Source organism: Pseudoxanthomonas sp. SE1 (genome assembly GCF_029542205.1).
GTDB lineage: Bacteria > Pseudomonadota > Gammaproteobacteria > Xanthomonadales > Xanthomonadaceae > Pseudoxanthomonas_A.
Genome location: NZ_CP113783.1, coordinates 1 through 56,381, shown reverse-complemented (window position 1 = coordinate 56,381; position 56,381 = coordinate 1). Strand labels below are relative to the sequence as shown.

At 66.5% G+C, this 56,381-nt stretch carries 55 protein-coding genes and 1 pseudogene; 29 read left to right on the top strand and 27 right to left on the bottom strand.

From position 1 onward, the window contains the following. Window positions 1-27: 27 nt before the first annotated feature. The 6 genes from OY559_RS00280 (at window position 28) to OY559_RS00255 (ending at window position 4,276) form a co-directional block, all read left to right on the top strand. Window positions 28-816, top strand: a complete 789-nt coding sequence (locus tag OY559_RS00280; protein ID WP_277728067.1) for an ABC transporter ATP-binding protein — start codon at window positions 28-30, stop codon at window positions 814-816. Window positions 817-979: 163 nt separating this feature from the next. Continuing rightward, window positions 980-1,732 carry an MlaE family lipid ABC transporter permease subunit gene (locus OY559_RS00275; RefSeq protein ID WP_277728066.1) on the top strand — a complete coding sequence of 251 codons (753 nt, stop codon included), beginning with the start codon at window positions 980-982 and terminating at the stop codon, window positions 1,730-1,732. 3 nt (window positions 1,733-1,735) lie between these two features. Further along, the gene (gene mlaD, locus OY559_RS00270; protein ID WP_277728065.1) at window positions 1,736-2,278 is read left to right on the top strand and encodes an outer membrane lipid asymmetry maintenance protein MlaD; all 543 of its coding nucleotides are present in this window, start codon (window positions 1,736-1,738) and stop codon (window positions 2,276-2,278) included. Window positions 2,279-2,286: 8 nt separating this feature from the next. Beyond that, entirely contained in the window at window positions 2,287-2,949 is a 663-nt protein-coding gene (locus tag OY559_RS00265) for an MlaC/ttg2D family ABC transporter substrate-binding protein (RefSeq protein ID WP_277728064.1), read from the top strand. Beyond that, window positions 2,933-3,235, top strand: coding sequence for an STAS domain-containing protein (locus OY559_RS00260; RefSeq protein ID WP_277728062.1), 303 nt, complete (start codon window positions 2,933-2,935; stop codon window positions 3,233-3,235). The genes OY559_RS00265 and OY559_RS00260 overlap by 17 nt, the downstream gene beginning before the upstream one ends. A gap of 27 nt (window positions 3,236-3,262) precedes the next feature. Further along, entirely contained in the window at window positions 3,263-4,276 is a 1,014-nt protein-coding gene (locus OY559_RS00255) for an MlaA family lipoprotein (RefSeq protein ID WP_277728061.1), read from the top strand. 220 nt (window positions 4,277-4,496) lie between these two features. Here OY559_RS00255 and rmuC read toward each other — a convergent pair whose 3' ends face one another. Beyond that, a complete protein-coding gene (gene rmuC / locus OY559_RS00250) occupies window positions 4,497-5,846 on the bottom strand; it encodes a DNA recombination protein RmuC (RefSeq protein ID WP_277728060.1) in 1,350 nt (449 codons plus the stop codon). Window positions 5,847-6,009: 163 nt separating this feature from the next. Between rmuC and OY559_RS00245 the strand changes: the two genes are divergently transcribed. The 3 genes from OY559_RS00245 (at window position 6,010) to fabV (ending at window position 9,642) form a co-directional block, all read left to right on the top strand. Continuing rightward, complete coding sequence (locus OY559_RS00245) at window positions 6,010-6,648, top strand: suppressor of fused domain protein (protein WP_277728058.1); 639 nt, start codon at window positions 6,010-6,012, stop codon at window positions 6,646-6,648. 172 nt (window positions 6,649-6,820) lie between these two features. After that, on the top strand, window positions 6,821-8,257 hold the full coding sequence (locus OY559_RS00240; protein ID WP_277728057.1) for an amino acid permease: 1,437 nt from the start codon (window positions 6,821-6,823) through the stop codon (window positions 8,255-8,257). Window positions 8,258-8,424: 167 nt separating this feature from the next. Continuing rightward, on the top strand, window positions 8,425-9,642 hold the full coding sequence (gene fabV, locus OY559_RS00235; protein ID WP_277728056.1) for an enoyl-ACP reductase FabV: 1,218 nt from the start codon (window positions 8,425-8,427) through the stop codon (window positions 9,640-9,642). Between the two features lie 186 nt (window positions 9,643-9,828). Here the strand turns inward: fabV and OY559_RS00230 are convergent, their stop codons facing one another. Both OY559_RS00230 and OY559_RS00225 read right to left on the bottom strand, forming a co-directional pair. Further along, window positions 9,829-10,509: a 3-keto-disaccharide hydrolase gene (locus OY559_RS00230; protein ID WP_277728055.1), complete on the bottom strand. Its 681-nt coding sequence runs from the start codon at window positions 10,507-10,509 to the stop codon at window positions 9,829-9,831. Window positions 10,510-10,511: 2 nt separating this feature from the next. After that, window positions 10,512-11,681: a class I SAM-dependent rRNA methyltransferase gene (locus OY559_RS00225; RefSeq protein ID WP_277728054.1), complete on the bottom strand. Its 1,170-nt coding sequence runs from the start codon at window positions 11,679-11,681 to the stop codon at window positions 10,512-10,514. 243 nt (window positions 11,682-11,924) lie between these two features. Between OY559_RS00225 and OY559_RS00220 the strand changes: the two genes are divergently transcribed. The 3 genes from OY559_RS00220 to OY559_RS00210 all read left to right on the top strand — a co-directional run bounded on the left by OY559_RS00220 (window position 11,925) and on the right by OY559_RS00210 (window position 14,913). Then, a complete protein-coding gene (locus OY559_RS00220) occupies window positions 11,925-12,881 on the top strand; it encodes a TerC family protein (RefSeq protein WP_277728053.1) in 957 nt (318 codons plus the stop codon). 88 nt (window positions 12,882-12,969) lie between these two features. After that, window positions 12,970-13,749, top strand: coding sequence for a rhomboid family intramembrane serine protease (locus OY559_RS00215; protein ID WP_277728052.1), 780 nt, complete (start codon window positions 12,970-12,972; stop codon window positions 13,747-13,749). A gap of 51 nt (window positions 13,750-13,800) precedes the next feature. Further along, window positions 13,801-14,913, top strand: coding sequence for a glycoside hydrolase family 18 protein (locus tag OY559_RS00210; protein WP_277728051.1), 1,113 nt, complete (start codon window positions 13,801-13,803; stop codon window positions 14,911-14,913). 71 nt (window positions 14,914-14,984) lie between these two features. Here the strand turns inward: OY559_RS00210 and OY559_RS00205 are convergent, their stop codons facing one another. Beyond that, complete coding sequence (locus tag OY559_RS00205; protein WP_277728050.1) at window positions 14,985-17,300, bottom strand: TonB-dependent receptor; 2,316 nt, start codon at window positions 17,298-17,300, stop codon at window positions 14,985-14,987. A 262-nt stretch (window positions 17,301-17,562) separates the two neighbouring features. Here OY559_RS00205 and OY559_RS00200 point away from each other — a divergent pair, with 262 nt between their 5' ends. Then, window positions 17,563-18,582 carry a TIGR00266 family protein gene (locus OY559_RS00200; RefSeq protein ID WP_277728048.1) on the top strand — a complete coding sequence of 340 codons (1,020 nt, stop codon included), beginning with the start codon at window positions 17,563-17,565 and terminating at the stop codon, window positions 18,580-18,582. A gap of 40 nt (window positions 18,583-18,622) precedes the next feature. Here the strand turns inward: OY559_RS00200 and OY559_RS00195 are convergent, their stop codons facing one another. From OY559_RS00195 to OY559_RS00180, 4 genes are read right to left on the bottom strand one after another with little or no spacing between them, the layout of a single operon-like run. Beyond that, on the bottom strand, window positions 18,623-19,084 hold the full coding sequence (locus OY559_RS00195; protein ID WP_277728047.1) for a DoxX family protein: 462 nt from the start codon (window positions 19,082-19,084) through the stop codon (window positions 18,623-18,625). 20 nt (window positions 19,085-19,104) lie between these two features. Continuing rightward, complete coding sequence (locus OY559_RS00190) at window positions 19,105-19,875, bottom strand: HvfC/BufC N-terminal domain-containing protein (RefSeq protein ID WP_277728046.1); 771 nt, start codon at window positions 19,873-19,875, stop codon at window positions 19,105-19,107. Next, entirely contained in the window at window positions 19,872-20,717 is an 846-nt protein-coding gene (locus OY559_RS00185; RefSeq protein WP_277728045.1) for an MNIO family bufferin maturase, read from the bottom strand. Before OY559_RS00185 ends, OY559_RS00190 begins: the two co-directional genes overlap by 4 nt. A gap of 25 nt (window positions 20,718-20,742) precedes the next feature. Continuing rightward, a complete protein-coding gene (locus tag OY559_RS00180; protein WP_267791051.1) occupies window positions 20,743-21,045 on the bottom strand; it encodes a BufA2 family periplasmic bufferin-type metallophore in 303 nt (100 codons plus the stop codon). 210 nt (window positions 21,046-21,255) lie between these two features. Between OY559_RS00180 and OY559_RS00175 the strand changes: the two genes are divergently transcribed. Together OY559_RS00175 and OY559_RS00170 are read left to right on the top strand one after the other, a co-directional pair. Beyond that, window positions 21,256-22,182 (top strand): AraC family transcriptional regulator, encoded by a 927-nt coding sequence (locus OY559_RS00175; protein WP_277728044.1) that lies wholly within the window; start codon window positions 21,256-21,258, stop codon window positions 22,180-22,182. Between the two features lie 71 nt (window positions 22,183-22,253). After that, window positions 22,254-23,288 (top strand): patatin-like phospholipase family protein, encoded by a 1,035-nt coding sequence (locus OY559_RS00170; RefSeq protein ID WP_277728043.1) that lies wholly within the window; start codon window positions 22,254-22,256, stop codon window positions 23,286-23,288. Between the two features lie 13 nt (window positions 23,289-23,301). Here OY559_RS00170 and OY559_RS00165 read toward each other — a convergent pair whose 3' ends face one another. The 4 genes from OY559_RS00165 to OY559_RS00150 all read right to left on the bottom strand — a co-directional run bounded on the left by OY559_RS00165 (window position 23,302) and on the right by OY559_RS00150 (window position 25,586). After that, window positions 23,302-23,916: an HD domain-containing protein gene (locus OY559_RS00165; protein ID WP_277728042.1), complete on the bottom strand. Its 615-nt coding sequence runs from the start codon at window positions 23,914-23,916 to the stop codon at window positions 23,302-23,304. A gap of 133 nt (window positions 23,917-24,049) precedes the next feature. Beyond that, entirely contained in the window at window positions 24,050-24,343 is a 294-nt protein-coding gene (locus OY559_RS00160; protein WP_277728041.1) for a putative quinol monooxygenase, read from the bottom strand. An 83-nt stretch (window positions 24,344-24,426) separates the two neighbouring features. After that, complete coding sequence (locus tag OY559_RS00155) at window positions 24,427-25,107, bottom strand: glycosyltransferase family protein (protein WP_277728040.1); 681 nt, start codon at window positions 25,105-25,107, stop codon at window positions 24,427-24,429. Continuing rightward, the gene (locus tag OY559_RS00150; protein ID WP_277728039.1) at window positions 25,104-25,586 is read right to left on the bottom strand and encodes an Lrp/AsnC family transcriptional regulator; all 483 of its coding nucleotides are present in this window, start codon (window positions 25,584-25,586) and stop codon (window positions 25,104-25,106) included. The genes OY559_RS00155 and OY559_RS00150 overlap by 4 nt, the downstream gene beginning before the upstream one ends. Before the next feature lie 130 nt (window positions 25,587-25,716). Here OY559_RS00150 and phhA point away from each other — a divergent pair, with 130 nt between their 5' ends. From phhA to OY559_RS00105, 9 genes are all read left to right on the top strand, one after another. Next, window positions 25,717-26,601 (top strand): phenylalanine 4-monooxygenase, encoded by an 885-nt coding sequence (phhA, locus tag OY559_RS00145; protein WP_277728038.1) that lies wholly within the window; start codon window positions 25,717-25,719, stop codon window positions 26,599-26,601. A gap of 159 nt (window positions 26,602-26,760) precedes the next feature. Next, the gene (gene azu, locus OY559_RS00140) at window positions 26,761-27,213 is read left to right on the top strand and encodes an azurin (RefSeq protein ID WP_277728037.1); all 453 of its coding nucleotides are present in this window, start codon (window positions 26,761-26,763) and stop codon (window positions 27,211-27,213) included. A gap of 83 nt (window positions 27,214-27,296) precedes the next feature. Continuing rightward, on the top strand, window positions 27,297-28,883 hold the full coding sequence (locus tag OY559_RS00135; protein WP_277728036.1) for a TIGR00271 membrane domain-containing protein: 1,587 nt from the start codon (window positions 27,297-27,299) through the stop codon (window positions 28,881-28,883). Window positions 28,884-29,069: 186 nt separating this feature from the next. Continuing rightward, a complete protein-coding gene (acnD, locus tag OY559_RS00130) occupies window positions 29,070-31,685 on the top strand; it encodes a Fe/S-dependent 2-methylisocitrate dehydratase AcnD (protein ID WP_277728035.1) in 2,616 nt (871 codons plus the stop codon). 43 nt (window positions 31,686-31,728) lie between these two features. Beyond that, window positions 31,729-32,193, top strand: coding sequence for an SRPBCC family protein (locus OY559_RS00125; protein WP_277728027.1), 465 nt, complete (start codon window positions 31,729-31,731; stop codon window positions 32,191-32,193). Between the two features lie 99 nt (window positions 32,194-32,292). Next, complete coding sequence (locus OY559_RS00120) at window positions 32,293-32,799, top strand: hypothetical protein (RefSeq protein ID WP_277728026.1); 507 nt, start codon at window positions 32,293-32,295, stop codon at window positions 32,797-32,799. Window positions 32,800-32,832: 33 nt separating this feature from the next. Further along, complete coding sequence (gene prpF / locus OY559_RS00115; protein ID WP_277728024.1) at window positions 32,833-34,026, top strand: 2-methylaconitate cis-trans isomerase PrpF; 1,194 nt, start codon at window positions 32,833-32,835, stop codon at window positions 34,024-34,026. Window positions 34,027-34,107: 81 nt separating this feature from the next. After that, window positions 34,108-35,214 (top strand): sensor histidine kinase, encoded by a 1,107-nt coding sequence (locus tag OY559_RS00110; RefSeq protein WP_343228743.1) that lies wholly within the window; start codon window positions 34,108-34,110, stop codon window positions 35,212-35,214. Next, window positions 35,211-35,840, top strand: a complete 630-nt coding sequence (locus OY559_RS00105; RefSeq protein ID WP_277728022.1) for a response regulator transcription factor — start codon at window positions 35,211-35,213, stop codon at window positions 35,838-35,840. The genes OY559_RS00110 and OY559_RS00105 overlap by 4 nt, the downstream gene beginning before the upstream one ends. Window positions 35,841-36,009: 169 nt before the next feature. On the opposite strand, the gene OY559_RS00100 is transcribed toward OY559_RS00105, so the two are convergent. Beyond that, complete coding sequence (locus tag OY559_RS00100; RefSeq protein ID WP_277728021.1) at window positions 36,010-37,245, bottom strand: MgtC/SapB family protein; 1,236 nt, start codon at window positions 37,243-37,245, stop codon at window positions 36,010-36,012. 96 nt (window positions 37,246-37,341) lie between these two features. On the opposite strand from OY559_RS00100, the gene OY559_RS00095 reads away from it, so the two are divergent. Continuing rightward, window positions 37,342-38,373 (top strand): class 1 fructose-bisphosphatase, encoded by a 1,032-nt coding sequence (locus tag OY559_RS00095; protein WP_277728020.1) that lies wholly within the window; start codon window positions 37,342-37,344, stop codon window positions 38,371-38,373. A gap of 34 nt (window positions 38,374-38,407) precedes the next feature. Continuing rightward, window positions 38,408-39,121: a 2OG-Fe(II) oxygenase gene (locus OY559_RS00090; RefSeq protein ID WP_277728019.1), complete on the top strand. Its 714-nt coding sequence runs from the start codon at window positions 38,408-38,410 to the stop codon at window positions 39,119-39,121. A 9-nt stretch (window positions 39,122-39,130) separates the two neighbouring features. Here the strand turns inward: OY559_RS00090 and OY559_RS00085 are convergent, their stop codons facing one another. After that, on the bottom strand, window positions 39,131-39,664 hold the full coding sequence (locus OY559_RS00085; RefSeq protein WP_277728018.1) for a nucleoside 2-deoxyribosyltransferase: 534 nt from the start codon (window positions 39,662-39,664) through the stop codon (window positions 39,131-39,133). A gap of 92 nt (window positions 39,665-39,756) precedes the next feature. Continuing rightward, window positions 39,757-40,843, bottom strand: a pseudogene (locus OY559_RS00080) (PA0069 family radical SAM protein). A gap of 59 nt (window positions 40,844-40,902) precedes the next feature. On the opposite strand from OY559_RS00080, the gene cls reads away from it, so the two are divergent. From cls to OY559_RS00065, 3 genes are all read left to right on the top strand, one after another. Continuing rightward, on the top strand, window positions 40,903-42,357 hold the full coding sequence (cls, locus tag OY559_RS00075) for a cardiolipin synthase (RefSeq protein ID WP_277728017.1): 1,455 nt from the start codon (window positions 40,903-40,905) through the stop codon (window positions 42,355-42,357). A 65-nt stretch (window positions 42,358-42,422) separates the two neighbouring features. Next, entirely contained in the window at window positions 42,423-42,683 is a 261-nt protein-coding gene (locus OY559_RS00070; protein WP_277728016.1) for a hypothetical protein, read from the top strand. Beyond that, a complete protein-coding gene (locus OY559_RS00065; protein WP_277728015.1) occupies window positions 42,680-43,459 on the top strand; it encodes a pyridoxine 5'-phosphate synthase in 780 nt (259 codons plus the stop codon). Before OY559_RS00070 ends, OY559_RS00065 begins: the two co-directional genes overlap by 4 nt. 29 nt (window positions 43,460-43,488) lie before the next feature. Here the strand turns inward: OY559_RS00065 and OY559_RS00060 are convergent, their stop codons facing one another. From OY559_RS00060 to dnaA, 12 genes are all read right to left on the bottom strand, one after another. Beyond that, window positions 43,489-43,884: an ExbD/TolR family protein gene (locus OY559_RS00060; protein ID WP_277728014.1), complete on the bottom strand. Its 396-nt coding sequence runs from the start codon at window positions 43,882-43,884 to the stop codon at window positions 43,489-43,491. 134 nt (window positions 43,885-44,018) lie between these two features. Then, complete coding sequence (locus tag OY559_RS00055; RefSeq protein ID WP_192203093.1) at window positions 44,019-44,429, bottom strand: ExbD/TolR family protein; 411 nt, start codon at window positions 44,427-44,429, stop codon at window positions 44,019-44,021. 3 nt (window positions 44,430-44,432) lie between these two features. Then, entirely contained in the window at window positions 44,433-44,861 is a 429-nt protein-coding gene (locus tag OY559_RS00050; protein ID WP_277728013.1) for an ExbD/TolR family protein, read from the bottom strand. A gap of 46 nt (window positions 44,862-44,907) precedes the next feature. Further along, entirely contained in the window at window positions 44,908-45,669 is a 762-nt protein-coding gene (exbB, locus tag OY559_RS00045; RefSeq protein WP_142122860.1) for a TonB-system energizer ExbB, read from the bottom strand. A 96-nt stretch (window positions 45,670-45,765) separates the two neighbouring features. Next, a complete protein-coding gene (locus tag OY559_RS00040) occupies window positions 45,766-46,434 on the bottom strand; it encodes an energy transducer TonB (RefSeq protein WP_142122859.1) in 669 nt (222 codons plus the stop codon). A gap of 159 nt (window positions 46,435-46,593) precedes the next feature. Further along, window positions 46,594-47,784 (bottom strand): tetratricopeptide repeat protein, encoded by a 1,191-nt coding sequence (locus tag OY559_RS00035; protein ID WP_277728009.1) that lies wholly within the window; start codon window positions 47,782-47,784, stop codon window positions 46,594-46,596. Window positions 47,785-47,917: 133 nt separating this feature from the next. After that, window positions 47,918-48,724: a M48 family metallopeptidase gene (locus OY559_RS00030; RefSeq protein WP_277728008.1), complete on the bottom strand. Its 807-nt coding sequence runs from the start codon at window positions 48,722-48,724 to the stop codon at window positions 47,918-47,920. Between the two features lie 69 nt (window positions 48,725-48,793). Further along, on the bottom strand, window positions 48,794-49,537 hold the full coding sequence (locus OY559_RS00025) for a CPBP family intramembrane glutamic endopeptidase (RefSeq protein ID WP_277730072.1): 744 nt from the start codon (window positions 49,535-49,537) through the stop codon (window positions 48,794-48,796). A 101-nt stretch (window positions 49,538-49,638) separates the two neighbouring features. After that, on the bottom strand, window positions 49,639-52,083 hold the full coding sequence (gene gyrB, locus OY559_RS00020) for a DNA topoisomerase (ATP-hydrolyzing) subunit B (protein WP_277728006.1): 2,445 nt from the start codon (window positions 52,081-52,083) through the stop codon (window positions 49,639-49,641). Window positions 52,084-52,184: 101 nt separating this feature from the next. Beyond that, window positions 52,185-53,303, bottom strand: coding sequence for a DNA replication/repair protein RecF (gene recF, locus OY559_RS00015; RefSeq protein WP_343228741.1), 1,119 nt, complete (start codon window positions 53,301-53,303; stop codon window positions 52,185-52,187). Between the two features lie 197 nt (window positions 53,304-53,500). Further along, on the bottom strand, window positions 53,501-54,601 hold the full coding sequence (gene dnaN, locus OY559_RS00010; protein WP_277728005.1) for a DNA polymerase III subunit beta: 1,101 nt from the start codon (window positions 54,599-54,601) through the stop codon (window positions 53,501-53,503). 448 nt (window positions 54,602-55,049) lie between these two features. Further along, window positions 55,050-56,381 (bottom strand): chromosomal replication initiator protein DnaA, encoded by a 1,332-nt coding sequence (gene dnaA / locus OY559_RS00005; RefSeq protein ID WP_277728004.1) that lies wholly within the window; start codon window positions 56,379-56,381, stop codon window positions 55,050-55,052.

The window sequence follows — 56,381 nt, the reverse complement described above, 5'->3', positions numbered from 1 at the left end:
CGCCACCCCCGCTCGCCGACGACGCCCATGACGCCTGCCGACGCCCCTGCCGTGCACCTGTCCGGACTCCGCCTTGATCGCGGCGGCCGCAGCATCCTGCGCGACATCGACCTGTCGGTGCCGCGCGGCAGCATCACCGCGGTGCTGGGTCCGTCGGGCAGCGGCAAGTCGACGCTGCTGGCCGCATTGACTGGCGAGTTGCCGCCGGCGGCGGGCAGCGTGGAGGTGTTCGGCCAGTCCGTGCCGCACGGCAGCCGCGCATTGCTGGAAATGCGCAAGGGCATCGGCGTGATGCTGCAGGGCAACGGCCTGCTGACCGACCTGAGCGTCGCCGACAACGTGGCGCTGCCGCTGCGCACGCACACGAAGTTGCCGGACGCGCTGATCCGCCGGCTGGTGGACTTCAAGTTGAATGCGGTCGGCCTGCGCGCCGCCGCCGATGCCTTCCCGCGCGAGCTGTCCGGCGGCATGGCACGCCGCGTGGCGCTGGCCCGCGCGCTGGCGCTGGACCCGCCGCTGATGATCTACGACGAACCGCTGACCGGGCTGGACCCGATTGCAAGCGGCGTGATCATGAGCCTGATCCAGCGCCTCAACGACACCCTGGGGCTGACCAGCATCATCGTGACCCACCACGTACATGAAACCCTGCCCATCGCCGACCAGACAGTGGTGATCGCCAACGGCGGACTGGTGTTTTCCGGCACGCCGGCGGAACTGGAAGCGACGTCGGATCCGCTGGTGCGGCAGTTCCTGCGCGGCGAACCCGATGGGCCGATCGCGTTCGACGCGGCGAAGCGGACGGAGGTGGCCTGATGGGACATGTCGAAGCGCTCCCGATGCGCACCCTCCCCCGCGAAGCGGGGGAGGGCTGGGTGGGGCGAGCGCGATGCCCAGGCCTCCGCGTTAGCCCCCCTCCCAACCTCCCCCCCCCCGCAGCCGGGGGGGGGCCGAACCCTGCACACGGGGATCTGTCCTGATGCCTTTCGTCGATGCCACCCGTTCGTTGGGCCGCGCCGGGCTGTTCTCGCTGTCGGTGTTCCGTGCGTCGAAGCCGACCCGCGACTTCTTCGCCGAACTGACCCGCGAGATCTACAAGATCGGCGGCCGCTCGCTACCGATCATCGCGGTGGGCGGTGCGTTCGTGGGCCTGGTGCTGACGCTGCAGGGCTACCGCACGCTGACCACGTTCGGCGCCAGTGACGCGCTGTCCACGCTGCTGGGCCTGTCGCTGTACCGCGAACTGGGCCCGGTGCTGACGGCGCTGCTGTTCATCGGCCGCGCCGGCAGCTCCATTGCCGCCGAGCTGGGCCTGATGCGCGCCACTGACCAGATCAAGGCGCTGGAACTGATGGCCATCGATCCGGTGGCCAAGGCCGTGGCGCCGCGCTTCTGGGCGGCGGTGCTGACCGTACCGCTGCTGACCGGCTTCTTCTGCTCGCTGGCGATCAGCGCGAGCTATTTCGAGGCCGTGCACGTGCTCGGCCTGGACAACGGCACGTTCTGGTCGGCGCTGCAGAACAGCGTGGATTTCTGGGACGACTTCGGCGTGGCCCTGCTGAAGTCGGCCGTGTTCGGCGGCACGGCCGCGCTGGTCGCGGCCTACGTGGGCTTCCACGCCGAGCCGACCATCGAGGGCACCTCGGTGGCCACCACCCGCGCGGTGGTGAACGCCTCGCTGCTGGTGCTGATGTTCAATTTCGTCATGTCTGCATTGCTTTTCAGGAGCTGACCCATGTCCGTCCGTGGACCCCGTCTCGAGTTCGCCGTCGGCGCCTTCCTGCTGCTGGCCCTGGCCTCGCTGCTGGTGCTGGCGCTGGCTTCCACCAACAAGCGCTTTGGCGTGGGCGGTGGCAGCTACGAGCTGACCGCGCGCTTTTCCAACCTCGGCCAGCTGCGCAAGCAGGCCCCCGTGAAGATCGGCGGCGTGGTCATCGGTCAGGTCGCCGACATCCGGCTGGATCCGGTCAAGTTCGACTCGCTGGTCACGCTGTCCATCGACAGCCAGTACAAGGACCTGCCGGCCGACACCGCGGCGGGCATCTTCACCAGCGGCCTGCTGGGCGAGAACTACATCGGCCTGTCGCCGGGCGGTGATCCCGAAGTCCTGAAGCCCGGCGAAGAGATCGCCTTCACCCAGCCGGCGGTGGACCTGTTGCAACTGGCCGGCAAGTACATGTTCAGCGGCGGCGCCAACAATGCCGAAGCAGGCTCCGGGGATACCCCGGCCAGCGGCGAGACTGCCGCGCCCCCCGTTACGGAAGAACCCACGCCATGAAGACCCTGATGAAGCCCTCCCTCCTGTCCGTCGTGCTGTCGACCGCGCTGCTGGCGTCCGCGCCGGTCACCGTGTTCGCACAGGCCGCTGCGCCCGCTACCGCTGCCAGGCAGAACACCGCCAGCCAGGTCGTGCTGGCCAGCAGCACGCGCATCCTGACCACGCTCGACCAGCGCCGTGCCGAATTCAAGTCGAATCCGGCTGCGCTGCGCCAGTTCGTCACCGGCGAGTTCAACACGCTGTTCGACGGCGACTACGCCGCCCGCCTGGTGCTGGGCGTGCACGGCCGCGGTGCCTCCGATGCCGACGTGAAGCTGTTCGGCCAGGCCCTGACCGAGCGCCTGCTGTCGGCGTACGGTGCGCGCCTGGCGGACTTCAATGCCCGCCTCAAGGTGCGGGTGAAGTCCGAAACGCCGCTGCCCGGCGGCCGCGGCGTGAAGGTGGACACCGAGTTCCTGCAGCCCGACCAGACCGTCACCCCGATCACCTTCTACGCGCGCAACGTGGGTGGCCAGTGGAAGGTGTTCGACGTGCTGCCGGAAGGCGTGTCCTTCGTGCAGACGTTCAAGACCCAGTTCGACACGCCGCTGCGGCAGAAGTCCATCGCCCAGGTGGCGGCGGACCTGAAGTCCGGCAAGCTGCAGGTCAACGGCAGTGCCAGCGGACGCTGACGCCAGCGTCCGCCGGGACGGTGAGGCGCTCGTGTTCGCGGGCGCGCTCGACCGTGCTGCGGCGGCGGCATTGTGGCCGCAGGCAACCGCACACCTGGCCGGCGTGCAACGCTTCGTCCTGACCAACGTCACTACCGTCGACAGCGCCGGGCTGGCACTGTTGTCCGAGCTGGCCGCGCGCGTGCGTGCCAGTGGCACCGCCCCTCGTTTCGATGGACAGCCTGCAGGTCTTGCCGATCTCCAGGCAGCGTACCGACTGACGCCGGAACTGGATTTTCCCGCGTAACCCCACCCGAAGTTTCCAGGAATCAGGATGAATCTGTTCCGCCTCTGCACCGTCGCCCTGCTGGCCGCCCTGGCGACCGCCTGCGCGTCGGCACCCTCGTCCTCGACGGCGCCACCTGCCGACGCGGTGGTGATCGACGGCACCGCCACGGCCGCCGCACCGCTTCCGCCCGAGCCACCGATCGACCCGTCGAGCATCGATGCGCCCGCGCCCGCGCCCGCGACGGAAATCGCCACGACGTCGGAAGGCGAGGATGACTTCGCCGCGATCTATGGCCAGGGTGCGTACGACCCGGTCGCCGACCCCACCCTGCCCGCACCCGCCCAGGCGCCTACCTCGTACGACCCGTGGGAGAAGTTCAACCGCAAGGTGCACCGCTTCAACAACGCGGTGGATCGCGCCATCGCCCGCCCGCTCGCACGCGCCTACGTGGCGGCGGTGCCTCGGCCGGTGCGGTTGGGCGTCGGCAACTTCTTCGACAACCTGCGCCAACCACTGACGATGGTGAACCAGCTGCTGCAGGGGCGTCCGCGCGATGCGACACAGACGCTCGGCCGCTTCGTGCTCAACTCGACGGTCGGCATCGGCGGCATCTTCGATCCCGCCAGCGACCTGAAGATGAAGCGCCGCAGCGAGGATTTCGGGCAGACGCTGGGGACGTGGGGCTGGAGGCGCTCGCGTTACGTGGAACTGCCCTTCTTCGGTCCCCGTACCGTGCGTGATGTGCTCGGACTGGCAGGCGACATGCCGCTCAGTCCCGTGCGGCAGATCGAGGACGACAAGACACGCATCTTCCTGCAGGGCCTCAACCTGGTCGACACGCGCGCGCAGCTGCTGTCGCTGGACAGCCTGCGCGAGGGTGCGGTGGATGATTACGCCCTGGTCCGCGATTCGTGGCTGCAGCGCCGCAACTACCAGATCGAAAGCCATCGCACGCAGCAGAAGACCGAAAGCGAGCTGCCGGAATACCTGCAGGACGAGAACAACCCGACGGTGCCAGTGGACGCCATGCCGATGCCGGAGATCAATGGCGGCGGTTGAGGCGGGATTGGAATGCGATCAAAGACAACGGCGCCATTAGGCGCCGTTGTCTTTTGGCTGTTGCCCTCTCCCTGCGCAGCGGGGAGAGGGTGCCGAAGGCGGATGAGGGGCGAACGGAGAGGTGATGCCTGCGCGCGCAGTTCCTTACCGCGCTCGCCCCTCATCCGCCCGCTGGGCACCTTCTCCCCGCACGCGGGGAGAAGGAACAACACCCGACGCCTCACTCTGCTTCGTCGCCGCCCAGCAGCTTCTGCGTTTCCTCACCCGGCAACGCTTCGACGCCGCGCAGCTGGCGCTCGATCGCGCGCGTACGCACCCCCGCCTGCTTGATGCTGTTCTGCACCGTGTCCAACTGGCTGTTGGCTTTCTCCAGCACCGTGGCGAACTTGCCGAACTCGGTCTTCACCGCTCCCAGCAGCACCCGTACCTCGCTGGAACGCTTCTCGATGGCCAGCGTGCGGAAGCCCATCTGCAGGCTGTTGAGCAGTGCCGCCAGCGTGGTCGGGCCGGCGATGACGATGCGGTAGTCGCGCTGCAACGCATCGACCAGGCCCGGACGGCGGATGGCTTCCGCATACAGGCCTTCGGTGGCCAGGAAGAGCACCGCGAAATCGGTGGTGTGGGGAGGCACCACGTATTTTTCGTTGATCGACTTCGCCTGCACCTTGATCGCGCGTTCCAGCTGCGTGGCCGCGACACGCATCGCATCGGCGTCGCCGCGCTCCTGCGCTTCGATCAGCTTCTCGTAATCCTCGCGCGGGAACTTGGCATCGATGGGCAGCCACACCGGCACGTCGCCATCCTGCCGGCCAGGTAGGCGGATGGCGAAATCGACGGCTTCGTTGCTGTCCGGACGCACCTTCACGCTGCGCGCGAACTGCTCGGCCGTCAGCACCTGCTCCAGCAGGTTCTCCAGCTGCACCTCGCCCCAGCCGCCGCGATCCTTGACGTTGCTCAGCACGCGCTTGAGGTCGCCGACACCGGTGGCGAGCTGCTGCATTTCGCCCAGGCCGCGCTGGACCGCCTCCAGCCGCTCGGACACCAGCGAGAACGACGCATCGAGCCGCTGCGTCAGGGTGGCCTGCAGCTTTTCGTCCACCGTCGCGCGCATCTGCTCCAGCTTCTGCGCGTTGTCGGCCTGCAGTTCCTTCAGGCGATCCTCCAGCGTGGCGCGCATCTCGCCGATGCGCTGCTCGTTGCGCTGGGTCAGTTCGTTGAGCCGCTGACCCAGTGTGTCAGCGAAGCGCTGCTGCGACTCGGATGCTTCCAGGCGCCCCTTGCGCGCGTCTTCGGTCAAGGTATCGCGCAGCACGTCCAGGCGTTGGTCGGTACGGGTGCTCAGGTCGGCCAGGTTGCGGGCGAAACCGTCGATGCGCGCTTCCTGCGCCCGCGACAGGCCCTCCAGCTGCTCGCGCAACTCGCCACGGCCCTCGCGCTGCTCGTCGCGCAGCGCCCGTTCCAGCAGGTCACCGATGCGCGCCTCCGGACGGCGCAGCACCAGCACCGCCAGCAGCACGATGGCGGCGGCGACGAGAATCAGCAGGAGAACGAGCAGGGTCTGGGAATCCATGCCGACAGTGTAGCCGCTGGCGTCTCATCGCCTGAGCCGGCCACGACGCGACCCCCCTCGCACAGGAAGCGCGTGTTGCGTCACGGGACGTGGAGAAGCGGCTTGACCCGTTCCAGCCAGCGGCGCACAGTCGCCGCGCACTGACCGCTTGGGGAAAGCCGGCATGCTGCAACGCCTCCGCACGCTGATGGGCGCCACGCCCGATCCGCTGCCCGCACTCGCCGGCGCGCGGATCGCCGCGTTGCGCGACGCGCTGGGCGAACCCGAATACATCGACCGCGACGACGACCGCCGGCACCGCGTGGACGTGCACGTGTACGCGCGCGAGTTCTCCGGCAGCGGCGACACCGGCCATGTGCTGGTCACCAGCGGCATGAGCGACCGCCTGATGACGATGCCGGAGGGCTATGACGGCGACGAATCCGCCGCGCGTGAGCTGTTCTGGTACGTCCGCGAGCCGCATCCGGACTTCATCGCCCAGCTGCGCTGGCTGGCCAAGCTGCCGTTCGCCGAAGGGAGCTGGCTGGGTTACGGCCACACCGTGCCCATGCCCGTGCCGCCCCTGGCCGCATCGCCGTTCTCCACGTTCCTGCTGCTGCCGCCCGCGGTCGCGGCGGACCGGCACCTGTTCGACAACCTGCACCTGCACGGCCATGGCATAGAGACCCTGGTGGTGCACCTGCTGTCGGACGCGGAGTACGACCTGGTGCGGTCGGACGAGGGCCTGGATGTGTTCCTCGACCTGCTGGATGTGCACCACTACCCGCAGGTATTCGACCCGTCGCGATCGTCCTACCTCTGAGGTATCCGGTATCGCGTGGTGCGGCGCCGATTGCCTCCGCAGGGCCGGGCCGCTTAGGCTGCGGGCGGCCCCGGGGCGGGGATTACGCCTGCGGGTCCCGTCCTCCCCCTCACCATTCCTGCGCCGGCCCATCGCCAGCGTGCAGTCCCGTTGACGCATTCGAGGAGTTTCCATGACCTGGCTACGGCGCAAATCCATCGACCGGATCACCGAGCACGAGGAGGGCCGCCGGCTGGTCCCCACGTTGAGCTGGCCGCACCTGGTGGCGTTGGGTATCGGGGCCATCGTCGGTACCGGCATCTATACCCTGATCGGCGTGGGCGCCGAGAAGGCGGGGCCGGCAGTACTCATTTCTTTCGTGGTCGCCGGTGTCGTCTGCGCATGCGCTGCGTTGGCCTATGCCGAGCTGTCGACGATGATGCCCGCCGCCGGCAGCGCCTACACCTACAGCTATGGCGTGCTTGGCGAAGCGATCGCCTGGATCGTGGGCTGGAGCCTGATCCTGGAATACTCGCTGGTCGTGAGCACGGTGGCGGTGGGCTGGTCGGGCTATTTCGTCGGCTTCCTCGAATGGGTACAGCAGAACTTCGGCTGGAGCGTCACCCTGCCGGTGGCGTTGTCGGCCGGCCCGCATGCCGGTGGCGTCATCAATCTGCCTGCCATCGTCATCACCTTCCTGGTCGCCGGCATGCTGATCGCCGGTACGCGCGAAAGCGCCACGCTCAACGCGATCCTGGTGGTGTTCAAGCTGATCGCGCTGGCGGTGTTCATCGCGGTCGCGCTGCCGGCCTTCAACGCGGACAACCTGCAACCGTTCATGCCGTACGGTTTCCCGAAATCGATCGGGCCCGATGGCGTCGAACGTGGCGTGATGGCGGCGGCGGCGATCATCTTCTTCGCGTTCTACGGCTTCGATGCCATCTCCACGGCGGCCGAAGAAACCAAGAATCCCGGCCGTGACCTGTCCATCGGCATCATCGGTTCGATGGTCGGCTGCACGCTGATCTACCTGGTGGTGGCGGTGGCGGCGGTGGGCGCCCTGAGCTACACGGTCTTCGGCCAGAGCGCCGAGCCGCTGGCGCTGATCATGCGCGAACTGGGCCACGGCACGGCCGCGCTGGTCATCGGCATCGTGGCGATCATCGCGCTGCCGACGGTGCTGCTGGCGTTCTTCTACGGGCAGAGCCGCATCTTCTTCGTCATGTCGCGCGACGGCCTGTTGCCGCGCAGCTTGTCGAAGGTCAATGCGCGCACCGGTACGCCGGTGGCGATCACGGTGTTCACGGCGGTGCTGGTGGCAGCGCTGGCCGGCGTGGCGCGCCTGGATGAAATCGCCGCGCTCGCCAACGCCGGTACGCTGGCGGCGTTCGTCGCGGTGGGCGTGTGCCTGTTGGTGTTGCGCGCACGCGAACCCCAGCGTCCACGCGTGTTCCGGACGCCGCTGGCGTGGGTGGTCGGCCCCGTCGCGATACTGGGCTGCCTCTACCTGTTCTGGAGCCTGCCGCAGCGCACGCAGCTGTGGTTCCTGGTGTGGAACGCGGTCGGCATCGTGGTCTACCTGGCCTACAGCCGCCGCAACAGCATGCTGGCGAAGGGCGGCGACGCCTGATTCCGTAGCGTGCGCCATGCGCACGACCCGGATCGCGTGGAGATCCCGAGGTCGTGCGCGCAGCGCACGCTACGTCCATACGCATGCGTCTGCAGCGCGGACGCTTCATTCCCGGCGCTCGCGGCACTAAGATGCCGCGCAGGCACACCATCCCCCGGGTTACGACGTTGATCATCCATCCCAAAGTCCGCGGCTTCATCTGCACCACCACCCATCCGCTCGGTTGCGAACTCAACGTGCGTGACCAGATCGCCGCCACGCGTGCGCAAGGCGTGCGCACCGACGGGCCGAAGAAGGTGCTGGTGATCGGTGCGTCAAGCGGCTACGGCCTCGCGGCGCGCATCAGCGCGGCGTTCGGCTTCGGCGCGGACACGCTGGGCGTGTTCTTCGAGAAGCCCGGCAGCGAGAAGAAGCCGGGTACCGCGGGCTGGTACAACTCGGCCGCGTTCGACAAGTTCGCCAAGGCCGAGGGCCTGTACAGCAAGTCGATCAACGGAGACGCGTTCTCCGACGAGGCGCGCGCGAAGGTCATCGAACTGATCAAGGGCGAAATGGGGGGCAAGGTCGACCTGGTCGTCTACTCGCTGGCCTCGCCGGTGCGCAAGCTGCCGTCGACCGGTGAACTGAAGCGCTCGGCGCTGAAGCCCATCGGCGCGCCGTACACGTCCACCGCCATCGACACCAACAAGGACCAGATCACCCAGGCGACGATCGAGCCGGCGACCGAGCAGGAGATCGCCGACACCGTCACCGTGATGGGCGGTCAGGACTGGGAACTCTGGATCGACGCGCTGGACAAGGCCGGCGTGCTGGCCGACGGCGCGCGCACCGTCGCCTTCAGCTACATCGGCACCGACATCACCTGGCCGATCTACTGGCACGGTGCGCTGGGCCGCGCCAAGGTGGACCTGGACGAGACCGCACAGCGCCTGGACGCGCGCCTGAAGAATACCGGCGGCACCGCGAACGTGGCCGTGCTGAAATCGGTGGTGACGCAGGCCAGTTCCGCCATCCCGGTGATGCCGCTGTACATCAGCATCGTGTTCAAGGTGATGAAGGAACTTGGCCTGCACGAAGGCACCATCGAACAGTTGGATCGCCTGTATCGCGACCGCATGTACCGCGCCGATGGCGCGCCGGCCGAAACCGACGATGAGAACCGCCTGCGCCTGGACGACTGGGAACTGAAACCCGAAGTGCAGACGCAGGCCAAGGCGCTGTGGCCGCAGGTCACCAGCGAGAACCTGTTCCAGTTGACCGACTACGCCAACTACAAGCACGAGTTCCTGAAGCTGTTCGGCTTCGAACGCAGCGACGTGGATTACGACGCCGACGTGGATCCGGACGTGCAGTTCGACTGCATCGAGCTGTCTCCGGAAGGGTGATTGCCGCACATCGCGCATGAAAAAGGCGGGCTTCGGCCCGCCTTTTTTTGCCATCCTGTAGGAGCGATGTAAGTCGCGACCGCACGCCGACAGATGTCGATGGCGCCAGATGATGCATCCCGGTGCACCTGCGATTGTTGATGATGTGCTTGCTGTCCGGCCGTGCGGTCGCGACTTACATCGCTCCTACAGTGAAGCCGGCCTGCAATCCTTCGCCAGCGCGCGGATACGCATGCCGCGCAGGTACACGGCGTTGCCATGGTCCTGCAGTGCCAGATGCCCGCGACGCGCCTTGGCGAAATCCGCCTGCCCCGCGAACTTGCTGCCAGCGACACGACGTTTCCAGTCATCGCTGTCCAGGTCGTAGGTAGCCACGCGTACGCCATTGAGCCAGTGCTCCACGCGCGGACCGCAGGCGACGATGCGGGCGTGGTTGTACTCATTGATCGCACACAGAACGTCTCGGGACGGTGCAATCAGGTCGTACACCGCACCGGCCCGATGGCTGGGGATGATGCGATCCTCGGCTTCCCGGTCGTCGAGCAGTTGGTACTCCACCGCGCGTGCCCACACCGGCTCTGCGTCGACCGCGCGATAGAACAGCCCACTGTTGCCGCCCGCCGGAAGACGCCATTCCATTTCCAGTTCGAAGTCGCCGTAGGTGCCGACGCTGGTGATGTCGCCACCACCCGCCGCCGTCAGCGCGAGTTCGCCGTCGCTTGCCTGCCACCGCGCATCCAGCGTGGCCGCGCCGACGCTGCGCCATTGCGCTGTATCCGCGAGCGACTGCCAGGGCGCGGCCGACGTGGAGGCACAGCCGGATGCCAGTACGGCCAGCAGGATCGATACGCTCCGCCCGCCGCGCATGCTCAGTCCACCACGCGGCAGAACACCGCCTTCAGATAGCGCGATTCCTGCACGTGCGCCATGAACGGATGGTCGGGGCCGGCGCCGGCGACCTTGAGGATCTGGATCGTGCGGCCGGAGAAGTACGCGGCGCGGCGCAGCATGTCGAGGAACTGATCCTCGCTGACCAGGCCGGTGCACGAGAACGTCGCGAACAGGCCTCCGGGCTTCACCACGCCGAGCGCCAGCTTGTTCATGTCCAGGTATTTCTTCAGCGCGGCGATCACCTGCTCGCGGTCGCGCGTCATCTTGGCCGGATCGAGGATCACCACGTCGTACTGCTCGCCGCGGTTCGCCGCATCGCGCAGGTAAGGGAAGATGTCGGCCTGCACGAACTTCGGCCGCGCGTTGTTGAGCTTGGCGTTGCCCTTGGCGATCTGGATGACGTCCTGGTCGATGTCCACACCGACCACCTCGGCCGCGCCGCGCGCTGCGGCGTACACGGCAAACCCTCCGGTGTTGCAGCACAGGTCCAGCACGGTCTTGCCCTCCACCTGCCGGCTCAGCCACTCGCGGTTCTCGCGCTGGTCGGCGAAGAAGCCGGTCTTGTGCGCACCGGCCGGATCGGCGCGGAACTTCACTCCGTACTCGGTGATGACTTCGGCTTCGGTCGTGGTGTTGCCGTGGAAATCGAAGCTCTCCTGCTTCTGCACGTGCTCGTCGGCGAAGCTGTGGAAGCGGCAGCCGGGGAACTGCTCGCGCAGCGCCTCGTAGATCCATTCGCGGTGGCGGAACATGCCGGCGGCGAAGAACTCCACCACGACCAGGTCGCCGTAGCGGTCCACCACCAGGCCGGACAGGCCGTCGCCCTCAGCGTGCACCACGCGCCAGGCATCGCTTATGGCATCCAGTTTCAGCACGTCACGGCGCAGCGACACGGCATCGGCGATCTTGCGCGAGAACCAACCGGCGTCCACCGGGATGTCGGGATGCGTCTCCAGGATGCGCACGGCGATGCGCGAGTGGCCGTTGTAGAAGCCACGGCCGATCCACTCCCCGTCCACGCCGACGACCTCGACGACCGTGCCCGGCTTGGGCTTGGCGGCGGGCTTCTCGACCAGTTTCTGGAAGATCCACGGGTGGCTGGAACGCCAGGCGTTCTTCAGGTGTACGGTCGGGTTGGGGGTATTCATGAACGCATTTTACCCGCGTGGTTGACCGCATCGCGTGCCACCCGGACAATTCGCGACAGAAGGGGAGTAGCTCCCAACGTGCCGGCCGTCATTTCGAGCAGCGATGCTCCGGTCCCACGGCAGCCCACCGGGCTGTGAGCGAGACCTTCGCCGCGATGGCGAAGGCATACCCCCGGATCCCCGTTTCCCGGTTCCGAGATGTCCGCGCCTGCGGCCGTCCTCCACTTTTTTTCGGGAATCTCGATGGAAACGATTGGCAACCCCTGGTTGTGGGCCGGCTTCGGCGGCCTGGTGGTGATCGCGCTGCTGGTGGACCTGGTGCTGATGCGCCACGGCGGCGCGCACAAGGTGACATTCAAGGAAGCGGCCTGGTGGAGCCTGGGCTGGATCGCCCTGGCGATGATCTTCAACGGCGCGCTGTGGTGGTATGTCGGCGAGACCTCCGGTGCGGTGGAAGCCAACCGCGTGGGCCTGGAGTTCCTGACCGGCTACCTGGTCGAGAAGGCGCTGGCGGTCGACAACATCTTCGTGTTCCTGATGCTGTTCACCTACTTCGGCGTCCCCGAGGAGCAGCGCCAGCGCGTGCTGGTGATCGGTATCCTGGGCGCGATCGTGCTGCGCGCGATCCTGATCTTCGTGGGCGCCGCGCTGCTGGCCAAGTTCCACTGGCTGCTGTACCTGTTCGGCGCGTTCCTGCTGCTGACCGGCATCAAGATGTGGTTCGCCGCCGGCAAGGAGCCGGACCTGGACAAGAACCCCGTGCTGCGCTGGATCACCAGTCACCTGCCGCTGATCAACCGCTACCACGGCGCCGCGTTGTGGCTGGGCCGCGGCAAGCGCCGCCGCTATACGCCGTTGTTCGTGGTGCTGGTGATGATCGCGGTGACCGACGTCATCTTCGCCGTGGACAGCATCCCGGCGATCTTCGCGATCACCTCGGACCCGTTCATCGTGCTGACGTCGAATGTGTTCGCCGTGCTGGGCCTGCGCGCGATGTTCTTCCTGCTGGCCGGCATGGCCGACCGCTTCCACCTGCTGCCTTACGGCCTGGCCGTGGTGCTGGCCTTCATCGGCAGCAAGATGCTGCTGGTGGACGTGTACAAGATCCCGGTTCTGTGGTCGCTGGGCACGGTGGCGATGATCCTGGCGCTGACCGTAGCGTTGAGCCTGGCACGGCCGCAGAAGACGCCTCAGGTCTGACGTGGCTTGACGGACCATCCCGTGCGCGGGATGGTCTGTCCAACCCGGCCACCCTTGCATTCGTCGGCGCTGCCGCCAGAACTGGACCATGGACCTGCACCCCGACGACCCGGCGTTCGATCCGGAATCCCAACAGCGCCACGACCGCAAGCGGCTGCTGCGCGCGCTCAACCTGAGCCTGGCCTTCGTGCTGTTGCTGGCCATCGTGTACTCGGCCCAGAACAGCTTCGACGTGCGCGCCTTCACCATCTCGCCACTGTCGGTGCAGGGCCTGCTGGGCGTCCTCACGGCGCCGCTGCTGCACGGCTCGCTGGAACACATCGCCGCGAACGCGTCGGCACTGCTGATCCTCGGCACGCTGGCCGGCGCGGTCTATCCGCGCGCGACGCTGTGGGCGATCCCGCTGGTGTGGCTGGGCGCGGGCCTCGGGCCGTGGCTGCTGGCCGAACCCGGCACGCACACGCTCGGCGCCAGCGGCCTGACCCACGGCCTGATGTTCATGATCTTCATGCTGGGCCTGCTGCGCCGCGACCGCGCGGCGATCGCCGCGGGCATGATCGCGTTCCTGTTCTACGGCGGCATGGTGCTGACCGTACTGCCGCGCGAGGCTGGCGTGTCGTGGCAGGCGCACCTGGGTGGCGCTGTGGCCGGATTGATCGCGGCGTTCCTGTTCCGTCGCCTGGACCCCGAGTTGCCGAAGAAGAAGTACAGCTGGGAGATCGAGGAAGAGGAAGCGACCGCGCGTGGCGACGACGAACTCGAACTGCCTGCGCCGCGCGAGGTGCCGCTGCTGTGGGTGCGTGAGGAGAAATCCGAAGAGGAACAGCGCGGCGTGGTGCTGCACTTCCCGCCGCGCAAACCGGAGTGATCGCGCGGCTATAGTGTCTGCCCCGCCCACGCGGCGACGACTGGAGTGCCTGTGCCCCGCTTCGCCACCTGCCTGCTGGTGCTGCTTGCGCTGCTGCCATTCGCCGGCCACGCCGGAACACCTGCGCATCGTCCCATCGTGATCGGCTACGTGATGGACGGCGCGACGCTGCCGCCCATCGACGCGCGCAAGCTGGATGCGATCAATTTCGCATTCGCGCACGTTGATCCACGACATGAGATCTTCCTGCGCGGCGACACCGCATCGACTGCGCTCGCCGGCCTCAATGCGCTGAAATCGGACAATCCGGACCTGAAGCTGCTGCTGTCGGTCGGCGGCTGGGGCTCGGGCAACTTCTCCGAAGCCGCCGCGAGCGATACCACACGAGCCACATTCGCCGAGAGCGCCGCGCGCCTGATCGTGCAGCACCGGCTGGATGGCATCGACATCGACTGGGAATACCCGACGCTGCCGGGTCCCGGCATCGGCCACAGCCCGGCGGACCGCGACAATTTCACCCGCCTGCTGCAGGCCGTGCGCGCGCGTCTCGACACGCTGGGCAACGCCGATGGCCGCCACTACCTGCTGACGATCGCCGCGGCGGACGGCGAGGCGGCGCGCGGGCTTGACCTGTCCCGCATCATGCCGCTGCTGGACTGGATCAACCTGATGACCTACGACTTCTTCGGCAGCCTCACGGCGACCACAGGCCATCATGCGGCACTCGGGAAGTCCGCATCGGCGCCGGCCGACGCACGTACGACGATGGCGGCTGTGGACGAATTCCTCGCAGGCGGGGTGCCGCCGGCCAAGCTCAACGTCGGTGCCGCGTTCTACGGTCGCAAGTTCGTCCGCGTACAGCGCGCCAACCAAGGGCTGCACCAGGCCTACGGCGAACACGCGGCGTTCCTGTCATGGCGCGACCTGCAGGCGGGCTACGTCGACCGCAACGGTTACGTGCGGCATTGGGACAAGGACGCGCAGGCGGCGTGGTTGTGGAACGAGACGGAAGGCAGCTTCGTCACCTATGAGGATCCGCAGGCTTTGCGCGCCAAGGCGGCCCTGGTGCGAGAGCGCGGCCTCGGTGGCGTGATGTACTGGGAACATCGCCAGGACGACGGCACCCTGCTCGACGCGCTGCGTGACGGCTTGTACCGCCCGTAAAGAAAAAGGCGCCACCCCGACAGGTGGCGCCTTTCGTTTCCACGCGGCTCCCGCGAACGAAAGCCGATGGATCAGAACTTCGCGCTGAACTCCACGCCCACCGTGCGCGGCTCGTTGATGAAGCCGGTCAGGTTGTTGAAGTCGATGCCGCCGACGATGCGACGCTGGTCGGTGATGTTGCGGCCGAACAGCGCGACTTCGTAGTCGCCGTAACCCCAGCCGTAACCGACGCGCAGGCCGCCTTCCAGCGACGACTTGCCGGTGAATTCGATGGAGTCGTACAGGAAGAAGTTCACTTCGCTGCGGTAGGCCCAGTCGGTGTAGACGTAGAGCTCGCTGCCCTCGCCCAGGCCGACGCTGTAGCGCGCGGTGAAGTTGTGCACCCACTTCGGCGCCTGCGGCAGGCGATTGCCGCCGATGTAGTAGCGGCCCGTCGGATCGCCGTTCTCGTCCAGCACTTCCTCATCGGTCACGGTGCAGGCCGCACAGACAGCGACGTTCAGGTCGTCGTCCTTGATCTCGGTGTCGTTGTAGCTGCTACCCAGCGTGACCAGCAGGTTGTCCAGTACGTAGGCCTGCAGGTCCAGTTCGAAGCCCTTGCCCACCGATTTCTCGGCATTGACCAGGATGTTGGCGTTGGCAGCGCCGCCGACGGCGGTCAGCTGCTGATCCTTCACGCGGTAATAGAAGACGCCCGCGCTCAGGCGCGCGCGCTTGTCCCAGAAGTCGGCCTTCACGCCCGTTTCGAACGAGGTGACGGTTTCCGGACCGGCGACCGACTTGCCGTTGAATGCGCCGGCAGCCTGGATGCTGCTGCCGCGGAAGCCGGTGGCCGCGCGCGCGTACACGTTGACGTCGTCGTTGACCGCGTAGGTGGCCGACAGGTCCCAGTTGAACTTCTTGTCTTCCGGCGATGCGGAGAGGTCGCCATCGGGTTCGAGCGCGGCCAGCTGCGCCAGCGTGCACTTGCCCGCCAGCACGCAAGCGGCGAAGCCGGTGTTCCAGTAGTCCTCGACGGTCAGCTTCTTTTCGTCGACGGTGTAGCGCATGCCGGCACGCAGTTCCAGCTGCTCGGTCGCCTGCCACGTCACCGCACCGAATGCCGCCCACGCGTCATTGGTCTGGCGGATGCGCTGGTAGCCGTCCTGCGCGCTGTTGTTGAGCGAGTCGTAGCTGAAGCTTTCGACGCGGTAGTCTTCCTTGAAATAGAACACGCCGGCCTGCCAGTTCCACGGGCCATCAAAGGCCGACTCGATGCGGAGTTCCTGCGTCCACTGCGAGTGGTCCGGGATGCCGTCGGCGGTTTCCGACGCGAACGGGATCACGCCGGGACCGGAGTCGGGCAAGAACACCGCGCCATACCCACCGTCGATGTCGCCGCGGTTGATGGTTTCGACACTCTCGTAGCCGGTGATCGAGTGCAGCGTGTAGTCACCCAGGTTCCAGCGCAGGCGCGCACTGGCGCCCTGCGATTCCAGCTCGGAGTAGTTCAGGCCGTCCTGCGAGACCTTGTCTTCATCGAAACCGGGGACGAAGTCGTTGGTGCCCGGCTCGATGATGTTGGCGCGGAACAGGCGCGCAGTGCCGTTGAGCTTGCGCGCATGTGCGTTGAGCAGTGCCTCGAAGCCATCGCCTTCGTACAGGAACTGGACGCGGCCGGCGGATTCGTCATACCCCTCGAACCCGTCGTTCGGACCCGGGTAGGTGTTCTCCACCCAGTCGTCGCGGCGCTGGTACAGCACGGACGCGCGCGCGGACCAGTTTTCGCTCAGCGCGCCACCAACGGCGCCTTCCAGGTTCCACATGTTGTCGCTGCCCACGCCGACCTTGCCATAGCCGCTGGTTTCCTGCGACGGCTTGGCCGATTCGAACTTCACCACGCCGGCCGGCGTGTTGCGACCGAACAGCGAGCCCTGCGGACCGCGCAGCACTTCGATCTGCTCCAGGTCGAACAGCGGGAAGCCCTTAAGGATCGGGTTTTCCTGCACCACGTCGTCGTACACCAGCGAGACCGGCTGCGAGGTGTTGAGGCGGAAATCGGTGTTGCCGTAGCCACGGATGTAGAAGCGCGGGAAGGCGCGGCCGAACGAGGATTCGATGTTGAGGCTGGGCACGCGGCCGGACAGGAAGCGGATGTCGGTGCCGCCGGACGCGAGCACACCCAGCTGTTCGCCGTTGATGGTGCTGATCGACACCGGCACGTCCTGGATGTTCTCGACCTTGCGCTGTGCGGTCACTTCGACGGTGTCGAGGGTGGTTGCGCTCTGCGTCGCCGGTTCGGCGGGTGCAGGTGTTTCCTGGGCGAGGGCGGTGCCGAAAGGCAGCAGCGCGGCGATGGCAAAGGCGAGGCGATGCGGCCGGACGGCGGCCGGGCGGAGTCGGGACATGGCGGTGGCTTTCCGAGTGGGTGGGAGTCGGGGCGCGCGGCGGCGCTAGCACGCGAATGTTGCATTACAGCAACAACAGGGGCAATGGCCGGAAGTCCCGTTCCGGGCAAAGGTAACGGCGGTTGCCCGCCCCGGTCCGTTTTTCCGTACGGCGGGCAGCCGACAGGTACGTTCCGACAGCCGACGTGACCGGTGGCAGGTGACGGCACGCGGGGACGGCGGGCTAGACTCGGCGCCCTTTCCAAGCCTCAGGACGACGCCCATGACGCACTGGTTCTTCAATCTCCCCGGCAGCCCCGACCGGACAGGTCCGCTGGACGAAGAGGCGGCGCGCAGCCATGCGCAGCGCAATCCTGGCGCATTGGCGTGGCGTGAAGGCATGCGCGAATGGAAACCCGTGCGCGAACTGCCTGAACTGGCCGGCGGCGCCACGCCACCGCCCCACCTGCCGCCACTGCCGGGCTCCGGCGGGCGCAAGGCGGCGGACGAGATCGATTTCCGCATCGTCGGTGGCGACATGCAGTTCGTCGAAGTGGAACTGGACCCGGGCGAGAGCGCCATCGCCGAAGCCGGCGCGCTGATGTTCAAGGACAGCAGCGTGCAGATGGACACGGTGTTCGGCGACGGCTCGCACAGCGGACAGGGCGGCGGCTTCATGGACAAGCTGTTCTCGGCCGGCAAGCGCGTGCTGACCGGCGAGAGCCTGTTCACCACCATGTACACGCATACCGGCCAGGGCAAGGCCAAGGTGGCCTTCGCGGCGCCCTACCCCGGCACCGTGCTGGCGATGAAGCTGGACGACCACGGCGGCCGCCTGATCTGCCAGAAGGACAGCTTCCTGGCCGGCGCACGCGGCGTCACCGTCGGCATCCACCTGCAGCGCAAGATCCTGACCGGCCTGTTCGGCGGCGAGGGTTTCATCATGCAGAAGCTGGAAGGCGACGGCTGGGTGTTCGTGCACGCCGGCGGCACCGTGGTGGAGCGCGAGCTGCAGGCGGGCGAACGCATCGATGTGGACACCGGCTGCGTGGTGGCCTACCACGCCAGCGTCAACATGGACGTGCGCCCGGTCAGCGGCATCAAGAGCATGTTCTTCGGCGGCGAAGGCGTGTTCCTCGCCACCCTGACCGGCCCGGGCAAGGTATGGATGCAGTCGTTGCCGTTCTCGCGCCTGGCCGGCCGCATGCTTCAGGCGGCGCCGCAGGCGGGCGGGCAGGCACGGGGCGAAGGCTCGGTGCTGGGCGGCCTGGGTCGCATTCTGGACGGCGACAACAGCTTCTGAGCCGGATGGCGGGACGCGGCGCGCGTCCCGCCCACCTCCGTCAGGCGGCCGCGAGCGTCGCCGTGCCTGCGCGACGCGCGATCAGATGATCCAGGCTTGCGCGCCCAGGGCCGGCGAACAGCAGCCAGACGAACACCGCCACGTACAGCACTTCGTCCAGCTCGACGAATTCGTCCAGCGTGGAGATGCCGGGCAGCACCACCACCGCCAGCGCCACCAGCATGTTGAAGATCATCGGCAGCATGGTCAGCCGGGTGGCCAGGCCGAGCATGATCAGCGCACCGCCGACGAATTCCGTGCCGGCGCATACCGTGGCACTCAGGGCAGGCCAGGGAATGCCCCATTCGACGAAGCGCTCGGTGAAGAAGGCCAGGTTGTTCAACTTGGCCCAGCCGGTCTCCAGCCAGAAATAGCCGAACACCAGCCGCAGCAGCAGCGGACCGATCCAGCCATGGGCGTTGAGGAAGGCGAGCACGCGGTCGTGCAGGGGAGCGGATTGCATTGGAATCTCCTACAGGGGTGTCATGAAGTCGACAGACCGGCCACCAGACCGTCCGTCAACCAGCGTTTCAGCAGGCCGGCGGCACGCAACGCCGGCGAGGTGCCCGGCAGTCGCACGCACCAGTCGGCGAAGACGTCGCCACGCGCGACCGCGGCCAGCGCCATCGCCTCGTCGCGCGGCAGGCGTCGCCAGTGCACATCGAAGTCGTGCCGCCATAGCAGCCAGTTCGTCACCGGCTCTGCGGTCAGACACGGCAACGGGATGCCCCGTGCATGCGCATCGAGCAGCGCAATCGCATTGCTGCGCAGGCCCAGGCGACGCACGGCGGGATGCAGCATCACGCGCAGCTGCGGCCATCGTTCGTGCGCTACCGCCAGCAGGTCGTCGAGCGTGCACGGGGAGGCGTCGGCCGCATCGAACACTTCGCCCTGCCGCCACTCCAGGCGGGCCAGGTTGGACAGCACGCGATCATCGCTTGCGTGCGTGGCCAACCAGCGCGGGAACCGAGCGCCCACGTGGCGGACCGAAGGGTGCCGCGAGGGACACGCATCGAGGTAGCGCGCCGCCAGTACATCGAAACGATCCGCGCCAAGCGACGCACGCAACACGGGGTAGTCGTTGCCCAGCACCTCGACCAACCGCCAGCGGTAGCCGTCGGCGTACACGCGCAGCCGCGTCGTGCGGTCGTGCACGTCCCGTGCCCGGATCGCGGGTGCGTCGCGCATATCACCACGCAGCAACCAGTGCGCGAACACCTGCTGCCGGCCCGGAAGTGGCACGGCGGCATTCATGCGGCCTGCTCCAGGCGCGCCGCGTCCGCCACGACCCTGCGCGCGATGTCCAGTTCGGCCAGCAGCTCGTCGAGCGGCGGAATGTGGTCGTCGCGTTCGATCATCGCCGGCACCGCGCCGAACCGCCGCACGGCCTCTGCGTACAGCGACCACACGCCATCGGGCACCGGCGCGTCGTGCGTGTCGATCAGCAGACCGCTGCCCTGCACGTCCACGCTGTGCCCGGCCAGGTGGATCTGCCGCACTGCGCTGCGTGGCAGGCGGTCGAGGAAGGCGACCGCGTCGAAACCGTGGTTGTGCGCGTTGACGAAGACGTTGTTCACGTCCAGCAGCAGCCCGCACCCGCTCTCGGCCACCAGCGCGGACAGGAACTGTGCCTCGTCCAGCGTGTCATCGGCGAAGCGCAGGTAGCTGGACACGTTCTCCAGCACCAGCGGCATGCCGAGGGCATCCTGCACCTGGCGGATGCGTGCGGCGACGTGGTTCACCGTGTCGTCGTTCTGCGGCAGCGGCAGCAGGTCGTGGAACTGGACGCCGCCGTGGCGGGTCCAGCACACGTGGTCGGACACGATCCGCGGCCGCACGCGCCGGGCCAGGCGGCCCAGCGCGCGCAGGTAATCGCGGTCCAGCGGATCGCTGCCGCCGATGTTGAGCGAGACGCCATGCATTGCGACCGGCCAGCGTTCGGCCATCCGGTCCAGCATCCACAGCGGCCGGCCACCTTCGACCAGGTAGTTTTCGCTGAGGATCTCCAGCCAGTCCACGCGCGCGCTGCCTGCGAGCAGCGCGTCGTAGTGCTGCGGGCGCAGGCCCAGGCCGAAACCGTGCAGGACTGTCGTCATGGCGTGTCGTCGCTCGCGCGTGGCGTCAGCTGTTGGCCTTCTTCGCGTCGGCCGCCTTCTTCTGCGGCTTGGGCGCTTCGAACTTGCCACCGGCCGTCTTGCAGGTCTCGGCGGTGGACTCGGTGAAGCCGTGGCCTTTGCATGCGTTCTGGCCCTTGCACGCATTGGATGCGCTCTTGCACGCGCCCTGTCCCTTGCAGGCATTGGCGCCGACGCAATGGCCGACTTTGGCCGAGCCGGATTCGGCCGCGTGGGCCATCGGCGCGCCGAGGAACAGGGCGGCAGCGGCAACCGCGACGGAAAGACCGGAAAGCTTGGTGGTGTTCATGGGAAAGCCTCGTTGGGGTTGGGGAAGGCGTCGTCGACGGAGCGCCGCTGGACGCCATGCCATTCCAGCGCCGCGTGCCGCCGGCGACCATTCCCGTGCGTTCCGCGGATATGCCCCATCGTCCGGAATCCGACCGAGGCGGACGCCTGCGCATGAACGGACGGACGCGCGGTCATGGTCCGCATGCACCCCGTGGCCTAGGATGGCGGCATGGATGCAATGCCCGCCCATGCGCTCGGCCTGGCCGAAGACGACGATCGCGACGCCGTGCTTGAGACGGTGCTGGGCGCGTACCGCATGCGCGTGGAGATCACCGCCGACGTGCGCTACTGCGGCACCTGGTACGACAGCGAGCCCGCCACCCACCACGGCCAGTTCCATCTGCTGACCCAGGGCCAGTGCTGGATCAGCGGCGAAGCACTGGAGACGCCGGTGCTGCTCGAGCGGGGCGACCTGATCGTCTTTCCCGCTGGCGTGCGCCATGTGCTGTCGTCGTCGGCCGATCCCCATCTCCCCGACGCACCGGATGTAGGCGACACCAGCATGCTGTGCGGCGAGCTGGAGTTCATCACCGGCTCCCACAACCCGATTTTCTCCGCCCTGCCGCGCTGGTTCGTGATCCGTGGGCAGGACAGCAGTGCCGGCTTCCGGCAACTGGCGCAGATGCTGGCCGACACCAGCCGCGAACGTCGCTGGGGTCGCCAGCTGGTGCAGAACAAGTTGGCAGATTCGCTGTTCACCATGGCGGTGTGCGAGTACGTGCGGCAGGCCGAACAGCCGCGCGGCCTGCTCGCCGCGCTCACCGATGCACGCCTGTCGCGGGCGTTGTCCGCGATCCACGCGCGTCCGGGCGAGGACTGGACCATCCAGTCGATGGCGCAGGAAGCCGGCATGTCGCGCACCGCGTTCGCCGAACTGTTCACCACGACGGTCGGCACGCCGCCCATCCAGTACCTGGCGCACTGGCGGGCCACCGAGGCGCGCCGGCTGCTGAAGAACCGGCGCTTCTCCGTCGCCGCCATCGCCGAGATGCTCGGCTACAGCAGCGAGGCCGCGTTCCGGCGGTTCTTCAAGCGCGTCGAGGGAGTCGGACCCGGCAGCGCGCGGCGCCGCTCCGGTGGCGATGGGCCCACCTGAGCGAGTGTTGTTGGCCGCGGTTGCAGCGAGGGGCGCTATCCTGCGCGCCGGTCCCGCTTCCTTCCCCCTCCATGCGCCCTGCCCTTCGCCTGATGCCCGCCCTGCTGCTCGGTTCCGTGTTCCTGGCCGCATGCGGCGGCGACAACGTGCGGCCGACCTCACCTCCTGTGACGACGAAGCCGGTGCCGGCAGCGCCGAAGCCCAAGGTGGGCATCGCATTGGGGGGGGGTGCGGCCAAGGGATTCGCGCATATCGGCGTCATCAAGATGCTGGAAGCCAACGGCATCGAACCGGTGGTCGTCTCCGGCACCAGCGCAGGCAGCGTGGTCGGTGCGCTGTATGCCAGCGGCATGGATCCCTTCCAGATGCAGAAGCAGGCCTTTGCGCTGGACGAAGCGAAGATCCGTGACGTGCGCCTGTTCTCCGGCGGACTGGTGCAGGGTCAGAAGCTGCAGGACTACGTCAACGACCTGGTCGGCAAGCGCACGATCCAGCAATTGAAGAAGCCCTTCGCCGCCGTGTCCACGCAGTTGGAGAACGGCGAGCGCACGGTGTTCGTGCGCGGCAACACGGGCCAGGCCGTGCGCGCGTCCAGCAGCATCCCGGGCGTGTTCGAGCCGGTGGTGATCGGCAAGGCCAGCTACGTGGATGGCGGCGTGGTGAGCCCGGTGCCGGTGGACGCGGCGCGCCAGCTGGGTGCGGATTTCGTCATCGCGGTGGACATCTCCACCAAGGCGCCCGGCACCAAGCCCGGCAGCATGCTGGGCATCGTCAACCAGTCGATCGGCATCATGGGCCAGCGCCTGGGCGAACAGGAACTCGCGCGCGCCGACATCGTCATCCGGCCCAAGGTCAACGACATCGGCCCGGCCGATTTCGAACAGAAGAACACCGCCATCCTCGAAGGCGAACGCGCCGCGCTGGCGGCGATGCCGCAGATCAAGGCGAAGCTCGCCGAGCTGCAGCGCACCCGCAATGCCGCGCATGCGGCGCGCCATGCGCCGCCCAAACCGGATCCGCGCTGCCTGGAAGAACCCTCGCGCCTGGGTCGCCTGTTCGGCCGCGACGTGAAGTGCGACGCCGCCGGACAACCCGTAAAGCAGTAGAGCGGAGCCGGCTCTACGCGGCGGTGACGCGACGGAGATTGTTGCGTGCCCTGTCCTCCAACCTGTCATGGAAATACGGCGTGCTGTAGATCGCCGGACGGTCGAGGAAGCCCTTCAGGATCTCGCGCCGCTTGCGCCGGAACAGGAAGCCGGGGACGTAGGCGTATTCCTTGCGGATCTGCTGTTCGTACTCGTCGAAGCGGGCCCGCTCCGCGCCGAGGATGGACAGGTCGATGTCGACCAGCAGCTGCTCGTCGCGTCCCGACGGCACGGCGGTGTGCCGCGTGGCCATGACCAGCGCATGCACGCGCTGCGCGGCCTCTGCCGCAACGCCCGCATCCCGCAGCGCATCGCGCGCCCAGTCGGCACTGCGCTGCTCGTTGTCGTGGGCCTTGATGTCGTAGATGGCGTCGTGGAACCACAGCGCGAGTTCCACCTCGTGCGGGCGCTCCGCCAGTCCGCGTGCAGCATCGAACACAGACAGACATTCGCCGAGGTGTTGCAGCGTGTGGTAATGGCGTTGCTGTTCAGCGTACGCCGCCTTCAGCTGCGCGAACAACACACCGCCCTCACCCGTCGCACCGATGCCGGCCCAAGCGCGTTGCCAAGAATGGGGGAACAGGTCCATGTGGAAGTCTAGATCGAACACGTCGGCCCAGGTGGATTGTGGGAGCGACGTCAGTCGCGATGATTTGCCGCGGATCCATCATCGCGACTGACGTCGCTCCCACATCATCGGTTCGTGCGCCGAGCGGGAGTGGCTACGGCAACCCATGCCCTCCCACCGGCACCGTTTCGACATGGCTGTCGAATCCCGCGATCAACGGCCGTGCCTTCGCGATGGCCTGCTGCACGGACGGCAGCGAGAGCGAGGCCTTGTGGCTGGCCGCATCGGTCCAGACCTCGGTGATCCAGATCGCATCCGCGTCGGCGGGATCCTGCGCGATGACGTAACTCAGGCAACCCGGCATGGCGTCGGTGCCGTCCAGCAGGATTGCGAGCAGGGCGTCGCGCTGGCCGGGTGTGGCGCGCATCTTGCCGATCAGTCCGTACATGCTGGTCTCGAGGGTCGGTAATCGCGTGCGTTGTAGCACGTGTCGCGGACAGGGTCCGCGTGGGCGCGTCCTGGAGACGTGCGCTAGTCGCCCCACTTCGCCAGGTAGTCGTTGTAGGCAACCTTCCAGGCATCCGACCCGAACGCGCCCCCACTCTGGTGCGTCAGCGCGATCGGCCAGGTTCCCAGACGCAACCCCGCCTGCCTCGCGGACCGGCAGAAATCCATGTCGTAGAAGTGGAAGCCGAAGCGCGGATCGAACTCGACGCGCGCCTGCGACAGGACGGCCCTGTTTGCGGCGAGGAAGACGCCATCCAGCAGCTCGCAGTCGGCCGGCATGCGGCCGAAACAGGACACCGCGCCGAACGGATATGCACCGTGCGCCACCCCGCCCGACAGGTGGGCCTTGTCGTCCCATGCCAATGTCATGTCGGGGAACGCCCATGCGGGCTGGCGTGGCTGCCGGCGATGGTTGCCTGCCACGCCGACGACGTCGTAGCGGAGCAGCGCGTCCTGCAAGCGGTCAGCGAGGAAACTGTCGTCGATCCATACATCGTCGTGCATGAACACCAGGACATCACTGTCTTGGCACTCCCGGATCGCCTGGTTGTAGACCTCGGGCAGGCCGCGACCGTTCCGGTATGCGATCCGGCTCCGGATCCGCGCGTCGAACGCCAGCCGGCGCAACGATGTCCCCAGCGCACTGCCCTCGCGGAAATCCCCCTCTGTCTTCCGCGTCGCGCTGACAATCATGATCGACGTCATCCGGCATATCCCAATGGCAGGCCGGCGTCGGTCTTCACCGCGCGCAGCACGAAGCTGGAGTTCACGTCGGCCACGCCGCTGGCGTTGAGCAGACGGTCGAGCAGGAAGCGGGAAAAGTGCTCCAGGTCCTGGACCACCACGTGCAACAGGTAATCCATGTCGCCGGTCAGTGCGTAGCAGGCCACCACTTCGTCCCAGCCCCGCACGCCGTCGCCGAAATGCTGGACGCTGGCCGGGTCGTGCTTCTCCAGCTGCACGCGCACGAAGGCCTGCAGTCCCAGCCCGACGGCCTTGGGGTCGACGCGGGCGGCATATCCGGCGATCACCCCCGTCGCCTCGAGTCGCTGGATCCGGCGCAGGCATGCCGAAGGCGACAGGTTCACCTGGCCGGCAATGTCGGCATTGGTGGCGCGACCGTCGCGCTGCAGCAGGGTCAGCAGGCGCAGGTCGGTGCGGTCGAGGGTGGGTGATTCGGCCATTTGATGCGCAGGATAGCGCGTTCACGCTCGATCATTGCGCCATCGGTCGGGAGAGGCGCAACTTTGCAAGCCTGTTGCGCGGTTCTGCCGCTAGCATCGTCCCATCAGCCGCTGATCGAAGGGAGTCGCCATGAACGAGCCGCGCCGCGTCGAGCACCAGCAGACCGACAAGGGTTACGTACCGGTGTACACGACCGCCGTCGTGGACCAGCCCGCCGACTACCCCGCCGACGACCACGCCACCTGGGGGGCGCTGTACGAGCGCCAGCGTGCCCTGCTGGTCGGGCGCGCCTGCGACGAGTTCCTGCGGGCACAGGACGCGATGGGCATGAGCCCGGACCGCATCCCGCGCTTCGATGAATTGAACGAGGTACTGCACGCCACCACCGGCTGGCAGCTGGTCGGTGTGGAGGGCCTGTTGCCGGAGCTGGAGTTCTTCGACCACCTGGCCAACCGGCGTTTCCCCGTCACCTGGTGGATCCGCCGGCCCGACCAGATCGACTACATCGCCGAACCGGACCTGTTCCACGACCTGTTCGGCCACGTGCCGCTGCTGATGAATCCGGTGTTCGCCGATTACATGGAGGCGTACGGCAAGGGCGGCGTGAAGGCGCACGGCATCGGCCAGGACGCGCTGCAGCACCTGACCCGGCTGTACTGGTACACGGTGGAGTTCGGCCTGATCGACACGAAGGATGGCCTGCGCATCTATGGTGCCGGCATCGTGTCGTCGAAGGGCGAGTCGCTGTACTCGCTGGAATCGGACGCGCCCAACCGCATCGGCTTCGACCTGGAGCGGATCATGCGCACGCGCTACCGCATCGACACGTTCCAGAAGACCTACTTCGTCATCGACAGCTTCGAGCAGCTGATGAACGCCACCGCGCCGGACTTCACCCCGATCTATGCACGGCTGGATGCGCAGGATGCCATCCCGGCCGGCGATGTACGCGACGCCGACAAGGTCTACACCCGCGGCACCGGCGAAGGCTGGGCCGAGGGCGGCGACGTTTGACGGGCGTGCCATCGTAGAGCGGAGCTTGCTCCGCTGCTTCTGCCCGCTGCGTCGAGCGTGATCGATTCCGGAAGGCATTCACCCTCATGGCCCGGGACGGAAGAGCAGCCGAGCAAGCTCGGCTCTACAATCCGCCGTCCCTCCTTCGCACGTACTGCAATGCCCCGAGCGCTTTCGTTTTTCGCCCTGCTGGCGTTCTCGTTCGTGACCGTTCCGGCCTTCGCCCGCAACTGCGTGGTGACGATCGAAGCCACGGACATGATGACCTTCAACCTGAAGACCATCCGCGTGCCCGGCGACTGCGCGCAACTGCGGGTGGTGTTGAAGCACACGGGTCGCATGCCGGCGCAGGCGATGGGGCACAACTGGGTATTGGCCGAAACACGCCATCATCGCGACCTTGGCCTGGCCGGCGGCCGCATGAAGCTGGCTGACGACTATCTGCCGCGCAACGATGCCCGCGTGATCGCCCACACGCCGGTGATCGGCGGCGGGCAGGCGGCCGAGGTGGTGTTCCCCACTTCGCGGCTGCGCAAGGGTGGCGACTACACCTTCTTCTGCACCTTCCCCGGTCACTGGAACATGATGAAGGGCAAGCTGGTCTTCGAATGAGCTGAGCGACGCGCGCTCAGAGCGGCTTCACTGCAGCGGCCCGTTGGTATGATGCGCGCCGGTTCCGTGACGGAGTTCTCGCGATGGCCTCTGCCGAAGCACTGTGGCGCTGGTTGCGCCAATGGCGGCGCGAACACCTGCAGGTCGACCGGGCCGCCGTCCTGCGCAATGTCGACGAAAGCGGGCAGCTGGGGCCGCGCTACGCCTTCATGATCGTCATGGCATGCGGCATCGCCACGCTGGGCCTGCTGCAGAACTCGGTCGCCGTGATCATCGGCGCGATGCTGATTTCCCCGTTGATGGGGCCGATCGTCGAGCTGGGCATGTCGCTGGCCACCTTCGACTTCCGCAGCCTGCGCGAGGCGCTCAAGACGCTGGCGGTAGGGACTGCGGTGGCCCTGACCACCGCGACCGCGATCGTCCTGGTCTCTCCGCTGCAGGAAGCGACGCCGGAAATCCTGGCGCGCACCGAACCCACACTGTTCGACCTGCTCGTCGCCGTGTTTTCCGGCCTGGCGGGCGCGTACGCCACCATCACCCGCAAGGGCGAGACCATCGTGGGCGTGGCGATCGCGACGGCGCTGATGCCGCCGCTGGCCGTGGTGGGCTTCGGTATCGCCACGCTGAATGCCAGCATCGCGGGTGGTGCGCTGTTCCTGTTCATGACCAACCTGCTGGCAATCGCGCTGTCGGTCACCATCATGGCCCGCTGGTACCACTTCGGCGGCGACGATTCGCCCAAGCAGACCGCGTGGCAGGCCTCGATGATCGTGGGAACGTTCGTGCTGCTGTCGGTCCCGCTGGGACTGGCGCTGCGCGACATCGCGGCACGCGGCGTCGCCGACCGCACCATCCGCAACGTGATGGACGAAGCCGCACGCAGCAATGGTGGGCAGGTGACCACGTTGCGCGTGGACCGCAACGAAGAAACCCTGCGGGTCGATGCCGTGATGCTGGTCCCTCGGCACCGGCCCCAGCTTGACCGCGAACTCGAACGCAAGCTCGAAGGCGTGCTCGGCCGACCTGTCGAGGTCTCCCTGCGCGAGCTACTGACCGCCGACGAAAAGGCATTGGCGAGCGAACAGGCGACGCTCGCGCAACTCCGCGAAAGCGTGTCGCGCCTGCAGAACGTGGCCGAGCGCGACGCGGCCGAGCGCAACGCCGGGACCCGCGCGGCCGAAGCGATGCACCAGCGCGTCCTCGCCCATTTCGGGCAGTTCGAGATCCTCGAAGGCGGGCAACGGGCGCGCTGGCAGCTCTATGCGGCCGCCGGGCTCGATGTCGTCCAGGCGCGCCGCCTCGAGCAGGCACTGGCGACCGATGACGCCGGTGCGTTGCAGGTGCAGGTCGTGCCGGCACTCCAGACGCTGCCACCGGTGGTGTTCGGCGACGACCGGCCGGACCTGGACGCGGCAGGCAACGCGCAGGTGGAGGCGATCGCGTGGGCGCTCCAGCGCTGGGGCGTGAGCCAGGTGTCGGTCGATGGATACGCGGGCAATGACGCTGCGCTCGCGCTCGCCCGCGCCGAGAGCGTCGCCGCCCTGCTCGACAAACAGGGCGTGCATGGCGCCACGGCGCGGGCGGTGCCGGGAGCCGTTGCACGAAGCGTTGCGACGGCCGAAGGCTCGACCGTCCTGCGGGAAGCCCGTATCCGGCTCGACACACCGTAGCGCGGAGCACCTCGCCGGGCATGCGTGCCACGGCGTGCCCTGCATGTTGACGAACACCGTCAACGCATCGAAAGAATGCGCAGCGATGTCCGGCAGGCGGGCATGTTTGCAGCGACACGACGCGCATAATGGCCATTGCAGCGCGTGGATCGAGCCGCGCGCCCCGTTCACAGCAGACGACACGCCATGAATACCGATTTCCGCACCCCACTCCCGGGCACCACGCTCGACTACTTCGACGCGCGCGCCGCGGTCGACGCCCTCCAGCCCGGCGCCTGGGCGACGCTGCCGTACACCGCGCGCGTGCATGCGGAGAACATCGTCCGCCGCGCCGATCCCGCGCGCCGCGACGACTACCTGCGCCAACTGGTCGAGCGCCGCCGCGACCTGGATTTCCCGTGGTTCCCGGTGCGCGTGGTCTGCCACGACATCCTCGGGCAGACGGCGCTGGTGGATCTCGCCGGCCTGCGCGATGCGATCGCCGACATGGGTGGTGATCCGGCGCAGGTGAATCCGGTGGTACCGGTGCAGCTGATCGTCGACCACTCGCTGGCCGTGGAATGCGGTGGCTACGACCCGGACGCGTTCACCAAGAACCGCGCCATCGAGGACCGGCGCAACGAGGACCGCTTCCACTTCATCGACTGGACGAAGCGGGCGTTCAAGAACGTCGATGTGATCCCGCCAGGCAACGGGATCATGCACCAGATCAACCTGGAGAAAATGTCGCCGGTCGTGTACGTGCAGGACGGCGTTGCCTTTCCGGATACCTGCGTGGGCACCGACAGCCACACGCCGCACGTCGATGCGCTGGGCGTCATCGCCATCGGCGTGGGTGGGCTGGAGGCGGAGAACGTCATGCTCGGCCGCGCGTCGTGGATGCGCACGCCGGACATCATCGGCGTCGAACTGCAGGGCAAGCCCGCGCCCGGCATCACCGCGACCGATGTGGTGCTGGCGCTGACCGAATTCCTGCGCCAGTCGAAGGTCGTCGGCGCCTATCTCGAATTCCGCGGCGAAGGTGCGGCGGCGCTGACCATCGGCGACCGCGCGACCATATCGAACATGGCGCCCGAGTACGGCGCGACGGCCGCGATGTTCTTCATCGACGACAACACGTTGGACTACCTGCGCCTGACCGGCCGCAGCGACGCACAGGTGGCGCTGGTGGAGACCTACGCGAAGACCGCCGGCCTGTGGGCCGACGACCTGCAGACTGCGCAGTACGAGCGCACGCTGCACTTCGACCTGTCCACCGTCGTGCGCAACATGGCCGGCCCGTCCAACCCGCACAAGCGCCTGCCGACCAGCGCGCTGGCCGAGCGCGGCATCGCCGACGAAGCCAAGCTGGCCAGCGGCAAGGCCGAGGAGGCGCAGGGCCTGATGCCGGACGGCGCGGTGATCATCGCCGCCATCACCTCGTGCACCAATACCTCCAATCCGCGCAACGTGATCGCTGCCGCGCTGCTCGCACGCAACGCCAACGCAAAGGGACTGGTGCGCAAGCCGTGGGTGAAAAGCTCGCTGGCGCCCGGCTCGAAGGCCGTGCAGCTGTACCTGGAAGAATCCGGCCTGCTGCCGGACCTGGAACAGCTGGGCTTCGGTATCGTCGCCTTCGCCTGCACCACCTGCAACGGCATGAGCGGCGCGCTGGATCCGAAGATCCAGCAGGAGATCATCGACCGCGATCTGTATGCGACCGCGGTGCTGTCGGGCAACCGCAATTTCGACGGCCGCATCCATCCCTACGCCAAGCAGGCCTTCCTCGCCTCGCCGCCGCTGGTAATCGCCTATGCCATCGCCGGCACCGTGCGCTTCGACATCGAAAAGGACGCGCTGGGCTTCGATGCCGAAGGCAACCCGATCACGCTGAAGGACATCTGGCCCAGTGATGCGGAGATCGACGCGGTGGTGAAGGCCAGCGTGAAGCCGGACCAGTTCCGCAAGGTCTACGAACCGATGTTCAACGTGCGCGTGGAGCATGGCGGCAAAGTGGAGCCGCTGTACGCCTGGCGCCCGCAGAGCACCTACATCCGCCGCCCGCCGTACTGGGAAGGCGCGCTGGCCGGCGAGCGCTCGCTGCACGGCATGCGTCCGCTGGCGGTGCTGGGCGACAACATCACCACCGACCACCTGTCGCCGTCCAACGCGATCCTCGCCTCGAGCGCGGCGGGCGAGTACCTGGCGAAGATGGGCCTGCCGGAAGAGGACTTCAATTCCTACGCCACCCATCGCGGCGACCATCTCACCGCACAGCGCGCGACCTTCGCCAACCCGCAGCTGGTCAACGAGATGGCCGTAGTCGACGGCGACGTGAAGAAGGGCTCGCTGGCACGCATCGAACCGGACGGACAGGTGGTGCGCATGTGGGAAGCCATCGAGACCTACATGGGCCGCAAGCAGCCGCTGGTCATCATCGCCGGCGCCGACTACGGCCAGGGCAGTTCGCGCGACTGGGCGGCGAAGGGCGTGCGGCTGGCGGGCGTGGAAGCGATCGTGGCGGAGGGCTTCGAGCGCATCCATCGCACCAACCTGGTCGGCATGGGCGTGCTGCCGCTGGAGTTCAGGGCCGGCGAAACCCGCAAGACCTGGGGCATCGACGGCACCGAGACCTTCGATGTGGTGGGCGAGCGCAGGCCACGCGCCGAGCTGACGCTGGTGATCCACCGCCGCAACGGCGAAACCGTGGAAGTACCGGTGACCTGCCGTCTGGATTCGGACGAGGAGGTTTCGATCTACGAGGCAGGCGGGGTGCTGCAGCGGTTCGCGCAGGATTTCCTGGACGCGTCGAAAGCGGCCTGACCCGTTCGTCGTATCGGTACACCCAACGCACAGGAGTCCGATCATGTCCGACAACGCCACCCCCGGCACCGTCCGCCTGCACCGCGTGCTGCGCGCGCCGCCGTCGCGCGTCTACCGTGCCTTCCTCGATCCCGATGCGATGGTGAAGTGGCTGCCGCCGCACGGGTTCACCGGCAAGGTCCATTCGATGGGTGCGCGCGTGGGCGGCGGCTACACCATGTCGTTCACCAACTTCGGCACCGGTTCCAGCCACTCGTTCGGCGGCACCTATGTGGAACTGGTCGAGAATGAGCTGCTGCGCTACACCGACCAGTTCGACAATCCCGGACTGCCCGGGCAGATGCACGTGACGGTAACGCTGAAGAAGAGCATCGCCGGCACCGAACTGAACGTCGTACAGGAAGGCATTCCCGCCGCGATCCCGGTCGACTTCTGCTACCAGGGCTGGCAGGAATCGCTGGAACTGCTGGCGAAGCTGGTGGAGCCGGAGATTCCGGACGGGGCGTGATGCTGTGACCAAGCATTCATACGTGGTCATCAGGTGATAAGACGTTCTCAGCCCCGCATTTTTTTCGCGGCACTGCCTCCGGTCGCGTGGTCGGAGGACGTGCTGCAGCGTTTCATCTCCATTGGACTGATACGCAAGCTTGGAACAGCCCTGTTTCCCTCCGGAAACTGGCATCAGTCCTTCTCGGGACGAGTTTTCGATCCGACGACGAGGGATCGCGATGCGTTGCTTCGGGTCGGTGACCGTATCTCGGCACACGCCTGCACGCTGCTGTTCAATCGCATCGAAGGGCCGGATCTCGCGACTGCGAAACAACACTGCACATTGCGTGCCTACGGCAATCCCAAGGCATTCCAAGAACTACTGGCGTCCATTCAGCGTTCGCTGACCGACGCAGGATTCGGCCAGATCGCGACCGGCGTAACGCCGCACATTACCCTGAGTTACAGGGCCACAAGCCCGTTCGACAACATCCCGTTAACTCCGGCAATCAAGCTCGGGCAGCAATGGCCAGCGCCCGATAACCTCGTAGCTATAGGGATCCCCGCTACCAATCACCAGGCACAAGGTATCGATCCACCTGCAACGCAATCCTCCTTGTTCTGAGTCGTACCACCATCAAAGTCATCGGTGATTTCCATGTCCCAAGCCCCCCAGATCCGCATCCCCGCCACCTACATGCGCGGCGGCACGTCGAAAGGCGTCTTCTTCCGCCTGCAGGACCTGCCCGAACGAGCGCAGGCATCGGGACCGGCACGCGATGCGTTGCTGAGCCGCGTGATCGGTTCACCCGATCCGTACGGCAAGCACACCGACGGCATGGGCGGGGCGACGTCCAGCACCAGCAAGGTAGTGATCATCTCGCCGAGCAGCCAGCCCGGCCATGACGTGGACTATCTGTACGGACAGGTGCCGATCAACGAAGCCTTCATCGACTGGAGCGGCAACTGCGGCAACCTGTCGTCGGCGGTCGGTCCGTTCGCGATTGCGAACGGCATGGTTGACCCTTCGCGCGTGCCACGCGACGGCCTGTGCACCGTGCGGATCTGGCAGGCCAACATCCAGAAGACCATCGTCGCCCACGTGCAGGTCACCGGCGGCGAAGTGCAGGAAACCGGGGACTTCGAACTGGATGGCGTGACGTTCCCGGCGGCGGAAGTGCAGCTCGAGTTCATCGATCCCGCGGACGAGGGCGATGGCGACGGCGGTGGCGCGATGTTTCCTACCGGCAATCTCATCGATGAAATCGACGTGCCCGGCGTGGGTGTGTTCAAGGCGACGATGATCAATGCCGGCGTGCCGGTGGTTTTCGTCGAAGCAGCCGCACTCGGTTACGACGGCACCGAGTTGCAGGGCGCCATCAACGAAGACAAGGACGCGCTGGCGAAACTGGAGGCGATCCGAGCGCATGGCGCCGTGCGCATGGGCCTGGTCGCCGATGTCGCGGCCGCGGCGAAGCGTCCGCTGACGCCGAAGGTCGCCTTCGTCGCGCCGCCGAAGGACTACGTGTCGTCGAGCGGCAAGCCCGTGCATGCGGCGGACATCGACCTGCTGGCGCGCGCCATGTCGATGGGCAAGTTGCATCACGCGATGATGGGTACGGCCTCGGTGGCCATTGCGACCGCCGCCGCCGTGCCGGGCACGCTGGTCAATGCGGCGGCAGGCGGCGGCACGCGCGACGTGCTGGTGTTCGGCCATCCGTCGGGCACGCTGCGCGTGGGCGCCGACGTCAAGCAGGTGGACGGTGCCTGGGCGGTGACGAAGGCGGTGATGAGCCGCAGCGCACGCGTGCTGATGGAAGGCACCGTGCGCGTGCCGGGCGACGCGTTCTGACGGGCTCCCGCTGACCTGCCGGAAGTCACCACTTGCGCCAGACCCATTGTGTCGGCGCAGCGCGGACGACAGCATGGGCGCATGTGGACCGCCCTGACCCGAATTCGCGAACCCATGACCCTGGCCGGGGTGTTCACGCTGGCGGCCGTGTCGCTGGGTCTGCGCTTCCTGCCACCGGAGGTGCTGCCGGCCGCGGCCGCCGCGCTGGCGGCTTATGCGCTGGGGTTCCTTCTGTTCGCACTGGCACCGGACACCTGGGAGCGGCACCGGCGGGTCGCCCTGGTGGCGATGGCCTGCCTCGCGCTGCTGCTGGCCTGGCTGACGCCGCGCGTGGGCACCGCACAGGTGCTTCTGGTGGTCTGGGTGGCGTGCGCGGTCAACGTGTTGTCGCCCCGCTGGGTCGTGGGTGCCGCGCTGGTGTTGAACGTGGCGTTCTACGCGCTGATGGTGCACCACGGGTTCGGTGCGCCACTGACGATGACGCTGATCAATATCGGCTTCCAGGCGCTCGCCGGCCTGTGCGTGCACTACGCGCGCCGCTCCGAGGAATCACGCGACCAGTTGGCGCTGGTCAATGCGGACCTGCTGGCCACGCGGGCGCTGCTGGCCGACAGCGCGCGTGATGCCGAGCGCCTGCGCGTGGCACGCGAGCTGCACGACGTGGCCGGACACAAGCTCACGGCGATGAAGCTCAACCTGCGCGCACTGGCCAGCGATCCCGCTTTCGCCGCGCGCGATGAAGTCCGCATCGCGCAGCAGTTGTCCACCGAACTGCTGGACGATATCCGCAGCGTCGTACAAGCCCTGCGCGATTCCCGTGGGCTGGACCTTCAGACCGCGATCTGTGCCCTCGCCGCGCCACTGCCACGGCCGGCGCTGGATCTGCATATCGCGGAAGACATCCGCATCGACGATCCGGCGATGGCGGAATCGTTGCTGCGCATCGTGCAGGAATGCCTGACCAACGCCGCACGGCACGCGAACGCGTATACGTTGACGGTTTCGCTGAGCAACGAGGATACGAACATGCGCCTGCGCATCGAGGACGATGGCAAGCTCAAGGGCGGCATGCGTGAAGGCAACGGCCTGTCGGGCATCCGCGAGCGCGTCGCCGCACTGGGCGGCGACATGCGCCTGGGCAGCAGTGCGAGCGGCGGCCTGCGCCTGGACGTGAGGCTGCCTGCATGAGCGTGCGGGTCGCCCTTGCCGATGACCAGGCGCTGGTGCGCGCCGGCCTGCGCGCCCTGTTGAAAGCGCAGCAGGTGGACGTGGTGTTCGAAGCCGACGACGGCGCGGACCTGGTCGCCAAGCTGGAAGCGCAACCGGTGGACGTGGTGCTGAGCGACATCCGCATGCCGGGCGTCGATGGCATCGAAGCCTTGATCAGGCTGCGCGAACGTGGCGACCGCACGCCGGTGCTGCTGCTGACCACCTTCGACGACAGCGACCTGCTGCTGCGCGCCACCGAAGCGGGTGCGCAGGGCTTCCTGTTGAAGGATGCCGCGCCGGAAGACCTGCACGATGCCATCCAACGCGTCGCCAGCGGCGAGACCTTGCTGCAGCCGGTCAGCACGGACCCGGTGCGGGCACGTTTCCGTTTCCGTGACGAAGCCCCGCCCAGCGACACCTTCAGCGAACGCGAGGTCGCGATCCTGCGCCTGCTCGCGGGCGGATACTCGAACAAGGAAATCGCGCGCACGCTGTTCCTCGCGGAGGGCACGGTGAAGAACTATGTCTCCATCATCCTCGACAAGCTGGGCACGCGTGACCGCACGCGGGCGGTGCTGAAGGCGATCACGCTGCGGATCATCTGACGCGAACGCCTTTTTGTAGGAGCGACGTAAGTCGCGACCGCACGCGTTCCAAGGCGTGGAATGACCATCACGCGAGGTGCGGCGTCGACAGCTGCTCGGCATTCACATCTTCATGGCGCATCATTCTCGCGGTCGCGACTCTCGTCGCTCCTACAGAGAAGCGACGGTGTCAGAACACCGCCACCATCGCCGCACCCGCCGCCAGCGCCGCCATCAGCCCCGCGGACACGCGCAGTCCATACGCCGCCCCACCGCTGACCCACGCGATCACCGACTTCGCGACCAGGCTGGCGCCCAGCAGCGCCAGCATCCACCAGCGTGCTTCCGATGCCTCCAGTCCGCCGCGCGAGAACTGGTTGGCCAGCGTGGCCACCGCCGCGTGCAGTTCCGCCATCGCCGACATCGCGGCGGCGGCCATCGCGCCACGGGGGCCGATCCAGGCGGCGAGTGCGGCGGCGATGAAGGTCAGCACCGCGACCAGCACCGCGAATCCCAGTGCCTGGCCGAAGCGGAACATGCGGCTTTCAGACGTCGGCGGTTTCACCGCATCGTCCTCGCTGCGATGCAGGCCCAGCAGGCCACCGGCCAGCAGGACCGCGCCGATGGCGCCCAGCTCCGGCAGCAGGTCGCGCACCAGCGGCGGCGAAACGGCCCACAGGATGGGTACGCACAGGGTCAGCGAGGCCAGGTTGGACAACAGCGCCGCGGCCACCGCGGAACGCAGCAGCGACGGGCTTTCCTTCGCCCGCTGGCCGAAGCCGATGGTCGCCGCGGTGGACGAGACGTAGCCGGCGAAGAAGCCCGCCGCCGCCAGGCCCCAGCGGTTGCCGATCACGCGCAGTACCACGTGGCCCAGCGCACTCACCGCCATCACCAGCACCACCAGCTTCCAGATGGTGGCCAGGTTGATCGCCTGGTAAGGACCGATGGGACGGTCCGGCAGGATCGGCAGGATGACCAGGGCCGACGCCAGCAACAGCAGGCCATCGAACACCTCACGCTCGCTGAAGGTCTCGCGCGTGAGCTCGTGCAGCGGCTCCTTGGCGTACAACAGCACCGCCACCACCACCGCCAGGCCCGTGGCCAGCGCGGGCGTGCGCATGGCCATGGCGCCGAGCAGGAACGTCAGCACCAGTGTGACCTCGCTGGTCAGGCCCGGATCGTCCGCCGACGTGGCGCGGTAGCCCATGGCGGCGAGCAGGCCGGTCAGCGCCAGCGCCACCAGCAGGACGGGGACACCGAGCGACATGGCGACCGCGGCAGCCAAGGCCACCAGCGCATGCGTGCGCAGGCCGGCGATGGCATGCGCGCGTCCCGGGCGGCGCTCGCGCACCAGTCCGATCAGCAGGCCCAGGCCCAGCGCCGAGGACAGCGCCAGCCAGGTTTCCGGGGTTGCTTCGTCCATCGCGTCGTTCCTGTTTCCGACCCTGAGCATAGCGACTGGTCTTGCATTGGTCTCGTCAACCCGGACAATGCGCGCACCTTCGCCGTGGACTCCATCATGCCCGCTTCCGCTCCATCCGCCGTCTCGCTGAGCCGCTACCTGATCGAGGAGCAGCGCGCCGGTCGCATCAGCGCCGACCTGCGCCAGCTGATCGCGGTGGTGGCCCGCGCCTGCACCAGCATCTCCATCGCGGTCAGCAAGGGCGCGCTGGGCGGGGTGCTGGGCGACGCGGGCACCGGCAACGTGCAGGGCGAGGCGCAGAAGAAGCTGGACGTGCTGAGCAACGACATCCTGTTGGAGGCCAATGCCTGGGGCGGACATCTGGCGGCGTGCGCGTCGGAGGAAATGGATCACAGCCAGCCGATCCCGGACGCCTATCCGCGCGGCGGCTTCCTGCTGCTGTTCGATCCGCTGGACGGCAGCTCGAACATCGACGTCAACGTCTCGGTGGGCACCATCTTCTCGGTGCTGCGCAGCCCGGACGGCGTGACCACCCCGGGCGACGAGCATTTCCTGCAGCCCGGCCGCGACCAGGTGGCCGCCGGCTACTGCATCTACGGCCCCAGCACGATGCTGGTGCTCACCACCGGCAACGGCACCCATGCGTTCACCCTGGACCGCGAACAGGGCGCCTTCATGCTGACCCAGCGCGACATGCGGATCCCGGAGGAGACGAAGGAGTTCGCCATCAATATGTCGAACCAGCGCCACTGGGAAGCGCCGATGCAGGCGTATGTCAGCGACCTGCTGGCCGGCACGGAAGGCCCGCGCGGTAAGGACTTCAACATGCGCTGGATCGCCAGCATGGTGGCCGACGTGCACCGCATCCTGACCCGCGGCGGCATCTTCATCTATCCGTGGGACCGCAAGGACCCGGGCAAGGCCGGCAAACTGCGCCTGATGTACGAAGCCAACCCGATGGGCATGCTGGTCGAGCAGGCTGGCGGCGCTGCCAGCACCGGACGCGAAGACATCCTGTCGCTGCGGCCGACCCAGCTGCACCAGCGCGTGCCGGTGTTCCTAGGATCAAGGAAGGAAGTCGAGGCGGCGGTCGGTTATCACTTGGCGCACGACACCGCGGCCGCATGACGGCAACGCGCGGGCGGACAGCTAGAATCCGGGCATGACGCCCACACCCGATCCGTCCGACTTCATCGAGGTCTACCCCGACGCGCTGGATGCGGGTACCTGCCGCGCGATCGTCGCGCGCTTCGACGCCAGCGGGCAGGATCAACCCGGACGCGTCGGTGGTGGCCTGTACCCCGAGCTGAAGCACAGCCGCGACATCAGCATCAGCGGCCAGGCAGATTGGCGCGACGTGGAGCAGCGCCTCAACCTGGCCGTGCTCACCGGCCTGCAGCAGTACCTGCGCACCTATCCCTTCAGCCTGATCGCGCCGCTGATGCTGCAGCAGCCGGATGCGGACGGGCAGCTGCGCCGCTTGCGCTACGAGGATGTCGCAGGCATGGACGATGCCGCGTTGATGAAACTGGTGATGAAGGTCTTCGTGCCGGGCCGCATCAACCTGCAGCGATATTCCGCCGGCGAAGGCGGATACCCGTACTGGCACTGCGAGCTGTTCCCGAAAGCGGCCGATGCGGAAACCCTGCACCGGCACGTGCTGTGGACGATCTATCTCAACGATGGCTTCGGCGAGGGCGAAACCGAGTTCTTCCACCAGCAGCGCAAGATCGTGCCGCGCACCGGCAGCCTGCTGATCGCGCCCACGGCGTTCACGCACACGCATCGCGGCAATCGGCCGCTCCACGGCGACAAGTACATCGCGACAAGCTGGATTTTGTTCCAGCGCGCGGAACGGCTGTACGGCGGGCGTTGAGCGTTCGGCTCAGGCAATCTTCCGCTGCGCATCGAGGTCGCGCCGCAGCCTCTGCAGAGCGGCGTCGGCATCGCCCACCACCATCATGCATGGCACTGCCAGCATCAAGTTGAGCGGCAGGCCGAATTCCTCCAGCTGCCAGCCCTGAGCATCGTTTCCGGCATTGGCGCCGAGGTACTCGGGGCAGCGTGCGCGGATGCGGTCGGCCAGGCTGCCGTCTTCGGGCACGTAGCCGTAGACCGGCTTGCCGCGGGCGATCGCGTAGCCGACTTCGAAACAGGTGCCGCTGTCCGGTTCCGCACCGCGGAAGAAGTCCAGGTTGGCCAGCACCGCATCGGCGGCATCCAGCAGGCCGATGTCGGCACGGTAGATCCAGCGCGCGGTGTCCATGGGTTCGCCAGTGGCATGGCCAGCGACCTGGGCGTCGAGCGGAAACAGCCCTTCGAAGCCATGCCGCGTGCACAGCCCCTTGAGATGTTTGCCTCGCTCAACGGCATCAGGACGGAAGATGTCGGGGCCAGCCAGGTAGAGGGACTGGATCATCGCGGGCATGCGCAGGAAGGGACGATGGATTGTCCATATGCGCCCGGCGCTTGCCCCGTGACCGATCGTCGCAGCGTGCTGGTCCTTCGGACCTAGAACAACTCGCCCTGTGGCGAAGCGACGCGCGGCGGCACGAAGCGCGTGCAATCGAACGGCGGGTGGCGCCGACCCTCGAAGCCGAAGCGCTTCAATGCGAGGGCGAAACGGCGCGACAGCAGGTCCGCATAGACACCTTCGCCACGCAGGCGCGTGCCGAACCGGCTGTCGTAATCCTTGCCGCCGCGCAGCTGCTGCACGGTGCTCATCACGTGCGCGGCGCGATCCGGCAGGTGGGTCTGCAACCAATCGCGGAACAGCGGCGCGACCTCATGGGGCAGGCGCAGAAGCACGTAGCCGGCCGCGGTGGCGCCAGCGGTGCGGGCTGCTTCGAGCACCGCCTCCAGCTCATGGTCGTTCACCCACGGAATCACGGGTGCGAACATCACCCCGACCGGCACACCCGCGTCGCTGAGCCGCTTCATTGCCTTCAACCGGCTGTGCGGCGCTGACGCGCGCGGCTCCAGCCGCGAGGACAGACCATTGTCGAGCGTGGTGATCGACAGGTAGACGTGCACGAGGTTCTCGCGTGCCATCGGCGCCAGCAGATCAAGGTCGCGTTCGATCAGGGCGTTCTTGGTGATCAGCGAAACCGGATGTTTCGTCGCCGCCAGCACTTCCAGGATGCGGCGGGTCAGTTGCAGCTTCCGTTCGACCGGTTGGTAGGCGTCGGTGTTGATACCCAGCGATCGGACTGGGCTGGTAACCGCGCTTGGACAGTTCTCTGCGCAGGATCTCCGGTGCGTTCGTCTTGGCGAAGATACGGGTTTCGAAATCCAGCGCGGGCGACAGGTCGAGATAGGCGTGCGAGGGGCGAGCGAAGCAGTAGCTGCAGCCATGCTCGCAGCCACGGTACGGGTTCAACGACTGTTCGAACGGGATGTCCGGCGACTGGTTGCGGGTGATGACGCTGCGCGCGACTTCCTCATGCAGCTGGGTGCGGGGCGTGGAGGCGGGTTCGCCCTCGGTGTCGGCCTCGTGCCAGCCGTCGTCGACCGATTCCGGCGTGGTCACGGCGAACCGACCGGGCAGGTAGGTGGTGGATCCCCGTCCCTTGATGCCTGGCAGTCGCGATGTCGTCATGCCGGCGAGCTTACGCCTGCGCGTCGCAGCGTTCGCGACACGGCATATAGAATCGCCCCATGCGCAACACTCTGACCTCCCTCTGGGACACGCTTGGCTCGGTGCCGAACCTGCAGCTGTGGGTCACGGTGGCCTGGCTGCTCTATCTGGTGCCGCTGTGCGCCTGGATCATCCTGCAGAAGCGGGAACCGGTCGCCACGCTCAGCTGGCTGCTGTCGCTTGCGCTGTTGCCCTACGTGGGCTACCTGATCTACTTTCTGCTGGGGCCGCAGCGGATCAAGCGCCACCAGTTGCGCCGCACGCGCTCGCGCGAAAGTCTCGACCGCTACGAAGTCTTTGCGCCCATCGATGGCAACAGCGCCGAACTGCCGATGCTCGCGCAGAAGATCACGGGGTTGCCGCCTTCCACTGCCACGTCCGTGCAACAGCTGGTCGACGGTTGCGCCACTTACCAGGCGATCCTGGACGCGATCGCGGCGGCCGACAACCATATCCACGTCGAGTACTACATCTTCAATGGCGATCGCACCGGGCGGCGCATGCTGGACGCCCTGACGGCCAAGGCACGCGAGGGCGTGAAGGTCCGCCTGCTGCTGGACGCGGTGGGCTCCAACCGACTGAAGAAGCGCGCCCTGCAACCGCTGGTGGAAGCCGGCGGCGAGTACGCATGGTTCCACCCGACCAGGTTCAGGCCCTTCACCCGGCCCTGGCTCAACCTGCGCACCCATCGCAAGATCGTGGTGGTGGACGGTCGCATCGCCTTCACCGGCGGCATCAACGTCACCGACGATGAAGACGAGTCCTTGCGCGACGATGCCTACCGCGATCTGCACCTGCGCCTGGAAGGTGAGATCGTCCGCAGCATCCAGCAGGTGTTCGTGGAAGACTGGGTCTACGCCACAGGCCAGCAACGGAAGGATTTCCAGGGCACGCGCCTGTGGAGCGCGAGCGATGCGAACGTGCAGGGCGGCATCGCCGCGCAGGCGCTGGTGTCGGGGCCGGATTCGGCATGGGAGCCGATCCATCGCATGAAGGTGGCCGCCATCCACGAAGCGAAGTGGCGCGTGTGGCTGGTGACGCCTTACTTCGTGCCGGGCGAGGCGGCACGCATGGCGCTGACCTCGGCCGCGCTGGGCGGATTGGATGTCAGGCTGGTGGTTCCGAAAGTGAGTGATTCGAGGCTGGTGACGCTGGCCGCACGGTCCTACTTCGACGAGCTGCTGGCCTCAGGGGTGAAGGTCTACGAGTACGGACCGCGGATGATGCACAGCAAGGCGCTGCTCTGCGATGACGCCATGGCGGTCATCGGCAGCGCGAACTTCGACCACCGCAGTTTCCGCCTCAATTTCGAGATCTCGATGATGTTCCGCGACCGGGGCGTCGCCGGCACGCTGGCGCAGTGGCTCGAGGGCGAGATCGCCGCCAGCGAACCCGTGAAGCTGCAGCGCGACCGCTCGCTCTGGCGGCATCGGCTGCCCGAGGCGCTGGCCCGCCTGATGTCGCCGTTGCTGTGAAGCACGGCCGTTTTTGTGCCGTGCCGGAGGCGGTAATATGCCGCGACCAACTCCGGGGGTGGACGATGCACTGGTTGTTCCTGTTGATGGCGGTCGGCGCCCTGTATCTCGGCTTTTCCGTGACCTCCACGCCTGTGATGGTGATGTCGCTGCTCGCCTCGCTGGTCCTGTTCCTGCTCTGGATCGTCAGCTGGTACGCACGTCGCATCGGTGAGAGCAGCCAGGATCCGTCGCAGATGATCGATCCGGCCGAGCTACGCCGCCTGCGCGAAGTGGCCGAGGCGCGCCGCAACGCGGCCCCCCCCACGGAACCCCCTGCTTCGTGACCCTGCTCAGCGTCAACGTCAACAAGATCGCCGTCCTGCGCAACTCGCGCGGCGGCTCGGAGCCGGACGTGGTGCGTGCCGCCCGCACATGCCTGTCCGCAGGCGCGCATGGCGTCACCGTGCACCCGCGGCCGGACCAGCGGCACATCAGGACTGCGGACGTGCATGCGCTGTCGGCACTGACGCGCGAGCGCGGCGTCGAACTGAACCTGGAGGGCAATCCTTTCGCCCCGCCCCGCGAGGGCTATCCCGGGTTCCTTGCCCTGTGCGACGCCGTGCGTCCGGCGCAGGCGACGCTGGTACCGGACGGCGATGGGCAGATCACGTCAGACCATGGCTTCGATTTCAGTCGCGACATGGATCGCCTGCAGTCATTCGTCGCCGAACTGAAGGCGATGGGCTGTCGCGTCAGCCTGTTCGTCGACGCAGGCTGCGAAGGCCTGGCTGAAGCCGCCCGTGTTGGCGCGGATCGCATCGAAATCTATACCGGCCCGTTCGCCGAAGCCGCCGCGCGTGGCGACGCGCCAACCGCGCTGGCGCTGTGCGCCCACACCGCACGCGAAGCTCACGCCCTGGGCTTGGGCGTCAATGCCGGGCACGACCTGAGCCAGGACAATCTGGGGGAATTCCTGGCGGCGGTACCCGACGTCCTGGAGGTCTCCATCGGTCATGCGCTGATTGGCGAGGCGTTGTACGCCGGCCTCGAGCGCACGGTGGAAGCCTACCTGTCCATCCTGCATGCGACACGCGGGGATACCGTCAGCGCCGGTCGCTGAGCGACGACCGGCGCGCCGTCGTCCGGTCGTCAGTTCCGCATCACGATGCTGTCCAGGCCGCTTGCTTCTGCCTGGGCCAGCGCGCTGACCAGCTGCTGGTAGTCGGCCCCGCCTGCGGCTTCCACCTGCAAGACCGTCCGCGGATCAGCGAGGACAGCGTCCTCGAGCCGGAGACGCAGGTCGGCGAGTGATACCGGGCGATCATCCAGTGTGTACGTTCCCGCCAGCCCGACCTTGAGGACCAGATCATTCGGCGGCTCGGTCACTTCTCCCCGGACGGGCTGGGGCAGGATCGTGTCGATGGGGCGCGAGAGCAGCGGTGCGGTGACGATGAAGATCACCAGCAGCACCAGCATCACGTCCACGAGCGGAGTGATGTTGATCTCGGCCAGTTCACGACGGCTTGCGGGAACGGAGAACGCCATGGCACACCTCCTTCTGTCGGGACCGTGGCTCTGACGCTACGCCGCCCGCGGCGTCGCCACAAGAGGGGCCAGTGCGCTCCCAAAGAAAAACGCCGCCCAGGGGGCGGCGTTCAAAGGCGTCTTTCGCGTCAGGATTACTGTACGAAACCGATCTTCATCATCTGCGCGTTCTTCGCAGCGGCCAACACCTTGGCCATCACGTCGTAGTGCGATTCCGAATTGGCTTCGATGCGCAGCTCCGGCTGGTTGGTCGGATCACGCTGCACTTCCTCTTCCATCTTCTGCTGGAGATCAGCAACATTCGCCGGGCTGTTGTTCCAGTAGACCGTGCCATCGGCCTCGATGCGCAGATCGATCGGCGGCGGCGGCTCACGCACCTGCGGCGGCGGGTTGATCACGCGCTGCGGCAGGGCCACTTCGATCGGATACGTCATGATCGGTGCGGTCACGATGAAGATGATCAACAGCACCAGCATCACGTCCACGAGGGGCGTGACGTTGATGTCGGCCATGGGGCCCTTGCTTCCACCACTGCTGAATGCCATGGCTTACTGCCCCTTCTCTTTCGTGGCCACGTAGCCGATGTCCAGCATGCCCTGGCCCTGCGCGATCTTGGTGACTTCGGCGATGGTGCCCATCTTCGTCGTCTTGTCGCCGCGCAGGTTGAGCTTCGGCTGCGGTTGCAGCTGGGCCACGCTGGACAGGCGGGATTCCAGGATCTCCTTGGTCACCGGCTCATCGCCCCAGTACAGGTCACCATTCTCCTTGACGGAAATGGTGATCGGCGGGGTCGCCGGCGCCAGCTTGTCCGCCGGATCCTGTATCAGGTTCGCTTCGGGCAGTTCGATCTTCACCTTGTGCGACATCAGCGGCGCCGTGATGATGAAGATGATCAGGAGCACCAACATCACGTCCACGAGGGGCGTGACGTTGATCTCGGCCATCGGGCCGCTGCTATTACCACTACTGAAAGCCATGACGGGCTCCGTCTAGAACGTTGCGTTGACTGCTTGTACCGCCGGCTCAGCGAACGCGCGAGCCGGTGGCGAAGAAGTCGTGCAGGTCGTGCGCGAACGTGTCGAACTTGGCGATGGTCGCCGAGTTGGTCTTGCTGAAGAAGTTGTAGGCGAACACGGCCGGGATGGCGACGAACAGACCGATCGCGGTCATGATCAACGCTTCACCCACCGGGCCGGCAACGGCGTCGATCGAGGCCTGGCCGGTCGCACCGATGCGGATCAGGGCGCCGTAGATGCCCCACACCGTACCCAGCAGACCCACGAACGGCGCGGTCGCACCGACGGTGGCCAGCAGCGTCATGCCGCCCTGGAGATTGGTGCTCTCGCGGGTCACGGCCTGGCGCAGTGCGCGGTCGACGAACTCCGAGCGGCTCAGGGTTTCGCCCAGGCCTGCGGCGGAACCTTCGGCGCGCTGGTGGTGCGCGGCAGCCTGGGCAGCGTCAAGCGCGATCTTGGAGAACGGCTCGTTCTTCGGCTGCTCTTCCATCAGGCGGATGGCATCCTGCGCGTTCGGGGTTTCCCAGAAGGCGCTGGTGACGCGGTCGGCCTGGCCCTTCAGGCGGCTGCTGCGCAGCACGTTGATGACCGTCCAGTACCAGGACATGGCCGACATGATGACGAGGGTGAGCAGCACGACCCACGAGACGATGAACTCGCCGGGCTTGCTGATCATTTCGCTGATCATGTGCTCGAAGCCCATCTGCGACAAGGCATTCGCGGCGTTGGTGCCCCCGGCGGCGGCGGCAAAAAGGGTTTCCTGCAGCATGACGCTTACCTTTATATAAGTGTTGATAGAGGGTGTTGCGGTTCTGAAAGGATGGAACGTTGACCTTGGCCCAGGTGTTGGCCGCCGTCTTCCTTCTTAAAGCGTGAAGTCCACCGGTACGCGGACCCGGCCAGCTGACTTCTGGCCATTTACGACGGAAGCATTGAAGCGCCACTTGCGTGCAGCATCGATCGCGGCACGGTCGAGGTCGCGGTTGCGGCTCGACTTCTCCACCGAAACGTTGGTCACGTTGCCGTTGGCATCCACATCGATGATCAGGATGACCGTACCGGTGATACCGGCGCGCGCGGCGGCGGGCGGGTAACGCGGCGGGTTCATGTTCTTCGACGAGATGTCGACGCTGGCACCGATGTCCGGCGTCGGCGCGGGCGGTGCAGGCGGCGACGGCGGGGTGACGATGTCGGTCGGACGCGGCTCGGCGATGTCGACCGGCGGTGCTTCCGGCGGCGGCGGCAGCGGGGTGGTCTTCGGCGGCGCCAGGTTCTTGACCGGCGGCGGCGGCGTGTCCTGCTTCGGCGGCGGCGGCGGCGGCGGCGGCGGGGGAGGCGGCGCGTCGACGATGACGACCGAAGTGCGGCGCTCTTCCTTCTTTTCAGCCGGCGGAGCAACCGCCGGGATCAACAACGCAAGCAGGGCCGCTGCGTGCAATGCGATCACGAAGGCAATACCGATGATACGGGGCCAGTTGAGGCTGTTGTCCTCTTCTTCTTCCCGGTACCTGTTGATGACCAGTTGTTCAGCCATGCGCCAATTAACTCAAGGTTGATACGAGCGCCGAGACGCATCGTCGATTCTGGGTCCTGCCGGTGGTTTTCACCGACGGAACCCCCAGCTTATACCAATCCGGCGCCCCGATGCCATCATCCGTATGGATTAATTGGCCTTCGGTGTCATCGAATCCCGTTACGGCAACGCAATGATCTTCTTCGCGTCGTCCGGCTTCTTCAAACCCTTCCCCAGCGCGGCTCGCGCCGCCACCTTGGCTTCCGGGATACGGCCTTCCTGCCAGAGGACGCGCGCAAGATTCAGATAGGTTTCGCCATCTGCAGCAAGGGGCGCAGCCTTCTGCCACGCATCGATGGCTTGCGGGATCTGCTCGGAGTAGTAGTACGCCTGCGCCAGGGCCAGGAAGGTCTGGTGGTCCGGCTTCAGCAAGCCCTTCTCCAGGCCTTCGTTGACGACGGAAATCACGTCCTTCTCTCGGCCGTCCATGTTGGCGTAGGTCACGTAGAGCTGCCGGTATTCCTTTTCTTCGGTCAGCTGGCCGGCGGACCGCATCTTCTCCAGCGTGGTGGCGGCCTTGTCGTACTGGTCCGCCTGCTGGTAGGTCGCGACCAGGTTGAGCTGGGCCTTCTTGTCGGCCGGATTCTTGGCAGCCATCTGCTCGGCGATCTTCACTGCTTCGGCAGGGCGCTCGGCGGCGATGAGCGACGCCAGGAGCAGGCCGTACCAGTTGTCCTTCGGATCCGGTGTGGCGGCGATGGCCTGCTCGAGTACCGGAATGGCTTCCGCGTACTTCTCCATCTGGTACAGCGCCTGGCCCTTCTGGATCAGGTCCTCGGGCTTGTTGGATTTCGTTTCTGCGAGATAACGGTTGAGATTGGCCATGCCCGGCTCGAACTCGTCGTCCTGCAGCTGCAACTGGGCCAGCATCAGCATCGACTGGTAGTGGCCGTTGTTGTCCAGCGCATTGAGGTCGATCACCTGCTGGAGCATCTGCTTGGCGGTCACCATGTCATCCAGGTTGTACGCCGCCTGTCCACCCAGCTGGGCAGCCATGGCCTTGTCGTATTCGTTGGCATTCGGTTCGGCCAACAGCTCCTTGGCCAACGCCAGCGTTTCGGCGTCGTTGTCTTCCTTCTCGTAGGCCTTGAACAGCTTGCTCAACTTGCCCTGCATCTTGCTGGACGGTTTGGTCTTGGGGTCTTCGCGGGTTGCGTCGGGGTAACGGACTTCCGCCTTCTGGCTGCCTTCACGCGAACTGCGATTGGAAGACCGTGCGGACTGCGCCACGGCGTCGGCGACGATGCCGCCGCCAAAGGCAGCCAGCAACATCATGCTGAGTAGGGACTTCTTGTGCATGCGGAGCTTCATCTTCAAACCTCGTCAGGCCATCCGGGGGATGACGGTCCAACCCGCCTGCGTGCGGGGCCGGCAAAACTAACAGAAACCGGGTGCGTGCGGATACCGTTTCAGGTGCTGCATAGCAGCAATACCGTGGCGTGTGTCAGCCGCATTTCGGCGCATTTCCCGCCTTCCTGGCAGCCTCGTAGGTGGGTACGAGAGAGGGCGCATCGCGTTGCAGTTCGCGAATGCGGTTGGTGGGGTCTGGGTGCGTAGAGAGCCACTGCGGCTGACGGTTGCCGCTGGCGGCCATCATGTTCTGCCAGAGATCGACTGCCTGGCGGGGATCGAAGCCCGCCTGAGCCATCAGGCGCTGGCCGACGACATCCGCCTCGCTCTCCTGGGTGCGCGATCCGGGCAGCAGGAACGCCGCCTGCGCGGTCATGCCACCCAACTGATTCACCGTGCTGGCGGCGCCATCGCCGTAGCGCGCACCCGCCAGCGCCCCAAGGACGCCAAGGCCCGCCTGCGCTCCCATCTGACGGGTGATGCGTTCTTCATGATGACGCGCGATCACGTGGCCGATCTCATGACCAAGCACCGCCGCGAGCTGATCCTGGTTCTTCGCCACTGTGAAAATGCCGGTGTTGACGCCAACCTTGCCTCCCGGGAGTGCGAAAGCGTTTGGTTCCTTGTCCGAGAAAACAGCCGTTTCCCACGCGACCCTGCGCTGCTCGGGGGGCAATTGGCGCACGAGTGCGTTGACCACGCAGGTGACGTAACTGTTCTGTCGCGCGTCGCGACTCAGGGTTTCCTTGGCCTTGGTCTCGGCAAAGGCCTGCGCGCCCAATTGATCGAGCTGCGCCTGCGAGACGCCGCCGACCATCTGGGTCCGCCCGGTGGGCGAGGTCGTGGTGGCGCAGGCCGTCAAACCGAGCGCAGCGACGGTTCCGAGAATCCAGGCTTTCATGCGCTCCCCCTGTGATATTGCGTACAGCGGGAGTCTGGGCAAACACGTCTTAAACTTTCGTCAATCACATTAAGCCTGTGTCTGACCGTAGACCTGCAGGACCACCAGTGCCAGGGCGTTGTTCAGGATATGCGCGGCGATCGGCGCCCATAGCGTCCCTGTCACCCGGTAAACGCCGGCAAACATGGCGCCCATGCCGGCATAGACGAAGACCAGGAAAAGCGTGTTGGAGGGCGGCTTTCCATTGAGGCCCGGCATTTCATGGACAAGGGCAAACACCAGGCTGCTCAGCACGAGGCCCAGTACGGGCCAACCCGCGTGCCACAGCCGCCCGAACAGGACGCGGCGGAACAGCAGTTCCTCGTATACCGGCGCGAGGACGACAGCGAACAGGCCCAGGAAGATGGGGTATTGCGCGAATCCGGCCTTGATCACGTCCAGATTGCTGGGTTCCAGTTCCAGCCCCAGCGCGCGGCCGCATCCGCTCATCAGTGCACTGAACAGGAAGGTCGAAATCCCCGCACCAAGCGCCCAGAACCAGGTCCGGGCCTGGCGCGCGTTAGCCAGGGATTGGCTCCGTTCGAGGATCGTCGCGCGTCGGCGCCAGAAATACAGCAACAGCGCTGTCCCGCCGGTGCTGACGAGCGTGGCCACGATGAGGAACAGGACAGGCGGAGCGCCCACATTCGCCTGCAGGGCCTGCGCGTCGATCATGCCGCCGTGCGCACGTGCCAGCTCCACACCGCGCCAGGCGGCCCATCCCAGCAAGCCCAGGAGCATGGCGGAGAACGAAAGCAACACCGCCAGCACCACGTCCAATGCGAACGCCGGCAGCACGTCGCGCAATGGACGTGCGACGGGCGCTCCCAGATCGACCGGGGAGGAGGAGGGGACCGGGCTCATCCTCCGAAACGTCACACGTCGAGGTTGGAAACCTTGAGCGCGTTGTCTTCGATGAACTCGCGACGCGGCTCCACCACGTCGCCCATCAGCGTGCTGAAGATCTGGTCGGCCGCCACGGCATCCTCGATGCGCACCTGCAGCAGGCGACGCGTATCCGGATTCACCGTGGTATCCCACAGCTGCTCCGGATTCATTTCACCCAGGCCCTTGAAGCGCTGGATGCTGCGGCCCTTCTTGGCCTCTTCCAGCAGCCACGCTTGTGCATCGGCGAAGGTAACCACCGGCTGCGCCTTGTTGCCACGGATGACCTGTGCGCCTTCCCGCACGAGCCCGTGCAACAGCGCTGCCGCTTCGCGCAGCGGACGCAGTTCGCCGGTCTCGAAGGCCGACAGCGAAAGCACCTGCACAAGTTCCTCGCCCATGTGCCGCCGCGTCGCGAGCAGCGCTGCGGGGCGTTGTTCGGTGGCCGGTTGCAGCGTCAGCGCATAGCGCGCACTGCCCAGGCTGCTCCGGTTGAGTTTGGCTTCCAGTGCGGCCAGTTCGTGTCGTTCATCGATGTTCTTCTGCAGGTGCTCCGCATCGAGCGGGGTGAAATCGATCAGCGACTCCAGCAGCACCGGATCGTAACGGTGCGCGTTGCGCGCGATGGCATCGCGCGCGGTGGTGAAGGCGAGCAGCAGCTTCTCCAGGGCCTCACCGGAGATCGGCGGCTCGCCGTCGGCGGGAATCAGCGACGCGCCTTCGACCGCGTTGTTGGCCAGGTACACGTTGAGCGCCGCATCGTCCTTCAGGTACAGCTCCTGCTTGCCCTGCTTGAGCTTGTAGAGCGGCGGCAGGCCGATGTAGATATGGCCGCGCTCGATCAGCTCCGGCATCTGCCGGTAGAAGAACGTCAGCAGCAGCGTGCGGATGTGCGACCCGTCGACGTCGGCGTCGGTCATGATGATGATGCGGTGATAACGCAGCTTGTCCGGGTTGTACTCGTCCTTGCCGATGCCGGTGCCCAGCGCGGTGATCAGCGTGCCGACTTCGGCCGAGGCCAGCATTCGGTCGAAACGCGCACGTTCCACGTTGAGGATCTTGCCGCGCAACGGCAGCACAGCCTGGTTCTTGCGGTTGCGGCCCTGCTTGGCGGAACCGCCTGCGGAGTCGCCCTCGACGATGAAGAGTTCCGACAGCGCCGGATCCTTTTCCTGGCAGTCGGCCAGCTTGCCGGGCAGGCCGGCGATATCCAGCGCGCCCTTGCGACGGGTCAGGTCGCGGGCCTTGCGCGCGGCTTCCCGGGCGCGGGCCGCGTCCACGATCTTGCTGGCGATGGCACGGGCTTCGTTGGGGTGTTCCTGCAGGAACTCCTCCAAACGTGCACCGAACGTGCTCTCAACGGCCGGCCTCACTTCGGAACTGACCAGCTTTTCCTTGGTCTGCGAGGAGAAGCTGGGGTCCGGTACCTTCACCGACAGGACCGCGATCATGCCTTCGCGCATGTCATCGCCGGACAGATTGACCTTGGCCTGCTTGGCGATGCCGTTCTGTTCGATGTAGTTGGTCAACGTGCGCGTCAGTGCGGCACGGAAGCCGATCAGGTGAGTGCCGCCATCCTTCTGCGGGATGTTGTTGGTGAAGCAGAACATCGTTTCCTGATAGGCATCGGTCCACTGCAGGGCGACGTCGACGACGATGCCGCTGGCTTCGCCGGTGACCGAGATGACGTTCGGATGCAGCGGGGTCTTCAACTGCGCCAGATGCTCGACGAAGCTGCGGATGCCGCCTTCGTATTCGAAGATGTCCTGGCGGCCTTCGCCGCGCTCGTCGATCAGGGTGATCTTGACGCCGGAATTGAGGAACGACAGTTCGCGCAGGCGGCGCGCCAGGATGTCGTAGTGGAATTCGACATCGCTGAAGATTTCAGCCGCCGGGAGGAAGCGCAGCGTGGTGCCGCGGCGCTCCGAAGCTTCCAGCTGCTTGAGCGGGTAGGTGGGCTCGCCCAGCGCGTATTCCTGCTGGTAGTGGTGACCATCACGCCAGATGTCCAGCCACAGGTGCGACGACAGGGCATTGACGACGGATACGCCCACGCCGTGCAGGCCACCGGAAACCTTGTAGCTGTTGTCGTCGAACTTGCCGCCGGCGTGGAGCACCGTGAGGATGACTTCCGCTGCCGAGACGCCTTCCTCCTTGTGGATGTCGACCGGGATGCCGCGGCCGTTGTCCGACACCGAGACCGAACCGTCTTCGTGGATCTTCACCACTACGTTGTCGGCGTGACCGGCCAGCGCTTCGTCGATCGAGTTGTCGACGACTTCGAACACCATGTGATGCAGGCCGGTGCCATCGTGAACGTCGCCGATGTACATGCCGGGACGCTTGCGGACCGCTTCCAGGCCCCGGAGGACGGTGATCTTGCTGGAGTCGTACGTGTTGCCGTTCGGTGCAGAAGAGGTCGTTTCGTCGGTCATTCGCTTCGGGTCGGCTGCATGGCAGGCGCCGCGTCACCGGGTCGGTGGGCGCCACGCGCAGGCCAAGGGATTCAACGCGGAATTATAGCACTGGTGCGCACTTAGCCCCCGCTGCCGGCGACCTCCGGGAGCGTGATGGCGCCCTGTTCCACGTGGAACACAGTAGGCGTTGCCTGCATGCCAGTGAGTCCGGACGGGGCTTCGGTGCCGGTAATCAAGATCTGGGCACCACACGCCAGCAGCCGCTCCAGAATCCGGCGCTGGTGGTGTCGATCCAGCTCCGATGCGAGATCATCCAGGGCGATGACCGGCCATTCGCCTCGCCGGACTGCGAAATCCTCCGCCTGGGCCAGCAGGCAGCACAACGCAGTCAATTTCGCCTGCCCGCGGGAAAGCGTTTCCCGATGGGGCAGGCTGGAGTAGTCGATGCGCCAGTCGGCCCGATGAGGGCCGACGGTGGTGTAACCCGTCGCCCGGTCCCGGTCCCGGGCGAGCAGCAATGCGTCCGCCAGCGTCAGTTCGTGGCGCCGCCACCCGGGTTGGAACTGCAGGTCCGCGGAACCAAGCGACGGCGCCAGTTCGGCAGCCACCGCAGACAAATGGCCCTGCAGGGCTTCGAGATAGCGCAGACGATGGCTCGTCAATGGCTCACCGGCTTCGGCCATTTCGTGATCCCAGGCGTCGAGTTGAGCACTGCCTGCGCCCGACTTCAGCAGGGCATTTCGTTGCTTGAGCGCCCGGGCATACCGGCGCCACACAGGAAGGAAGCTTCCCTCGCCGCCCTGTTCCACGTGGAACAAGCCCCAATCGATGAAGCGGCGACGGGGTTCTCCTCCCCCAGTAACCAGTGCATGGCTACCCGGCTCGAAGCTGACGACCGCAAGCGCAGTGCAAAGATCACCGAGTTGGGCGACGTTCTCGCCATCCAATCGACCGGTCCAGACTTGGCCGGTATGACGCAGGCCGGCGCGGCGAAGACGGTCCCGGCTGGTTTCGCGCCACTCCACGAAGACTTCGACAGCATCGGCTCCTGTTCGGACCAGCCCATCACGCACGCGTCCACGGAAGCTGCGTCCGTACGCCATCAAGTGGAGGGCTTCGAGCAGGCTGGTCTTGCCCGCGCCATTGTCGCCCGTGATCAGATTCAGCCCCGGTCCCGGGGCCACTGAAACCTGCTGGAATCGGCGTAGCCCGCTTACATCGAGACGAGTCACCTCCACGTCGATGTCCCCTGTCTGGACAAGGACTGCTGGGCGTGTGAACGGCAAAGGCGGGGCAACGGGCAGGCGGACGACAGCGGCATCGCACGATTCTATCGTGCAGCGTTCCCGGGCAACCGATTCGCTCTCGGATGCCCATAAACGACATCGCCCGGCACAGGGCCGGGCGAGTCGCGTGTTTCACGTGGAACAGGGAGTCAGAGGCGCAATGGCATCACCACGTGCCGCGACTTCTCACTGCTCGCCTCGCGCACCAAAGCTGACGAATTCGCGTCGCGGAGTTGAATGACGACGTGTTCATCACGCAGGGCAGACAGGGCGTCGAGCAGGTAGTTCACGTTGAAGCCGATAGCCAGACCGTCCACCTTGGTGTCGGCTTCGATCTCTTCCTGAGCCTCTTCCTGCTCCGGATTATGGGCGCTGATCTTCAACTGGCCTGGCGAGACTTCCACGCGTACGCCACGGTACTTCTCATTGGACAGGATGGCGGCACGCTGCAGGGCCGCACGCAGGATCTCGCGATCCAGCAAAACCTCGCGGTCCGCGCCGATCGGGATCACCGCGGCATAGTCGGGGAAACGGCCATCGATCAGCTTCGAGGTAAAGGTCACATCGTCCCGCTTGACCCGGATGTGGCTGCGGCCGACCTCCAGTTCCAGTGAACGGTCGCCGCCTTCCAGCAGGCGTTGCAGCTCACTCACGCCCTTGCGCGGCACGATGATCTGCCGCTTGCCGACAGCGGCGCCTTCAAGCTCCGCCTCGCACAGTGCCAAACGATGGCCGTCGGTCGCCACACAACGCAAGGTCCGCTCGCTCAGGTCGAAAAGCAGTCCGTTGAGGTAGTAGCGCACGTCCTGCTGGGCCATCGCGAACGAGGTCCGTTCGATCAGCTCCTTCAACGTCGCTTCCGGCACCTCGATGCGTTCGGTCGCTTCGACTTCATCTACCGACGGGAAATCGTTCGCGGGCAGGGTGGCCAGCGTGAAACGGCTGCGACCGGCCTGCACCGTGACTTTGTCGCCCGTCTGGCTCACCGTCACCTTGCTGCCGTCGGGCAGTGCGCGAATGATGTCGAACAGCTTGCGTGCGGGGATCGTGGTCTCGCCGTCCTGCGCTTCATCCACGGCGATACGGGAAATCATCTCCACTTCCAGGTCAGTACCGGTCAGCGAAAGCTGTCCGTTCTGCACCTGCACCAGGAAATTTGCCAGTACCGGCAACGTCTGCCGGCGTTCGACCACATTGACCACCTGGGCCAAGGGCTTGAGGAAAGCTTCGCGCTGCAGACTGAAACGCATGAGTGTTGGGGCCCCTTCGCTTTGGATTTTTAAAGACTAAAAGCTTAAAAGCTGGTGGTGATGGTAGGGCCCGAAATCCGGGAAAACCTACATAACCTTATGAATTCTCTGAACTTCTTCTTGCTGCAACCCGGTGGACAGGGCCGGGTGTGCCTATGCAGAAACCTGTGGACAACTTTCCGGCCTGATTCCACGCACATCTTATCCACAGAAGGTCGGCCTGCTTGTCCACGATGTTATGCGTTGCCCCGATTTGCGGCCCTGTCTACAGTGTCGCCACAGGGTGCGGCGGCGGCCTGAAGCAACAACCTCCGAGACGAAAACGGCAACAAAGGCGAAGCAGGCACCCACCCGGTTCGCGCGCACTGAACACCCTCGCTTGCCGGATAACGTGAAGCGCTGGCCCGGATACCGCGTGAACGCGGATGCGCCGCAGGGCGACCCGCGATTACTCGCTGAGCTTCCGGATCAGCTTGTCCCAGTCCTCGCGCAGCTTGCCATCCGCCTCCATCAGGGTGCGGATCTGTCGGCAGGCGTGCAGCACGGTCGTGTGGTCTCGACCGGCGAACGCGTCGCCGATTTCCGGCAGGCTGTGTTCGGTCAGTTCCTTGGCCAAGGCCATCGCCACCTGCCGCGGACGCGCCAGTGAACGCGTGCGCCGCTTGGACAGCAGGTCCTTGACTTGCAGACCGTAGTAGTCTGCCACGGTCTTCTGGATATTGGGGATGCTGATGGCCTGCTGCTGCGCGCGCAGCAGGTCGCGCAGGGTTTCCTGCGCGAACTCCGTGGTGATGGCGCGCCCGGTGAAGTTGGCGCGCGCCGCCAGCGTATTGAGTGCGCCTTCCAGGTCGCGCACGTTGCTGCGCATCTTCTTGGCCAGCAGGAACGCCACGTCGTCAGGGATCTGCGCGCCGCGCTCATGCGCCTTCGCGAGCACGATGGCCGCACGCGTCTCGAAGTCCGGCGGGTCGATCGCCACGCTAAGGCCCCACGCCAGGCGCGACTTCAGACGCGGCTCCAGGCCTTCCACTTCGCGCGGATAGCGATCGCAGGTCAGGATGATCTGCTGCCGGCCGTCGAACAACGCGTTGAAGGTATGGAAGAACTCTTCCTGGGTGCGGTCCTTGCCGGCGAAGAACTGGATGTCGTCGATCAGCAGCGCGTCGACCTGCTGGAAGCGGCGCTTGAACTGGTCCATCGATTTTTCGATCAGCGCCTTGGTCATGGCGCTGAAGAACTGCTCGCTGCGCAGGTAAAGCACGCGCGCATTGAGGTTCTGCCGGCGCATCTCGTTGCCGGCGGCGAACATCAGGTGCGTCTTGCCCAGACCCGTGCCCCCGTACAGCAGCAGTGGGTTGTGCGAACGGTCGCCCGGCTTCTGGGCGGCCTGCCACGCGGCGGCGCGGCCGAGCTGGTTGCTTCGGCCTTCGACGAAATTATCGAAGGTGTAGTGCAGGTCCATGTTGCCGGCGAAGGGCTCGGCGGGCGCCGCGGTGCCGGGTGTGGCGTGGCCGTTCGCGACCGGCATGCCGATGTCGGCGGGTCTGCTGCGCGAACCGATTTCCAGCGAAACGTCGTCGTGGCCGACGAAGTAGTCCAGCAGCTCGCGGATGCGACCCAGGTAACGCTCGCGCACCTGTTCCACTATGAAGGCGTTGGGCGCGTACAGCACCATGGCATTGCTGCGCTGCTCGGCCTGCAAGGGTTTCAGCCAAGTGTGTACATCCTCGGCCGGCAGTTCGGCTTCCAGGCGTTCGAGGCAACGGGGCCAGGCATCCAT

Coding starts and splice junctions, on each gene's coding strand:
- OY559_RS00280 (WP_277728067.1), top strand. CDS start 28: ATGACGCCTGCCGACGCCCCTGCCGTGCACCTGTCCGGACTCCGCCTT.
- OY559_RS00275 (WP_277728066.1), top strand. CDS start 980: ATGCCTTTCGTCGATGCCACCCGTTCGTTGGGCCGCGCCGGGCTGTTC.
- mlaD (WP_277728065.1), top strand. CDS start 1,736: ATGTCCGTCCGTGGACCCCGTCTCGAGTTCGCCGTCGGCGCCTTCCTG.
- OY559_RS00265 (WP_277728064.1), top strand. CDS start 2,287: ATGAAGCCCTCCCTCCTGTCCGTCGTGCTGTCGACCGCGCTGCTGGCG.
- OY559_RS00255 (WP_277728061.1), top strand. CDS start 3,263: ATGAATCTGTTCCGCCTCTGCACCGTCGCCCTGCTGGCCGCCCTGGCG.
- rmuC (WP_277728060.1), bottom strand. CDS start 5,846: ATGGATTCCCAGACCCTGCTCGTTCTCCTGCTGATTCTCGTCGCCGCC.
- OY559_RS00245 (WP_277728058.1), top strand. CDS start 6,010: ATGCTGCAACGCCTCCGCACGCTGATGGGCGCCACGCCCGATCCGCTG.
- OY559_RS00240 (WP_277728057.1), top strand. CDS start 6,821: ATGACCTGGCTACGGCGCAAATCCATCGACCGGATCACCGAGCACGAG.
- OY559_RS00230 (WP_277728055.1), bottom strand. CDS start 10,509: ATGCGCGGCGGGCGGAGCGTATCGATCCTGCTGGCCGTACTGGCATCC.
- OY559_RS00225 (WP_277728054.1), bottom strand. CDS start 11,681: ATGAATACCCCCAACCCGACCGTACACCTGAAGAACGCCTGGCGTTCC.
- OY559_RS00220 (WP_277728053.1), top strand. CDS start 11,925: ATGGAAACGATTGGCAACCCCTGGTTGTGGGCCGGCTTCGGCGGCCTG.
- OY559_RS00215 (WP_277728052.1), top strand. CDS start 12,970: ATGGACCTGCACCCCGACGACCCGGCGTTCGATCCGGAATCCCAACAG.
- OY559_RS00205 (WP_277728050.1), bottom strand. CDS start 17,300: ATGTCCCGACTCCGCCCGGCCGCCGTCCGGCCGCATCGCCTCGCCTTT.
- OY559_RS00200 (WP_277728048.1), top strand. CDS start 17,563: ATGACGCACTGGTTCTTCAATCTCCCCGGCAGCCCCGACCGGACAGGT.
- OY559_RS00195 (WP_277728047.1), bottom strand. CDS start 19,084: ATGCAATCCGCTCCCCTGCACGACCGCGTGCTCGCCTTCCTCAACGCC.
- OY559_RS00190 (WP_277728046.1), bottom strand. CDS start 19,875: ATGAATGCCGCCGTGCCACTTCCGGGCCGGCAGCAGGTGTTCGCGCAC.
- OY559_RS00185 (WP_277728045.1), bottom strand. CDS start 20,717: ATGACGACAGTCCTGCACGGTTTCGGCCTGGGCCTGCGCCCGCAGCAC.
- OY559_RS00180 (WP_267791051.1), bottom strand. CDS start 21,045: ATGAACACCACCAAGCTTTCCGGTCTTTCCGTCGCGGTTGCCGCTGCC.
- OY559_RS00175 (WP_277728044.1), top strand. CDS start 21,256: ATGGATGCAATGCCCGCCCATGCGCTCGGCCTGGCCGAAGACGACGAT.
- OY559_RS00170 (WP_277728043.1), top strand. CDS start 22,254: ATGCGCCCTGCCCTTCGCCTGATGCCCGCCCTGCTGCTCGGTTCCGTG.
- OY559_RS00165 (WP_277728042.1), bottom strand. CDS start 23,916: ATGGACCTGTTCCCCCATTCTTGGCAACGCGCTTGGGCCGGCATCGGT.
- OY559_RS00160 (WP_277728041.1), bottom strand. CDS start 24,343: ATGTACGGACTGATCGGCAAGATGCGCGCCACACCCGGCCAGCGCGAC.
- OY559_RS00155 (WP_277728040.1), bottom strand. CDS start 25,107: ATGACGTCGATCATGATTGTCAGCGCGACGCGGAAGACAGAGGGGGAT.
- OY559_RS00150 (WP_277728039.1), bottom strand. CDS start 25,586: ATGGCCGAATCACCCACCCTCGACCGCACCGACCTGCGCCTGCTGACC.
- phhA (WP_277728038.1), top strand. CDS start 25,717: ATGAACGAGCCGCGCCGCGTCGAGCACCAGCAGACCGACAAGGGTTAC.
- azu (WP_277728037.1), top strand. CDS start 26,761: ATGCCCCGAGCGCTTTCGTTTTTCGCCCTGCTGGCGTTCTCGTTCGTG.
- OY559_RS00135 (WP_277728036.1), top strand. CDS start 27,297: ATGGCCTCTGCCGAAGCACTGTGGCGCTGGTTGCGCCAATGGCGGCGC.
- acnD (WP_277728035.1), top strand. CDS start 29,070: ATGAATACCGATTTCCGCACCCCACTCCCGGGCACCACGCTCGACTAC.
- OY559_RS00125 (WP_277728027.1), top strand. CDS start 31,729: ATGTCCGACAACGCCACCCCCGGCACCGTCCGCCTGCACCGCGTGCTG.
- prpF (WP_277728024.1), top strand. CDS start 32,833: ATGTCCCAAGCCCCCCAGATCCGCATCCCCGCCACCTACATGCGCGGC.
- OY559_RS00110 (WP_343228743.1), top strand. CDS start 34,108: ATGTGGACCGCCCTGACCCGAATTCGCGAACCCATGACCCTGGCCGGG.
- OY559_RS00105 (WP_277728022.1), top strand. CDS start 35,211: ATGAGCGTGCGGGTCGCCCTTGCCGATGACCAGGCGCTGGTGCGCGCC.
- OY559_RS00100 (WP_277728021.1), bottom strand. CDS start 37,245: ATGGACGAAGCAACCCCGGAAACCTGGCTGGCGCTGTCCTCGGCGCTG.
- OY559_RS00095 (WP_277728020.1), top strand. CDS start 37,342: ATGCCCGCTTCCGCTCCATCCGCCGTCTCGCTGAGCCGCTACCTGATC.
- OY559_RS00090 (WP_277728019.1), top strand. CDS start 38,408: ATGACGCCCACACCCGATCCGTCCGACTTCATCGAGGTCTACCCCGAC.
- OY559_RS00085 (WP_277728018.1), bottom strand. CDS start 39,664: ATGATCCAGTCCCTCTACCTGGCTGGCCCCGACATCTTCCGTCCTGAT.
- cls (WP_277728017.1), top strand. CDS start 40,903: ATGCGCAACACTCTGACCTCCCTCTGGGACACGCTTGGCTCGGTGCCG.
- OY559_RS00070 (WP_277728016.1), top strand. CDS start 42,423: ATGCACTGGTTGTTCCTGTTGATGGCGGTCGGCGCCCTGTATCTCGGC.
- OY559_RS00060 (WP_277728014.1), bottom strand. CDS start 43,884: ATGGCGTTCTCCGTTCCCGCAAGCCGTCGTGAACTGGCCGAGATCAAC.
- OY559_RS00055 (WP_192203093.1), bottom strand. CDS start 44,429: ATGGCATTCAGCAGTGGTGGAAGCAAGGGCCCCATGGCCGACATCAAC.
- OY559_RS00050 (WP_277728013.1), bottom strand. CDS start 44,861: ATGGCTTTCAGTAGTGGTAATAGCAGCGGCCCGATGGCCGAGATCAAC.
- exbB (WP_142122860.1), bottom strand. CDS start 45,669: ATGCTGCAGGAAACCCTTTTTGCCGCCGCCGCCGGGGGCACCAACGCC.
- OY559_RS00040 (WP_142122859.1), bottom strand. CDS start 46,434: ATGGCTGAACAACTGGTCATCAACAGGTACCGGGAAGAAGAAGAGGAC.
- OY559_RS00035 (WP_277728009.1), bottom strand. CDS start 47,784: ATGAAGCTCCGCATGCACAAGAAGTCCCTACTCAGCATGATGTTGCTG.
- OY559_RS00030 (WP_277728008.1), bottom strand. CDS start 48,724: ATGAAAGCCTGGATTCTCGGAACCGTCGCTGCGCTCGGTTTGACGGCC.
- gyrB (WP_277728006.1), bottom strand. CDS start 52,083: ATGACCGACGAAACGACCTCTTCTGCACCGAACGGCAACACGTACGAC.
- dnaN (WP_277728005.1), bottom strand. CDS start 54,601: ATGCGTTTCAGTCTGCAGCGCGAAGCTTTCCTCAAGCCCTTGGCCCAG.
- dnaA (WP_277728004.1), bottom strand. CDS start 56,381: ATGGATGCCTGGCCCCGTTGCCTCGAACGCCTGGAAGCCGAACTGCCG.